Genomic DNA, 56,562 nt, shown 5'->3' with positions numbered 1-56,562 from the left:
GCTGGCGAGTATACCAACTCGTGTCCGGCTGGCCATAAGCAACGCGTCATAGGGGAACCTCGACAGGAGCACCCCCGTTGTCTGGTTGCCCTGGCGGTCTCAAGGTCGTGACCACTACCTGCGTGCAATGAGTCCACTGATAAATGCAATCGCCAGGGTGACCACGCCGGATACTACTAGCGGTCCCGCAAGCCAGTCGTGGTAGACAAACCCGTCCTCCACGGCCACCACATGTGCAATCGCGTTGCTGACCACGGCGGCGGGAAGCAAGGAAAAGACCTGTAGGATCCCGAGCTGGCTGTCACCAGCGAAACGCGCTGACCTGCGACGACGCCTGGGCCCAGATCACAGAAATTCTCAATTTCGTGACACTTTCCTACGGCCGACCAGAGACGCTCAAAACACTGTCCCGTATAAGGTTCCTTGGGTTCTTGCGGTGATTGCAACACTTAGTGAATGAGTGTTGCTATGGCGAACTATTCAATCCTTTTCCGGCCGGATCTATTGCAGGTCTTTTGGGCAGGGATGCAGGCAGGTGATTTCATCACTGATGCCGTTATTCCGATCAATACCAGTAGGCGTACCGGGCGCACTGTTCTGGCTAACGCTGGTGGTGTGCGGCCCCGCCGCGGCAGGAATTTAAAGGGCCGTTGCCTGACCTTCACTCAGCGTGAAGAGATCGCGATTCTCCGTGCCCAGGGACAGTCCTTGAGAGCGATTGGGGAGGTTATTGGCCGGTCTGCCTCGACGGTATCCAGGGAGTTGAGACGCAACACGAAACCCGGCACCGCCTACCGGGCAACCTCGGCCCACATGCTCGCCTACGAGCGTGCCAGCCGGCCGAAACCGGCCAAACTCCACACGAACATAGCCCTGCGTACAGTGGTGGAAGCGGACCTTGCCAAGAAGTATTCACCGGAACAAATCGCAGGACGATTACGCGTCCAGTTCCCCAACGAAGAGGAGATGCGGGTGTCACCGGAGACTATTTACCAATCCCTGTACGTCCAGTCCAGGGGCGCCTTGAATCGGGATCTGGTCGCGTGTTTACGCACTGGGCGGGCCGTGCGGCGCCCCTCCCGCAAGACCGGGCAGCGTAAGAATCGGATCCCGGGAATGATCAATATTTCCCATCGCCCACCCGAAGTGGAAGACCGTGCCGTGCCAGGACATTGGGAAGGGGATTTGATCATTGGCAAGGGTAACCAGACCGCTATTGGGACCCTGGTGGAACGCAACACCAACTACACGATGCTCGTTCACTTACCCCAGGGGTACAAAGCTGAGCAGATGCGGGAGGCATTGACCGCAAAGATCAAAACACTCCCGCAAGCACTGCGACATTCCCTGACCTGGGATCAAGGCATTGAAATGCAGGACTGGAAAACCGTGAAGATTGATACGGGCATCGAGATCTACTTTTGCGACCCGCATTCGCCCTGGCAGCGTGGTATCAACGAGAACACAAATGGACTGCTGCGCCAGTATTTCCCCAAAGGCACTGATTTGAGCATCCACAGTGCCCAGGATCTTGACTGGGTCGCCGCTGAACTCAACGACAGACCACGCAAACGACTAGAGTTCAAGAAACCGATCGAACTGATCGAACCCCTCCTGTTGCAATGACCGCCAGAATCCGCCGTTCCCCATACGGGCTAACGAGCGACCGAGCTTCGGTGCTGGGGAAGATCGTCTCCGGAATGAATACACGGGAAGGGAGCGATTGCTGAGATGCTGGTGAAATGTATACGGAACAGGCTCTTGGCGCAGGGCATACGATCTGGCGTTCGAGAGGGAGTGTTGAAGCCGTCATTCCGGCTGATGGATGTGCCGATCTGATTCTGCGGAATGAGGAGGTTTTCATTGCGGGACCGTCAACTCGTTGGATCGAGACGCGGGCCGATAGGGGCGATGGCACCCTCGGTCTCCGGTTTCCGCCCGGTGCAGCAAGAAGCGTGCTCGCCCTTGATCTAAGTGAAATCAGTGATCAGGTTGTGTTGATGACCGATCTGCTAGGTCACAAAGCGACTATGCAGGCGCGCACACTACTTCAATGTGCTGGTGCCACATGGCCGGATGTACCAGAACTTGTCGCTGCTTTCAGTCCACAATCAAGCCAAATTGGCCCGTGGAGTGCGTTCATTCACGGTCATGCCCGACGGGGCACACCCCCGTGGCGAGTGGCCGAGATAATGGACTGGTCACAGCGTACGTTCAGGCGCAGAATGCAACAGGATTTTGGGTACCCCTATCTAACGCTGGCACGAATTGATCGTGCAAAACGTGCGCGTTCGCTGCTGCAAGAAGGAACTAGCCTTTTCGACGCCGCTGCAGTGGCCGGGTACGCCGACCAGGCTCATCTCTCAAGAGAGTTCCGGCGGCTGGTCGGCGCGAGCCCGGGTCAGTTTTCCTCGAGCTCAGCGTAGAGATCAATGGAATTGCCATCGGGGTCAAGAAGAGTGGCATAACGCTGCCCCCAGTGCGCGTCCCACGGATCAACATGCGAGATGTAACCAGCCGCGATCAGCTCCGCGAACGCAGCATCAACAGCGGCAGGGCTACCTTTATCGAAAGCCAAAGCAATGTGATGGCCTCCGACGGGTGAGATGTAGTCGGCATCGAAGCTACGGATGGTCTCGATGGTGTCCCACGCTAGGACAGTTCCGTCGTCGAGTTTCCCATCAACGTGCGGTGCGTTATCTTGATCTTTTGCAATGTGTACGCCTAACTTTCGGTAGAAAGCCAGCGATGCGGCCATATCTTTGGTGACAATACCGATGAATCCGAGTCTTAAAGTCATTCCATCACTATATGAACATCGACTCCACACGTCTTGAACAAAACGGCCAACACCGCGACCGGTCAACGTTCCCCCGCGGACATCCCAAAAGATCTCACAGCCACTGTTAGCCCAGGTGATCGGGCCGACCTGTGATCGACCGGCTTGCGGGACTCCCTGGCTAGTTCTGCTTCAAACCTGTCTGTGGCAGGATCTATCTCGTGAACAACATCATTTTGACTGGGCAGCTGATATGCCAGAGTGACCACGAGACTGCAGTCGTTACGGAGTTTCTACCCCGACATCTTGAATTGACGCTGGCTGGATCCGGGTGCATTTCCTTCGCGGTGGAACAGAGCGACAATCCATGGGTCTGGGATGTATCCGAATCCTTCCAGGACGCTCGCTCTTTCGAGCTGCACCAAGCACGCGTCAAGGCTAGCGACTGGGGACGTGCGACGGCCAATATCAAGCGCAGCTATTCAGTGTCGGGCCTGTAAAGCGGGAGCGAATTTCGACCCGAGGACTTCGGTCCATTGGAGGTTCCTTGGGTTCTTGCGGTGATTGCAACACTTAGTGAATGAGTGTTGCTATGGCGAACTATTCAATCCTTTTCCGGCCGGATCTATTGCAGGTCTTTTGGGCAGGGATGCAGGCAGGTGATTTCATCACTGATGCCGTTATTCCGATCAATACCAGTAGGCGTACCGGGCGCACTGTTCTGGCTAACGCTGGTGGTGTGCGGCCCCGCCGCGGCAGGAATTTAAAGGGCCGTTGCCTGACCTTCACTCAGCGTGAAGAGATCGCGATTCTCCGTGCCCAGGGACAGTCCTTGAGAGCGATTGGGGAGGTTATTGGCCGGTCTGCCTCGACGGTATCCAGGGAGTTGAGACGCAACACGAAACCCGGCACCGCCTACCGGGCAACCTCGGCCCACATGCTCGCCTACGAGCGTGCCAGCCGGCCGAAACCGGCCAAACTCCACACGAACATAGCCCTGCGTACAGTGGTGGAAGCGGACCTTGCCAAGAAGTATTCACCGGAACAAATCGCAGGACGATTACGCGTCCAGTTCCCCAACGAAGAGGAGATGCGGGTGTCACCGGAGACTATTTACCAATCCCTGTACGTCCAGTCCAGGGGCGCCTTGAATCGGGATCTGGTCGCGTATTTACGCACTGGGCGGGCCGTGCGGCGCCCCTCCCGCAAGACCGGGCAGCGTAAGAATCGGATCCCGGGAATGATCAATATTTCCCATCGCCCACCCGAAGTGGAAGACCGTGCCGTGCCAGGACATTGGGAAGGGGATTTGATCATTGGCAAGGGTAACCAGACCGCTATTGGGACCCTGGTGGAACGCAACACCAACTACACGATGCTCGTTCACTTACCCCAGGGGTACAAAGCTGAGCAGATGCGGGAGGCATTGACCGCAAAGATCAAAACACTCCCGCAAGCACTGCGACATTCCCTGACCTGGGATCAAGGCATTGAAATGCAGGACTGGAAAACCGTGAAGATTGATACGGGCATCGAGATCTACTTTTGCGACCCGCATTCGCCCTGGCAGCGTGGTATCAACGAGAACACAAATGGACTGCTGCGCCAGTATTTCCCCAAAGGCACTGATTTGAGCATCCACAGTGCCCAGGATCTTGACTGGGTCGCCGCTGAACTCAACGACAGACCACGCAAACGACTAGAGTTCAAGAAACCGATCGAACTGATCGAACCCCTCCTGTTGCAATGACCGCCAGAATCCGCCGTTCCCCTTGCGGGACGCACGGAACTTCTGCTAGCCGGTGTTACGCGTCGCAGCGGATGACCACAACCAGGCTAATGACTGGTGACACGAAATTGAGAACGGTGACACTCTGGTGACACGAAATTGAGAAAAGTGACATCCAAAACGAGAACCAACAAATGTAGGATCCCACGTTGCTTGTCACCAGAAGATCGCCCTGACCTGCAACGACGTTCTACCCTCGGTCATTCAAGTTCTCAGTTTCGTGTCACTTTCCTACAGACTGTTTGCCGTCGATGAAGATGACAACGCGCCGTTTCGGTTGCGACGACCAAGCCATCTGAGCCTTTGCAGGTATTGGCTAGCCTCGCCCCAACGATTATCGGAGTCAGAAGAGGGTCCGCGTGGACGGAAAACTTGTCCCGCATAAGGCCAGCGGGCATTTTTGCGGGCGGGTCATACGGGAATCGGGAAGCTGCGGAAATCCGCCCATCGATGTCGATTTTAGAGCTCGGCTGCAGGGCAAATCTGCGTCCGGTGGTGGACCGGCTTGCGGGACGAATCTCGCTATCTATATGGGACACCCAATGAGGAACGGTATGGCTCTTGGCGAGATCAAGGTTTGGCGGAATTGGATTCGCTGTTCTCGCTGCCAGCGACTCACCGGCTCTGTTGGCGAATGGACACTTCGGCTACGCTAATTGCCATGCAACCCTTACCACCGCACGAGGCCACTGCTGATATGGACTTGAGTCTTCGAGCCACGTGGCGGGACCAGTATCGCTTAGGGATTTTTGGGCTCACGACACTGCTGATCGTACTGACAGGGTGCACCAGCCCTCAACCCGCCCCAGTCACATCCCAACCTGTCAGCTCGGCCTCATCGTCACCCATCCGAGTTGCCGCCTTGCCAGAGGCCAAAACGACCGTTGACTGTGCCATGTCTCGTCCCCAAAAGGACTCTTTCCCAATCCAAGCGGACGATCTGGCGCTTGGCCCCTTGTTGTATCCAGGAATCCTCGATGGGTATAATTCACCGCGCTCGGATGCGGTGGATGGGATCACCTTTGCCAAGATCGGGACTCACCTCTCGCCAGATGCGACAGTGACAGTATCCATAACCCCGGAAGCAAGTAGCTGGGCCAGTATCGTCACTGAAAACGGTCCGCCAGCCGGCTACCTGTCCGTGACGTACAAAAGCTGCCCCTCCTCCCAGCATGCCGCGGGCTCCTGGTGGGTCGGCGGATTCGCACTCAGGAACGAAACTTCTGGATGCTTACCCCTCAACGCGCAGGTTGAAGGAGAAACTTCTATCCGCAGGGTCACCATTTCCTTCTGGGATAAGACGTGCGGCTCATAGTTCCACCGACGGACTGTTCCGCCTGCCGTTCCTGATGCGAGACATTACCTTTCGGTGCATTTACTCGGTTAGGGCCTGAGCGCATGCGGGACTGGATGTGTTGAGATTTTTATCTAGCGGAAGTGTTTTTCACTAAGCAGGTATTAGACCATCGAGGCAAGCGCGTCGAGGGTCAGTTGGGTGTCGCATCGTTCTTCGACGTGGTCGCTGTGGGTGGCTATGAGGATTGCGGCTCCCTTGTCGGCCATATGGCGCAGGGTGGTGATGACCATTTCTGTGTTGCCCTCATCGAGGGCACCGGTGGGCTCATCAGCCAAGATTAGACCCGGTTTCTTGACTAGGAGCCGGGCGAGAGCGACTCGCTGTTGCTCGCCGCCGCTGAGCTCGTAGACTCGGTCTTTTGCCCGGCCGTCGAGTCCCACATGCTCAAGTGCCTGCTGGTATATGGCCTGTTGTTGTGCTCGGTTGAGGCCGCGCAGTTGTCCGCCTGCCACAGCGAGGTTGGCTTGAATGCTGGCATTGTCAATGAGGGCATAGTTCTGAAAGAGGTATCCGAGGGTGTCTCGTCGGAAGATCCGGCGCTGCCCGGCTCTGAATGCAGTGGCGTCGGCGCCGTCGACGAGGATCTTCCCTGCTGTGAGGGGTTCCAACAGGCCTAGGCAGTTCAAAAGCGTGGACTTGCCAGAGCCACTGGGGCCACGGATGGCCATCATTTCCCCGTTATTGACGGTCAGTTCCAATCCCTCCCAGAGGGTGCGTTGACCAATGGCTTTGGTCAGGCCGTGTGCTGTGATCATGTGATGGCTCCTTTAGGCGTCCGCTGAATGTGAGCGAATGAGCGAGGTCTTGTAGCCGCGCAGGGCGAGCAGGGTGAAAGTGATGCTGACAAGGGCGATACCGGCAGCGATGGCGGGCGCCCACTCCATGAGAGCAGGGATATCCACTGGCACCGGCGCTCCTCCGTCTGCAATCTTCTTCGCAAGTGCCCCGGCGTGCCTGGCGGGGATACTCAGTCCGTAGAGAACGAGGCCGATGCCGGCAACGGCCTCAACCGTGAGAAGGACCTTGTTCACCCGCCACGATCGCCAGCCATGAATAAAACTGGTGAAGATCCTTTGGGCGTTTTTACGGGTGTAAATGATCGCTACGCCTAGGGATGTGACCATCAGAACGGCGATGGCGGCAATGGTGCTGAAGAGGTGGTTTCGGAGCGCGGATGCGTCTTTTTGAAAGACGATGCTGGCATCGAGTGCTGCTGGATGAAAGCCGGTCACGAAGGCTGGCGCCCCTGCCGTGTCGGCTCCGGAGATGATACGTGCAGGGTCTGTAAATAGCATCGCGCCACTCATCGCGTAGGCATAGTAGTCAGGTTCCGTGATCCAACCGCCACCGGAGGGGATGGTTACCAGGACGGCGCCGGGAACTTCGGTATCGGCGAGGATGCCGCTGTTTGAACCGAAGGCGTTGATGGCCTGGTTGTTGGCTATCATCACGGTTTCTGTAAACGGACGGTCCGCACCAATGGCACCGGCGATCACCGCGGTAATTTCGGTGAGTTCTCCTTGGAGTGTTTCGGGTACCAGCAGCCGGACCGTGTTCGAGGGCTGTATCCGTTGTCCTTGGGCATCCAGGATCGTTTCGCGCTCAAGGTAGCTGGAATTGACGAATACGACGGGTGGCCCCGGGGCTGGGGCGACCTTGCTATTTGGATCGTAGGGACGCATTTCCGCAAATGGTCTCATGAAGGCCAGAACCGCTTGGCCGTCGGCGTCGGCCTGCTTGGCAACGTGGGCGAAGGTTGCTGACTGCTGTGCGAATTCTTCCATTGACAAGTAGCTGGCGAATTGGAGTTGGTTGAGGTCGCTATTGGAGGCCCACACAGCTTTGCTCGCTTGCTGGCCCAGCACCTGACCGCCCAGGGCGAGCGTTGCTGAGAGAATACCCACCGCCAATAGTGACGCGGCAATTCGTACCGTATAGATCGAGACAAAGATGGACTTACTCGGTATGAGCCCCTTGACGGCCGCAATGAGAGGAACCCTCCCGGCCAACACCAGCACTGCCGTATGAGTCAGCAGTGCTGTCAGTGCCAGAGTAGCGGCCACCAGCAGTGCAACCATCCCGAACTGGGCAAGCTGATGAAGCGAGTTATAAACAAACAAGCCGATGGCAGTCAGCAAGGCAACCCCCACGTACAGGGGTAGTGCGAATCGTCCCAAGGCAAGCAAGTCCCGGCTCAAAACTTCAGCGAAGGAACTGCCTTGCAGCCGCTGGATGGCATAGCTTCTGGCATTGAGGATCACCCCAGCTCCGGAGCTCACCACAACAATCAAAGCTAGAATCAGGAAACTTGCGCCAAGGCCGGAGGTGGCCAGGAACCATTGAAACACTTCCCCAGGACTGGCAGTGGTTGAAGTGACGTCAAGCCCCATCGCTTCCAGCCCCACCGTCAGCGCGTGTTCCACATCTGCGGTATTGGCTCCAAAGAGAACATATCGGCCGCGAACATCCATCGAGGCGATCTTTTCCCAAGGAAGCACCGTGGTCGTCATGGAACGCGCAAAATCCGGGTAGCCCTTCGCCAGCCATGTCGCCGAAGCTGCAGAGCCATCCCCCACCTCCAGATAGAGGTTGCGGCGGGTGGCTGGGTTTTGCAGATCGGGAACCATGCGAGCAATGTTGGCGTGTTGCGCCTGTGCCGTCGCCTGGATCAAGGCCGTTGCCGTCTGTGTGTCGATGTCCTTGGCCGAACCGGGGCCACCCACCATCGGGGTATTCACCGACAAGTAGCTAGTGGCCCCTTGCACGCCAATATCATCCGCCGCAGACATGAACCCGAAAGCCAGGATCACAGCAAAAACAGCAATAACGCAGTGAACAAACTTTACAATCCTGTGAATCATCAATCCCCATCATTGCTAACTCATCACCTGGATCCAAGCGATGCCACAACATCAAGCAAGCTGCCCGAGCATCAAGGCAACGGGACACGACGGCATGCCAGGACGTCTCCATGCCTCGCTGTCAAGGCAAACATTTCAATCAGCATAGCCACGGAACTAAAGACCATTGGGACCGTCGAAGTATTTAGCCATCAAGTAGTGTCCCCGATCTGGGCCCCAGTCCTAGCACGCATCCCGCACACATGAAAAACCATCATCCGCTGACCGCCCAAGCACAACAATTCCACAGACACCCTTCACCTATCCGGGACGGTTCACCCCCCGACTTCTCAGCGAATGATCGCGAGGATCGGGATGCACCATTTTCACGAAATTTCGCTGAGCTGGTTGTTGGGAAAAACAAATTGTTACGGCATCACTACGCTGACTCGTCATCGCCTATCTCATCGCACAACAGGACTCTGCCAGTAACTCGTCTCGGTAGAGGTTCCCCAGTGGGCATGACGCGGCTGGCCTCCACGCCTAGAAGTTTGACTGCCAGAACATACTGGAGGGGGTGGGAATAAGTGAATGTTTGGTCGAGAGGCGTTGGGTAGTCTTGATTGATGACATCCGGCGACCTTTCCCCTCTTCCCGACGACTATGCCCAGGTGCTGGCTTCGTTGAAGGATCGGGTCCGTGAAGCAAGGATTACTGCCCAGCGCAGAGTCAATACGGAACTCATTAGCCTGTACTGGGGCATTGGGCAGCAAATACTTGCGCATCAAGACAACCAAGGATGGGGTGCCGGCGTCATCCGCCGTTTGGCTGAGGACCTACGCACCGAGTTTCCGCTGATGAAGGGTTTTTCCCAACGCAACCTGCAGTACATGCGGACCATGGCCAGCGCTTGGGGACCTGAGTCAAATGTGCCACAGCTTGTGGCGCAATTGCCGTGGGGACACATCCGCACCATTCTTGACAAGGCAGAAACCCCTCAAGCGCGTGATTGGTATGCCGCCGCCACCGTGGAATTCGGATGGTCCCGCAATGTCCTGCTGAACATGATGATGAACCGGTCCATGGAACGCACGGGGACCGCGCCGTCTAACTTCACGCAGCATTTGGCTGCCGCGGACTCGGAACTGGCACAACAAGTGGCCAAGGACCCTTATGCCTTTGAGTTTCTGGGGCTATCGGGCGAGGTGGCAGAAAGAGACCTGGAACAGGCGCTCATGGACCGTATCGTGGAGACACTGCGGGAATTGGGCCCAGGCTTCGCCTTTGTTGGCCGCCAAGTTCATATGGAAGTGGACGGAGACGACTTTTACATTGATCTCTTGTTCTTCCATGTCGAGCAGCTGCGTTACTTCGTCATCGAACTAAAAACGGGGAAGTTCCAACCCGAATTCGCTGGGAAGCTGAATTTTTATGTCGCGTTGGTCGATGACAAACTACGACGCCAAGCTCACGCGCCGACAGTCGGAATTCTCATCTGCGGTAGCAAGAACGATCACACCGTTCGATACGCCCTTGGACGTTCCACCTCGCCCATGGCTGTGGCCGCTTACACCTATGATCAGCTCACCACCGAGGATCGTGCGATACTCCCACCAGAGGAACAGCTCACCGCGGCCCTCGATACCCTCCCGGAGTGAGCAATCCTGAGCACGGGGACAAAACACCCGGCTAGAAACCCTGTTGGTATATAACCAGCGATAAAGAGCGAAGCCTCGACTGTCCCGCAGGAGGTTCGGCGGATTCTGGCGGTCATTGCAACAGGAGGGGTTCGATCAGTTCGATCGGTTTCTTGAACTCTAGTCGTTTGCGTGGTCTGTCGTTGAGTTCAGCGGCGACCCAGTCAAGATCCTGGGCACTGTGGATGCTCAAATCAGTGCCTTTGGGGAAATACTGGCGCAGCAGTCCATTTGTGTTCTCGTTGATACCACGCTGCCAGGGCGAATGCGGGTCGCAAAAGTAGATCTCGATGCCCGTATCAATCTTCACGGTTTTCCAGTCCTGCATTTCAATGCCTTGATCCCAGGTCAGGGAATGTCGCAGTGCTTGCGGGAGTGTTTTGATCTTTGCGGTCAATGCCTCCCGCATCTGCTCAGCTTTGTACCCCTGGGGTAAGTGAACGAGCATCGTGTAGTTGGTGTTGCGTTCCACCAGGGTCCCAATAGCGGTCTGGTTACCCTTGCCAATGATCAAATCCCCTTCCCAATGTCCTGGCACGGCACGGTCTTCCACTTCGGGTGGGCGATGGGAAATATTGATCATTCCCGGGATCCGATTCTTACGCTGCCCGGTCTTGCGGGAGGGGCGCCGCACGGCCCGCCCAGTGCGTAAACACGCGACCAGATCCCGATTCAAGGCGCCCCTGGACTGGACGTACAGGGATTGGTAAATAGTCTCCGGTGACACCCGCATCTCCTCTTCGTTGGGGAACTGGACGCGTAATCGTCCTGCGATTTGTTCCGGTGAATACTTCTTGGCAAGGTCCGCTTCCACCACTGTACGCAGGGCTATGTTCGTGTGGAGTTTGGCCGGTTTCGGCCGGCTGGCACGCTCGTAGGCGAGCATGTGGGCCGAGGTTGCCCGGTAGGCGGTGCCGGGTTTCGTGTTGCGTCTCAACTCCCTGGATACCGTCGAGGCAGACCGGCCAATAACCTCCCCAATCGCTCTCAAGGACTGTCCCTGGGCACGGAGAATCGCGATCTCTTCACGCTGAGTGAAGGTCAGGCAACGGCCCTTTAAATTCCTGCCGCGGCGGGGCCGCACACCACCAGCGTTAGCCAGAACAGTGCGCCCGGTACGCCTACTGGTATTGATCGGAATAACGGCATCAGTGATGAAATCACCTGCCTGCATCCCTGCCCAAAAGACCTGCAATAGATCCGGCCGGAAAAGGATTGAATAGTTCGCCATAGCAACACTCATTCACTAAGTGTTGCAATCACCGCAAGAACCCAAGGAACCTCCTGCGGACACTTATTATGAGGTCTGCTTGAATTGCCGTTGGGTCTAACCTACGACTGGCTGTCCGGTCTGTTTGAGTCTAAAGGCGGCCGTTATGTGCGGGAATCTGACAAGGCCTGTGCTAGGCGACGCTGCTTGTTCGCCCAGGCTGCGGATTTTGGTCAAGACGACGTTTCGGTCCGGTCTCTTCGCTACGTAAGACCAGGAGCTGGCGAGCTGAACGAGTTGATCGACTGTCAGCTCGTAGTTGAGGGGGTATTCCTTGCGTTCAAAGGTGCCTCGCCCGGCCAACTCCTCGGGCACGCTGAGTGTTTGGTCGGTAGGGGTTCCGTTCGGTTCGACGATTGCAGCGAGTGCCTGGACCCACTCGTTAGTGCGGTCCCAGGTGTGCCAGGCCATGCCCATCATGCCGTTTTGCTTGAGTACACGGTCACATTCGGCTGTGGCCCGTTCGGGTTCGACCCAGTGCCAGGCTTGGAGGCAAATAATGGCGTCGACACTCTGTTCGCCCAAGGGGATGTATTCTGCTGATCCGGTAAGGGCCCTGATGCGATTAGCGACTTCGGAGGGCAGTTCCTGGCAAGCGGTTTGGAGTACGGCGAGCATGTTGGTGGAGGTATCAACGGCGATGACGGCGTGTCCGAGTGTTGCGATGGTCCGTGTTCCTAGTCCTGTGCCGGCTCCGAGATCCAGTACTGCCAGTCGCCGACCGCTCAAGGGTGATCCCAATAGCCACGAGACCACCTCCGCTGACCAGGCCGGGCGAACAGCATCATGCAGAACAGCGCCGTGAGTGGAAGCTGTTGGTGCGCTACGGGTCTGATTCATGCCTTCAGACTAACGATTATGAGAAGGGACTCTGCTTTGAACACCGAGGATCTGCTCCTGCAGGGGTGAAGAATATGGTGCATCACAGCAACCACTGCACGGTTGATCGGTGTCATCTCTGGATCATGTCTGCCCATCCCATGTCATTGTGAGCGCTTGTGGCAGAGTTGTCGGTGTTCGAGTGGCGAAGAAAGGTTGATTTACTCGTGGATCTTGAGAGTAATCCGGAACTGGCGTCTCGATTATGCCGTGAAGCGCAGGGGCGGTTGATGCGCCGCGTGTCCCAGCTAACGGACGAGGACGTCCAATCGCCTAGTCGGCTGCCTGGATGGACCGTGGGCCATGTACTGACCCATCTTGCTCGCAATGCGGACGCCCATGCGCGAAGACTGTCAGGTGCGCTGGGAGGCCGGGATGTTCCTAAATACCAAAGTGGTGAGCAACAGCGCAGCACCGAGATTGAAGACGGGGCAACGCGGTCGGCTAGTGAGATCATCGCCGATCTGAAAGCCAGCATGATGTGTCTTGAAGAGATATTCACGCAATCAACTGCTGCAGGATGGCCCAATGGACATTTCCTTGGCGGAGGGCATTACGGTGTGGGTGGTTGCCCGGCACACAGACTCCGCGAGGTGGAGATGCACCACGTCGATCTCGGACTGGGCTACGGCCCGTCGGATTGGCCGGATGAGTATGTGGACTGGGAGCTTCCTGTATTGCTTGCAACCGTCCCCGACCGACTCGATTCATCTATTAGTCGGCAGTTGTTTATGGCATGGTTGGCCGGACGCGGGCCCTTGGACAGTGAGACGACGCTGAACCCCTGGTAGCCCTCAAGTCCATCGAAACGCGCGGCCACAGAGAGAATAGCCGCTGGTGCCGAAAGCGCAGCCGCACAGTTCCCGTAGGTGGAACCCCTTGCGGACAAAGAGCGGTGCATTCTTCTCCGCGTTGGCGGTAACGTACTTTGGCTCTGGGCGCTTCCTTGGCAACCTTGCTCTTTACGGCTGCGTAATCGCAGATTATGCTCGGGATAATTTGTACTGCTCTTTCACAATTCGTTATCAAGCCAACACGGAGGTCGTCAATGCCTCGTAATCGCGGGCCTCTTCGTGAACAGTCTTTCCTCATTTTCAGCATTGTCGGCGGCATGCTCATCGGGATCCTTGCAGTGCTTGTTCTGCCGGCGCTTTTCGGCAATGGTCGTGAGGTCAAGCCCGGATTGTTACTGGTCGTCGTCGTTGTCACGCTGGTGGTAGCTGCTTTTGCGGTGTTATTGAGGCAAATAATTGGGAAGCGGCTGGTTGGAGACCGGATCGAGGCGGCCCTTCGTGAGCATGATGGCAAATGGCGGCATGGTCGTATTACCGTCGGCTACGGTCAGCTGAGTTTCCAGCCTTACCTATGGCAGGTGCGCATACCCAGTGGTACCCCGGTCGAATTGGAAGTCAGCGAGCTCGGCGAGGACACGGGGCAGCGCCCGCCTCTGCGCAAAATTTGGTCCATGAACCCTCAGCTACATATCGTGCAGGTAGTTACTAATCGTGGACTCTGGGAGTTAGCAGGGCTGCCAAGTCAAATCGAGGAGTTGAGAACGCGGCTCAGTGAACCCGAGGCAACAGCGCACAGATAAAACTGGTTCCCTGGCTTTGCCAAGGCGGCATTCACGGCCGAGCATGGAGGCATCTTCTGTTTGTCTGGAGCGTAGACAATAAAGCCAAAAGGGGGACCCTGAGATGAAGTTTCACACCCGGCTCAGGAGTTCAAACTGGAAAATATATGCAGAGCTCGTTGCTTGGCTGCTGTTTTTCACTCTATACCGGCTGCTACTTCCACAACTGGTGGCATTGGGTGGATACCTGTTGGCCAATTCAATACTGGCGGCGGGCTATGTAGTCCTGTGCATTGCCGGAATACGTTTCACTCACCGGCTTTACCAGAAGACAGAACTAGCACAGGATCCCGAACCACTCATGCAAACTTGGGAGTACGAATCCACGGCCAAAACCGGGCTTGTCATCTTATGGGTCGTCGCTCTCGTATCTTGGGGCATGGGGGTTGGACTTTGGTGGACAGGCAATTTTTCATACCTTGCCACTTTCCCCATCATTGGGACCTTCACGATCGTTCTGGGCTATATGAACCTTCGACACGCCAAGCTGCTCCAGACACGCATCAATAGTAAGTAGAACCAATTTTCTGCCTCCACCCCAGGCCCTTCAGCCGACGGGCGGCCGTGCATCAACGGCGACTCTTGCAGGATCAGAACCCATGGGTGGCGAGTTCAGGTGGCGAGGCACCTAGCTTATGAGACACTCCAGGGTCATCTCTGCTCCATCCGAGCTGTCATTTTCAGGAGTCGCCTGCACAAATTTCAGTACTCGTCTGCTCAGCCTTCTTATGCCCGTAGGGGGAAGGGCGGATTCTGGCGGTCATTGCAACAGGAGGGGTTCGATCAGTTCGATCGGTTTCTTGAACTCTAGTCGTTTGCGTGGTCTGTCGTTGAGTTCAGCGGCGACCCAGTCAAGATCCTGGGCACTGTGGATGCTCAAATCAGTGCCTTTGGGGAAATACTGGCGCAGCAGTCCATTTGTGTTCTCGTTGATACCACGCTGCCAGGGCGAATGCGGGTCGCAAAAGTAGATCTCGATGCCCGTATCAATCTTCACGGTTTTCCAGTCCTGCATTTCAATGCCTTGATCCCAGGTCAGGGAATGTCGCAGTGCTTGCGGGAGTGTTTTGATCTTTGCGGTCAATGCCTCCCGCATCTGCTCAGCTTTGTACCCCTGGGGTAAGTGAACGAGCATCGTGTAGTTGGTGTTGCGTTCCACCAGGGTCCCAATAGCGGTCTGGTTACCCTTGCCAATGATCAAATCCCCTTCCCAATGTCCTGGCACGGCACGGTCTTCCACTTCGGGTGGGCGATGGGAAATATTGATCATTCCCGGGATCCGATTCTTACGCTGCCCGGTCTTGCGGGAGGGGCGCCGCACGGCCCGCCCAGTGCGTAAACACGCGACCAGATCCCGATTCAAGGCGCCCCTGGACTGGACGTACAGGGATTGGTAAATAGTCTCCGGTGACACCCGCATCTCCTCTTCGTTGGGGAACTGGACGCGTAATCGTCCTGCGATTTGTTCCGGTGAATACTTCTTGGCAAGGTCCGCTTCCACCACTGTACGCAGGGCTATGTTCGTGTGGAGTTTGGCCGGTTTCGGCCGGCTGGCACGCTCGTAGGCGAGCATGTGGGCCGAGGTTGCCCGGTAGGCGGTGCCGGGTTTCGTGTTGCGTCTCAACTCCCTGGATACCGTCGAGGCAGACCGGCCAATAACCTCCCCAATCGCTCTCAAGGACTGTCCCTGGGCGCGGAGAATCGCGATCTCTTCACGCTGAGTGAAGGTCAGGCAACGGCCCTTTAAATTCCTGCCGCGGCGGGGCCGCACACCACCAGCGTTAGCCAGAACAGTGCGCCCGGTACGCCTACTGGTATTGATCGGAATAACGGCATCAGTGATGAAATCACCTGCCTGCATCCCTGCCCAAAAGACCTGCAATAGATCCGGCCGGAAAAGGATTGAATAGTTCGCCATAGCAACACTCATTCACTAAGTGTTGCAATCACCGCAAGAACCCAAGGAAGGGTTTACGGGACGTTGGCAGAACTATTCGCAGCCATGATTAGTCCGAAGGCAATGACTTCCCGGTGCTCGACTCCATCTTGGTACCAGACGAACTCGAGCTCAGAGGCTACGTCAACGGGTCGATCGGCGAACTCGTACTCAAGAGAAGTTCTCGTGTCATCCCAAGCATCGTCGGGGAGCTCGCTGCAGTAGGCGATCGACATGTGAAAGGTCCAGTCATCAAGGCTGAGCTCGCCGATGCGGTTGAAATCAGTTTGATTGAGCATCGCCGTGAGCCCTGCGTAGGCGTTCACGAGCGAGGGAGTTCGCTCAAGACGAGCAATTACGATCTTGAATGGCGCCGGGAAACTATCGATCGCCTCAACGCGCAGGTCAATCAATGGTTGTCCTGTGGCCCACTCGCGCACGGCCGCTTTCAGCTGTTCCACGCGGTCAGGTTCGAAAAAACCACGTAATGTAACGTGCCCCGTGTTGGGATACGTGACGACATTTGGCAGCGAGGACTTTGCCGTGTCCTGCTCCTTTTCGTACATAGCCATCATGGAGGCTGAAGGACGAAGTACAACATACTGCTGTCCCTCCAATGAGGCGAGTTGCTCCGGACCGGCCATGAACGAGCGGGACATAGAACCTCGAACTTTCGTGTATCTGTCGTGCGGCAATAGTTGCAAAGCTTAACAATATTGGGCAGGCGCACGGCTCATATGACATAGGCCCAGCCGTCGATGAAGTGTGGCCTAAAGGGAACCTTGGGTTCTTGCGGTGATTGCAACACTTAGTGAATGAGTGTTGCTATGGCGAACTATTCAATCCTTTTCCGGCCGGATCTATTGCAGGTCTTTTGGGCAGGGATGCAGGCAGGTGATCTTTTGGGCAGGGATGCAGGCAGGTGATTTCATCACTGATGCCGTTATTCCGATCAATACCAGTAGGCGTACCGGGCGCACTGTTCTGGCTAACGCTGGTGGTGTGCGGCCCCGCCGCGGCAGGAATTTAAAGGGCCGTTGCCTGACCTTCACTCAGCGTGAAGAGATCGCGATTCTCCGTGCCCAGGGACAGTCCTTGAGAGCGATTGGGGAGGTTATTGGCCGGTCTGCCTCGACGGTATCCAGGGAGTTGAGACGCAACACGAAACCCGGCACCGCCTACCGGGCAACCTCGGCCCACATGCTCGCCTACGAGCGTGCCAGCCGGCCGAAACCGGCCAAACTCCACACGAACATAGCCCTGCGTACAGTGGTGGAAGCGGACCTTGCCAAGAAGTATTCACCGGAACAAATCGCAGGACGATTACGCGTCCAGTTCCCCAACGAAGAGGAGATGCGGGTGTCACCGGAGACTATTTACCAATCCCTGTACGTCCAGTCCAGGGGCGCCTTGAATCGGGATCTGGTCGCGTGTTTACGCACTGGGCGGGCCGTGCGGCGCCCCTCCCGCAAGACCGGGCAGCGTAAGAATCGGATCCCGGGAATGATCAATATTTCCCATCGCCCACCCGAAGTGGAAGACCGTGCCGTGCCAGGACATTGGGAAGGGGATTTGATCATTGGCAAGGGTAACCAGACCGCTATTGGGACCCTGGTGGAACGCAACACCAACTACACGATGCTCGTTCACTTACCCCAGGGGTACAAAGCTGAGCAGATGCGGGAGGCATTGACCGCAAAGATCAAAACACTCCCGCAAGCACTGCGACATTCCCTGACCTGGGATCAAGGCATTGAAATGCAGGACTGGAAAACCGTGAAGATTGATACGGGCATCGAGATCTACTTTTGCGACCCGCATTCGCCCTGGCAGCGTGGTATCAACGAGAACACAAATGGACTGCTGCGCCAGTATTTCCCCAAAGGCACTGATTTGAGCATCCACAGTGCCCAGGATCTTGACTGGGTCGCCGCTGAACTCAACGACAGACCACGCAAACGACTAGAGTTCAAGAAACCGATCGAACTGATCGAACCCCTCCTGTTGCAATGACCGCCAGAATCCGCCGAACCCTTAGTGGTCACACCCTTCGGGACTGGACAGGGCGCGAGGGACTCGCCTCCCGGAAGGCCAAGTTAGGCTTCCGCAAGAAACCCGGGCAGACCGTCGATGCTCCGCGCGTTCTTCTCGGCGCGGTATTCAACCATGCCGTCCGCGCCTTTCTTCTCGGCCTGCAGGCGGAGAAGGTCACGCTCGCTTGTCATTTCCATGACGGGTACACCCCAGCCACACGAGTCGCTGATGCGGGTGACGTCTACCGTGATGACCGCTCGGGTGCTCGGGTGTTCGGGGTGAAGTGCCACAACCTCTTCGAATGTTGCCTCACCCGGAAGGAACACCGAGCCTTGACCGTGTAGTCGAACAATGCGGGGACGGCTACCGAACGAATTGAACATGAGGCACACGCGGCCATTTTCTCGGATGTGTGCGATGGTCTCGATTCCACTGCCGGTGTAGTCGACCCAGCCAACTCGGTGGGCGCCCAAGACAGAGAACGAGTCGTGTCCGCGGGGGGACATGTTTACATGCCCGTCTGCTCCAAGGGGCGCGGTTGCGACGAACCACATAGGCTGTTCCTCCATCCACGACTTGAGGGTCCTGTCAATGGAATCGAAGATTTTGGCCATGGCCAAAGCATAGTTCATCGGATCGGGTCTGCTCGGTTCCTTCCCATTGCTAAAGCCCGAAGTGACTGCGCCATAATGGGAACCTTCAGCGGGCGCTTTGTTTGTGGGTCGGGCGCGCCGAGAACGGTGCCCGAAGGATCTTCACCCACAGTGACCGGCGGTGTGCAGCGCCGGGTGAGGAGCTGAATTCATGTTCTGCGCGATCCAGGCTTTCTTCGATAAGCGCATCGTGCATGGGGCGGAAGAAGAGTGGCCAGGCTATTATCGCCGTTCCTCTTGGTGACATGGAAAGCTCGTGCCGAAGCAACGTTGAATTGTCAGAAAGGCTACTGGCAGTGAATGAGTGGTGGCCGTTAAAGCCAGAGGGGCCGGTGAATTGAAATTCGATCCTTCTGCCGGGTTCGTACGCGCTCACGAAATAACGCACCGGCCCATGCCCTCCTGCTGCCCCAATGCTGAGCGGCCGATCTAGGCGCATTGTTGGCCATTCGCTCCTGGGCCACAATCGATCGTTCTGGCTCGCCAGCGAGTCAAGGAGCACTCCAACTTCATTGGCGGGAGCCGCAATTACGCGCTGATGCGTGTTGTAGAACATAGAGCAAGAGTATCTATGATCTGGCCTCGCACGATCCGGTTCATCTGCGAGAGACCGTCCGCATGCCAACGGCCTGCGAGACACCATCGCGCCGGAACGGTCAATGCGATGGCATCAGGAGACAGCGTTCAACAGCAAGTAACTTATTCTTCGTCGTATTCCATACTCTTACGAATCCAACGCGACCCCGGGCCTTCGGATGCCGCCTCGTCTTGGGGGTTGAAGAGGTGGCATTTTTTGAGGGAGAGGCAACCGCAGCCGATGCAGTCATCGAGTGATCCCTGGAGTTTTTCCAGCTGACGGATTCGTCGTGCCACCATTTGCGCCCAGTGCGTGCTGAGCTGATGCCAATCGTCCTGGGTCGGGGCCCTGTCTGGCGGCAGCTCGGCCAGCGCTTCCGCAATCTCGGCGAGGGTCAGCCCTACCCGTTGTCCAGCGGCAATGACGGCCAGACGCCGTAGGGTGTAGCGACGAAAGAGACGCTTGTTGCCCGCGGTTCGTTCAGAGGTGATCAGGTTGCGTGACTCGTAATACCTCACGGTGGGCACCGACAAGCCTGCCCTGCTCGCAATCTCACCGATGGGCAGCATGCTTCTGGGTATGGCGGTGGTCATGTGCTCATGTTTGCATGCCACCGGCTTGACCTCAAGCTAGCTTTACCTAGTTCCATGGTGCGTACGCCCTCGAACACAAGGAAAACTATGACTGCCATATCGATCCACGGCGAATGCGAAGCCACCACTACGGGGGACGGGGAACAAGCTTTAGTGCAGAGCGCAAACTCCGCCCGCGAACAACGCCGAAGATTGAGGCTCCTGAGGAAACGGCTCCGCGAAGGAACAGCCCCAAGTCGGACGGCGAGCATCGCGCGGCCACACGAATCACCCCAGATGCTGATGGCCGGAAGTTTTGGCTCGAGAATCATCTGACCCCGCACGCATCCTGCTAGGACCCATTTCCAAGAGAAGGAAGTTCCGGAATGAAAATCCTCAACGTCTCCATCACCGTCCGCGACCTCGAAAAGGCCGTGCAGTTCTACCGCGACGTTCTTCTGCTGCCTGTCGAAGCGACACCCGCTGGCGCGGAGGTCACCATCGGCTCCAGCCGACTGAGGCTGAGTACCGGGGAGAGTTTTGACGGTGTCCATCACCTCGCCTTCGGAGTCCCTCCCTCGGAGTTTGAACTGGCCCACACGTGGTTGGCCCGTCGTGTCTCCCTGCTCCAGGCAGACGGCTCGGAGGTCATCCTCGGTTCGAAAGAGTGGAAATCCCGTTCCCTGTATTTATTGGGACCCGAAGGAATCATCCTGGAGTACATCGCCCGCGACGCCGATGCGTCCACGGTTCCCGGCACGGGCGAAAGCCCGCACATGCTGTCCATCAGCGAAGTCGGGATTGGTGTAGACGACGTGCTGGACACTGTGGCCACGCTCTCCGAAGAGTTGGCCATCCCCACCTACTACGATCGGTCCAGCACCTTCACCTCGATGGGCAGCCACGATGGACTCCTGATCGTTGTGCAGCAGGAACGGCTCTGGTTCCCCACCAAGGTATCCAAGCCGGCTCGCGGGCCCCTCACCGTTCAGATCGAACCGCTGGCGGGGAAATCCCGAGTAGATCTCGGCCCGAATATCTCGATAGTCAGCGGATAGCTAAGGCCACGACCGGACTTCTTCTAGATCGGAATCTACCTCGGAAACATCCTGTTTGACGGTTCCTCGTAGACATTAGCAACTCGTCCCGCAAGACGGTCCTCCACCGGAGCGTGTGCAGACGACTCCGGAAATCTTCGAAACAACGTGGTTCCGCAGGTGTCACATTCGCGTATACCCCGCCCGACTTAATGCCCGGTGAGCACCCGGCGGATTCTGGCGGTCATTGCAACAGGAGGGGTTCGATCAGTTCGATCGGTTTCTTGAACTCTAGTCGTTTGCGTGGTCTGTCGTTGAGTTCAGCGGCGACCCAGTCAAGATCCTGGGCACTGTGGATGCTCAAATCAGTGCCTTTGGGGAAATACTGGCGCAGCAGTCCATTTGTGTTCTCGTTGATACCACGCTGCCAGGGCGAATGCGGGTCGCAAAAGTAGATCTCGATGCCCGTATCAATCTTCACGGTTTTCCAGTCCTGCATTTCAATGCCTTGATCCCAGGTCAGGGAATGTCGCAGTGCTTGCGGGAGTGTTTTGATCTTTGCGGTCAATGCCTCCCGCATCTGCTCAGCTTTGTACCCCTGGGGTAAGTGAACGAGCATCGTGTAGTTGGTGTTGCGTTCCACCAGGGTCCCAATAGCGGTCTGGTTACCCTTGCCAATGATCAAATCCCCTTCCCAATGTCCTGGCACGGCACGGTCTTCCACTTCGGGTGGGCGATGGGAAATATTGATCATTCCCGGGATCCGATTCTTACGCTGCCCGGTCTTGCGGGAGGGGCGCCGCACGGCCCGCCCAGTGCGTAAACACGCGACCAGATCCCGATTCAAGGCGCCCCTGGACTGGACGTACAGGGATTGGTAAATAGTCTCCGGTGACACCCGCATCTCCTCTTCGTTGGGGAACTGGACGCGTAATCGTCCTGCGATTTGTTCCGGTGAATACTTCTTGGCAAGGTCCGCTTCCACCACTGTACGCAGGGCTATGTTCGTGTGGAGTTTGGCCGGTTTCGGCCGGCTGGCACGCTCGTAGGCGAGCATGTGGGCCGAGGTTGCCCGGTAGGCGGTGCCGGGTTTCGTGTTGCGTCTCAACTCCCTGGATACCGTCGAGGCAGACCGGCCAATAACCTCCCCAATCGCTCTCAAGGACTGTCCCTGGGCACGGAGAATCGCGATCTCTTCACGCTGAGTGAAGGTCAGGCAACGGCCCTTTAAATTCCTGCCGCGGCGGGGCCGCACACCACCAGCGTTAGCCAGAACAGTGCGCCCGGTACGCCTACTGGTATTGATCGGAATAACGGCATCAGTGATGAAATCACCTGCCTGCATCCCTGCCCAAAAGACCTGCAATAGATCCGGCCGGAAAAGGATTGAATAGTTCGCCATAGCAACACTCATTCACTAAGTGTTGCAATCACCGCAAGAACCCAAGGAACCCTGACTGGGAATCATTTTGAGTTTCGCGGTACGAACCCGGCACTATGGACAAATGAAGACTGAACTAACCCGTTTCCGAGTCCGCGAGAACGCACAGAGCAGCGTCGAGGAGTGGATGCAATTCCTGAACGCGAATGCTGCCGCAGTTCGAGAGACACTTGAGCCCGAGCAGATGTACGTTGAGACGATCTTCTCGGAGACGATCGATGGAATTGACTACCTGTATTGGTACAGCGTCCAGGGTGAAGACGGTTCCGGTGTTGAGCAATCGGAGCACTGGCTTGATGAAAAGCACATGGAGTTCTGGCGTGCTTGCATCGACGACACCTTCCCCGGGGAAGATCTCACTCCTCGCGTCACGATGATTCCGGAACGCGTGGAAGCAGCCATGAAGCCTCTGGCGATAACTGCCGACACAAGGTAACTAGTCTTTGAATGGTTCCTCAAAGGGGAACCATCTGCGGGATGCATCACTTGGCGTAGGGGAGATCCTGTCACTGACGCGTGCAGCTGCCTGGTTCCTTGTCGTCTGGACAGCTTGTCTTTGGGGCCGGTGCTCGACCATGGACGCGTCATTTGCAGCCTGTTCCCTTCATAGGGGATGAGCTACATGACGGGTGAGGCCACGACGCTGCTGACCTCGCACAGCTGCACGGGTCCTGTCAGGTCGTCGAGTGCATGGTTGAGCTCATCGATGCGTTCCTGGGCGGCAGCGCGAAGTCTGGTGCCAACGATGGCCCAGTCCGCCGGGGACGGCTCAGGTGGAAGGCTCATCAGCAGCTCAGAAATTTCGGTCACGGACATGCCCACGCGTTGGGCGACTCGAATCACCTTGATCCGGCAGGCATCTTCTTCACTGAAGCGGCGTTGATTCCCGGAGGTTCGTTCACCGGAGATCAGGCCATGCTTGTCGTAAAAGCGCACGGCCGACGCATTCACCTTGCTGGCGTGGGCCAGGTCTGAAACCGTCATGGACTTTGTTGCCATTGTTCCGTTGCACCTCTTTAGTTGACTTCAACCTTTGTTCAAGTCTTAGCATCGCTGCATGACCGAACGCAACCAGCTTGAGACCATCCACGAGTGCCGAGAACCCCTCACCGGCGGGTCTGTGGCACTAATTGCAGCGAGCATGCTCACCGTCATGGCCGGAGCAACGATCTCCCCAGCGCTGCCGAAAATGGCCGACTACTTCTCTGAGGTCGAGAATTCCGGCTTCTTGGTCAAACTCGTTGTCACCATCACTGAGCTGTCCATAGCCGTCTCCGCCCCGGTCCTGGGCTGGCTCAACGACCGGTTCAGTCGGTCCCTGGTGCTCAAGGCCTCCGTCGTGCTCTATGCGGTCGCGGGATCAGCGGGATTGTGGATCGATGATCTGACGGCGCTCATGGTGTCCCGCGCGATTCTCGGTGTCGCTGTGGCCGGTGCCATGACCTCTTCAACCGCGCTGATCTCCGAATGGTTCACGGGCGAGCGACGGTCCCGAATGTTTGGCTTTCAGGCCGCTGCGAGCGGGCTGGGCGGGGCGGTGTTCCTGTCCCTGGGCGGCGCGCTGGCCGCCATTAGCTGGAATGCGTCTTTCGCCGTGTATCTCCTGTCGCTGCCGGTCGCCATCCTTGTCGCGCGGAAAGTCACCGACCCTCCTCCGTTGCCACAACTCAACGCCGGGCAACGGGAGGGGCAGAACCCCAGTGCACCGGGCCTGATTTCAGGCATCGTGGTGCTGGCCTTTGTGATCCAGGTTGTCTTCTATGTCGTGCCGACTCAACTGCCTTTCCTGCTTGGGAAGATGGACGCTGAGTCCTCGACCACGGGCTTGGTGATCGGGTGGATGGTCCTGGTCCAGGCCCTCGCCAGCTTGAGCTATCGCCAGGTTTCCCGTCTGGGATTCCGCAACGTCGCGATGCTCAGCATGGTGCTGATGGCTGCCGGCATGACAACGGTCGGCACCTCCGAGGCCATCGCCCAGGTCTTGGCGGGCCTGACGATCTCGGCCCTCGGCGTCGGACTCGTCATGCCAAACCTCAATTCGTGGATGTCGGTCAACACCTCGTCCGCGAATCGGGCGCGCTCGATCGGCGCGTTGATCTCCGCCATGTTCCTGGGGCAATTCACCTCACCACTCATTGCGGAGATCGTCATTCGGGGAGGCGGCACCGCCCAGGCTTTTCTCGCCGCGGCGGTCCTCTCCCTGGTGGCGACCATCGCCGTCCTGATCCTCTCCACTGCGAAGATTCGGCAATCCCTCCCACGAAAGAAGGCCAAAAAATTATGACACCCAAGCCTTCCCTCATCATTGATGTCGCCTGCGCCTGGTCTTACATCGCCTTCGAGCGTGTGGCCAGCGTGATCACCGACAAAGACCGGGATCCAGATACCTACCCGCTCGGCTTCCTGCCGCACCAACTCGACCCCTCAGCGACAACGACCGGCGAGCCCCTCATCCGCGTGCTCCATGAACGGTTTGGACCCGGCGTGGACGCCGAGAACGATCGCGTGCGGGCCATCGCCGTGCAGGAAGGAATCACCCTCGATTATGAAAACGGCATCCACTCCAACACCTTCGACGCCCATCGGGCGATCTACGACGCAAGCCAAGCCGGGCGCGGCCCATCCATGGTCCGGGCGTTATTCCGGGCGCACTTCAGCGAGGGCGAGAACATCGCCGACCCCACATTCCTCACGACCACCGCACGGGGACTCGGCGTTGAGCTGACCCAGGATGAGAGCACACGGTTTGTCCGCGACTCGCTCGAGTTCGTCCGCGAAAAGAAAATCTCCGGGGTGCCCGTCCTTCTCTGGGAAGACGGCACGACGCTCAAGGGGATGCAAAACAAAAGCACGCTCGCACACCTGCTTCACTGACCGACCGCCACACTTCTGCAAAGCAAGGAACCCAATGAAAATCGGAATTATCGTAGGCAGCACCCGCCCGGGACGTCGATCCATCATGGTAGCCAAATGGATGAAAACCATTGCAGATCAGCGCCAAGGACACGGCTTCGTCCTGCTGGACCTGCTCGACTACAACCTTCCGCACCTGAACGAAGCGATCCCCGCAGCCATGGGGAAACCGTACGGACACGCCCACACGCGCGCATGGTCCCAAGCGGTCGCCTCCTGCGACGGGTTCATCATCGTCACCCCCGAATACAACCACTCAATTCCGGGGGCCCTGAAGGACGCCCTGGACTACCTTTTTGGGGAGTGGCACAACAAAGCCGTTGGCTTCGTTGGCTACGGGCTACTGGGCGGTGCCCGGGCCGTTGAACACCTGCGGACCATCTCCGCAGAACTGATGCTCGCCGATGTCCGGGCGCAGGTCGCCCTGTCCCTCTTCGCGGATTTCGTAGAAATGGACAGGCTGGCTCCCGGGGAACACCACGTGGGAACCGCGAATCAAATGCTTGACCAACTATTGAGCTGGAGCAGTGCCTTGGGCCAGCTCCGTGACGCACCGAGAGACGAGCCACCTCTTGTCGTGGCCTGACAGGGGCGGATGACAAGTGATTCAGGCGGGATGTCGAACTAGCTAGTTGTGCAGGCGCTTGCCCGATAGGGAACGCCCTGCGGAACATGCAAGTGTTGGATCAGCTGAGAGCAGCTATCTATGTGTAGTTTTAGTTTTTGGGGTTACCGTTCTCATCCACGGGGAAGCTGTCGACGATTTTGTTGGTGGCCGTATCGATGATGATGACGGATTCTTGTGGCCATGCCGGGTTTGGGTGGACGGTGTAGCTGATTTTCGTACTTTTTGTGGTGCGGTTGTATCCGTCAACAACTTTATTGGAGCGGGTGTTTACCGCGACCGTCTCATTGGGCAATCTCCTCAGATCGCCGTTTTCAGGCGTCGAGTTCCACCACCCCTCATAGCCGTCGATGGTTATCACGCGGACGGGTCCAGTGGTGGGGTTGCCGTCCAGGTCCACGGCAAAGGTCTCTAGGGTCCGGTTGCGTGCTGGGTCCAACACGATGATGACGTTGTTGGCCCATCGTGAGCTGCGCAAGAAGCTGTAGTTATCTGCTGTAAGTTCCGGCGGGGTGCCGATGCGTTGAATAACCTTGTTTTGTTTCGTGCTGAAAATGATGAGGTTTGTGGGCTTTCCGGGTAGCTGAGACTGGTCCCACCAGCCATGGTAAGTACCGTCTGTGTCTACCGAGAACCGCTCGGCGACGGTGAGGACTTGCACATCGGAGACGTCCAATGGCTCTAGTGTTTGCGTGGCGCAGCCGCTTAGCAGGAAGATGACGACGGCAGCGGCTAAGGCGGGCAAGGGTCCAACACGCCATGGTCGCTGTGGAACTTGTGTGCTTTGCTTCATTCGTTGCGGCTTCATTCGTTGCGTCCCGACTGGTAAGGCGATGAACAGAATTCTGGGGCGCTTTGGCCAGGCAGATAGGGGCGGTAGAGAACCATGATGCCATCGTCTTGATGGACCACGCGGAACCCATAGTCTTGTTTGAACTGCAGAGCCTGAAACGGGGTGAAGTTGCCGTCGCCACCCCCTCCAGTATCGGTTTGCGTGAAGTCAATGACGGCCCAACTAGCATAGTCCACCTGTCGGCCGAGCATGCCTGCATTGGTCCGGTTTGTCAGGTGCGGTATCAGCCTGTCATCGGCTTCCACGCAAACGCCGGAAGGGATCATATTCACTGCTCTTTGCTGGGCAGCCATGTGGGCGGTGTACTGCCAGGCTTTGCCGCTCACCACGTTATGGACAGGAAAGAGTCCTGGGATAACAGCAATTCCTACCGCCACGGATACGGCAAACGCCGCAGGCACCCATACTTTCGCGCCCTGAAGTTGGGGAAACCGTTTGGCGATCTTGGCGAGCACATCCACGGCGGAAAGGACCAGGATAGGGGCCAGGATGGCGTTGTATTGAAACGCCGTGGACCAAGTGCCCGGACGGTCGCTCAGGAGCCTGCTGGCAAGAATGGGAGCTGCGAGCAGCACATAAGGTGACAGGAGCGGCAGCAGCGCCAAAGGAAAGAACAAGGCGGCCCATAAGAATCGCTTGGTTCCGTCGTCGAACAGGATAGACAGAGTGTTCAACGGATGCGTCACCATGAAAGCCAAGGCTTCCCCCATAGTGGGGCCCAGAGAAGTGTACTGCCAATAGCCAAAGCTGGCCGATCGGTTGAAGAACGGGATGATCTTTCCTGTTGTGAGCAGGTATGCCACGGCTCCTGTGATAAAAAGTGCGAGTCCAAGTTTCCAGCGCCGTCGCACCACCATCACTAAGGCGATCGCCATGACCATGAAGCCCATGTCCTCCCGAACCCCCAACAAGATCACGGAGAGCACGGCAACAGTTGCATACCGGTTCCGGTCTATGAAGAAAATAATCCACGCAATCAGGGGAACGCCGAAGGCAATTTCGTGGAAGTCGAAGTTCACCAGCCCCTGGATCGGCCACCAGAACACATACCCGGCAGATACGGTCAGTGCGGCCCAGTGGCCCAGGCGCGCCCCAGCAAACAGATACACCGGGTAGATGGATAAAGCCATCAGTACCGCCAGCACAATACCCAGCATGCGCGGGTCATTCCAGAGCCAATACAACGGTCCCAAGAGCGCAATGATGGGGTGGAAGTGATCACCGAGAATGTTGTAGGTCAGGCCCTTAATTTCGCTGTATGGACCTATGAAAGCTGAGTATTGCCGGACAACTTGGTCGAAGATGCCCAGATCGTAGCCGGAGGAACGAAACGAGCTGTACCGAAGCATCGACAATATTGAATACGTCACGGTGGCAAGCAAAGCAAGAGCGTTCACCCACCCCGGCTCACCCCGGAACTGTGCTCCGGCAAGGGATCTTGTCTGTCGCCAAATAGACGGCTGAACTTCACTATCACCTTGCACCTTGCGAGCCGTCCAATATAGTCAACGACATAATTCCCCCTAATCCAGCCACCAAGTCTACGATGCCGCGAAAGCTCGCCTAACCGAAACAATATATCCGTCGGATCCGCGTCCATGTGTGCAAAATGACGCCGTAGAAACACGCGCTGCACGACTACCGGCGGTGCCCGCAGGTGGAACCTTCACCGGGACGAGTTGTCCGTGTTCTGCCGAGCGGTCTGACTTTCCAGAATGGCGAGTGCTTTTTCACTCGCGTTACGAATCCGATGCAACGCACCAACAATGCTGATGCTCGCAAACAGCACGATGAGAATCAGAACGACGAGCAACAAAGTGTTATCCATGGACTCACTCTGTCAGATCCGGCAGCTGCATCGAAAGCGGTTCGCTCATCAATGGCGTCGACTTGCATGTGGGCGTACTGATGAAGTGGTCAGTGGGCTTAACTCTCGTCCCAATGAGGAACGTTCTGCGGGACGAATCACTATGCATACGGGTGTTGCTGATGGGGCAGACGAATCGTGTGGCTCGCCTCACGCCAACCATCGAGGTCTGGCCTGAGACGTGGGATTCAGCGAGGAAGGAAGGCGCTGCCTTCCATGAAGCGCACACAGCGACCCGTCAGTAAGGTGCGCTCACCTTCGAAGTTGATCCGCACTGTTCCGCCCCGGGCTGATGCCTGGCGAGCGATCATTTCATTCTTGCCGAGTCGTTCGGCCCATAGCGGAGCGAGCTGGCAGTGGGCGGAGCCGGTGACAGGGTCCTCGGAGACGCCCGCTTCACCACCGAACCAGCGGGAGACCACATCATATTCGGTTCCGGTGCCCGGAGCGGTGACAATCATCCCGCGAACCGGCAGTGCGGCCAGAACCGCGAGGTCCGGGGAAAGATCGATCACGGTTTGGGCGTCCTCAACCATATAGATCAGGTCGGTAGCTTGTAGAGCCTCAACCACGGGGACACCAAGCGCCTTGGCTAAGGTGGGTTCAATTGCCACCGGCACGGGAATTTCGGAGGGGAAGTCCATAGTGTATTGCCCGTCGGTGGAGCGGGTCACCGAGAGCCAGCCGCTGCGAGTGTAGAACTGCAGCTCCTTAGCCTCGGGGTGCTCGTCGTCAAACAGGTAGGAAGCTGCGGCCATGGTCGCGTGCCCGCACAAATTGACTTCGACGGCAGGGGTGAACCAGCGCAAATGGTATGCCGGATGGGCGGGCTCTGGTGCCTGGACTCCGTTGGGCAGGGCCTTCACTAGGAATGCCGTCTCGGAGAGGTTATTTTCTTCTGCTGCTTGTTGGAGTACCCCGTCCGGTAGCCATTGGGGCAGGGGCATGACGGCAGCCGGGTTGCCATTGAAGAGGGCATCAGCAAAGGCGTCGATCTGCACAAGGGGAACCTTAAGGTAACGATCGCGAGGATCTAACTTACCTCCGGAGGGGGTTGATGTTGAGTTGCTGTGCATGGTTTCTTCCTTTTGTGTCCGAACGTATATGTTGCCTAGACGAGATGGCATCCGCTGCGTTCCGTCAAGCGCATAGCGGAGAACAAGTCCCTGAGGGTGCTGGAGAGGGCTGATCTTTGAACGTCCACCGTGAAAGGGAGAGTGCGCTTCTGTCTCTCGCCTTGGCTTGGTCGGGTTTGATCGCTACGCCAGAGTGTAGAGGTTAAGCCCATCGTGGTTGGAGCTGAGCTGGAATCCACGGCGGGTGAGCAGCTTCGCAGAGGCGGCGTTGGCCTGGTCCACGCGAGCTATAAGCTGACTGGTTCCGTAGTCCTTAGGAATACTGGCTAGAGCGCCATCGACCATGGCCCCGGCGATGCCGCGGCCCCAATTTTCCGGCGATACCCAGTAGCCAACCTCGACGCCGTCGTCCTTGCGGGAGGAGACCACGATGCCGACAGATTCATTTGCTTCTGTGGCCAGGTACCAGCGCGTTGCGCCGACGATGTCGAGCAGATCCTGCCGCAGCGCTGCGCTTACACGGTCCTGGATGGTTTGTTGCTCCCAAGGCTGCCCGTCCCCGATGAAGCGGGTCACCCGTTCATCGGAGGCCATCCCCGCGAAGAATGCCGTGTCAGATGCGTGAAACGGGCGCAGTTCGATCGAGAGAGGGCGCGGCATTAGAGACCTTTCGCGGTTAATGGTGCTATGGCCAACTTACCAAGGGCCATGGAGTTTGCTGAATCTGTAAGTCCTCACACGCGGACATTGTGTCACCCCGCCCAGTTCCAGTGGGGAACGTTCTACGGGACGCCTGCGCGTCGGAGCCGTTCCGGTGCCTGCCACATGAGCGCATCCAGTGCTACCGGCGGGGATTGGAAGAGACTTTCACCTCGGGCGTTATGGAGTGCAGGCCACAGGCTCGCGGCCCAGACAGCCTCACGCTCTTCCTGGGAAAACTGCCGACCACGCGCCTGCTGGTAGGAGTCGATGAATTTTTCCGAGCTTTCGATGGTTGCCAGCGTTGGGATGGCGGTGCTGGCAAAGGCGCCGGATGCTGCACCGACAATGGTCGCTTCCGGGAGGGCGACGAGGCTATCCCAATCGTGAACCGCCCATGGGAGGCCCTCTTGCCAGCGAAGATTTTGGCTCTCCCAGTCACCGTGCCCAACAACTAGGGGTAGACGTCCTTGAGCCAGTCGTTGCGATACGGTACGAGCAATAGCATGCACGTGCTCAGGTACTAGGTCTTGGTCCAGGGCGTCTACCACTGGATTTGGTGGCCACAAGCCGCCCGTTGGAGGATTCCAGTGCATCCACGGCGGCGGTGCGCCAAGCCCGGTCGGGGACTGTGATTGAAGAATCTCCATCAGCTCCGCCAAGAGTTTGGCGGACCGGTCAGCAAAGGAAACTTCTCCACCGGTGTGCATTTCACCGCCAGGAAGCCATGTCTCAGCACTGATCACTAAACCCGGTTCGAGGAGGTCAGCTCCTGTCAGTGGCCGCGCGCACGGGAAGCCGGCATCCGCTGCAATGCGCTGAATTTGAAGGCATCGACTGATCCTGTCGGTAGAATCAGACCGGACTTTGACGGCGACAGTGTCTTGTTCATCGGAGTCGTAGCGGAACTGGTGAGACATTTGACCGCCAGCTTCGACATGTTGTGCTGTGAGGGTGCCGTGCCCGAGCACGCTAACACTCCACGCCTGAACTTCAACGGTTATTGATCTCAACACCATCATTCGATTCTACAAACAGGGACCCGGCAGCTAGTTCCACCATCGGCCATGACTCACTAGCGCGGCATCCTCTACCGTGCCGCATGCGCAACCCCCTGCGGTGCAGCGATATCCAGTGGACCCGTCAGCGGGCAACCCGTCAATCGCCCGCGCTTGGCGGCAGGTCGTCTCTATCAGCTCTCACCGACGCAGTATCAATTCGGGGATCGTTTATCAGTTGCCGAAAGATTGGTAGCTCGGCAGCCACGATCAACGAATCTGGGTATAGACGACCACCCCATGCGAGGCGCCCGTCGGTGTCCCACGCGAACTCTGGAACCCTTCGTCCAGCCCGCACATCGTCAGGACTGAGGTGCGCCTCGAAGTATTCCTCCCCGAATACTCGCCTTGGGGAGCTGGTGTGCGGTGCTTCGGCGTAGCCCATCCAACGGAGACATTGGAGCTCGACAACGCCAATCGCATCACGAAGGGCATTGACGGTTTCTTCATCCAACTCGCCCATGCAGGAAACAAGGCCGCGAATGGAAGGCTTTTCCTCGGCTATGCGTGCGGTCGCTTCAAACCAATCCAGCGAGGCAGAATGATCTTCTACCGCGACGTACTGGGACCATCGCACAATGTCTTTCCCGTACTCGAGAGCGGGGTCTCGAAATGGGAGGTAAAGGCGCAGCATCGGTAGGCCGCGATGCGTTGCCGGGATGAAATCGCGCGCCTGAGTGGCCCATCCTGACCTTGCCAGACCCATGATATCTTCGCCCATCCTGACATCATAGCTGGGCGAGGTGTGTCATGTTCAGGCCTCGAGTCCATAGATATCAGGAGTGGTGGCCACTGGTCTGATTTGTCAGAGATGCTCGGCTGATAATTTCACAAGGCGCCAACACAGACGGCACTGTTCGTAGGGTAACGGCATAAGGGCGCTTGAAGCTCTGTGTGAGACTTTATCTATGATCTCCATACGGCAGCGAAAAGAAGCTGATCTCGACACGATAGTTGGATGGGTACCTGATGCTGCGGCTCTCTACCTATTCACTGGCTCACGATTGACGTGGCCACTATCGACAAAGAAGCTCTCAGAGATGGAGAGCGACCCGAACCTCAGTGCATGGATTGGCGCGAGCGACAGCAACGGCAAACCTGTAGGCCATTTCGATCTCACCCAGCACGGCGAGACATTCCGGATAGGTCGGGTCATCATCAATCCAGCACAACGAGGTCAAGGGCTCGCCGGGCTTCTCGTCGCACTGGCCGTGGCCAAGGCTCAAGCACTAGGAGCCTCCCGGATCACGCTAAATGTCATCGCCGGAAATTCGCCCGCCATTCGCACATATGAGCGAATCGGATTCAGAACTGCTCCAACGTCAGCGGAACCCAGCGTCTTGGCCATGGAGCTCTTGCTGCGATAGACACCCGAAGAGGGACCATCACCGTGCTGCTTTCACTGTTGGAACTGAAGCTGGATCCTGGGTGATACTCGGCCAGAGCGGGTTTCCGTAGGGGGAACCTTCTGCGGGACACTCATTCGACTGAACGGGACCAGGCATAATTGCGGGTAGCCTCCTGCTTCCACCCACTAATGACGACGTCAACAGCGTAGCCTCGGCCTTGCGGGCTCTATCCTTACCGACGCTCAACTCTGCGGCCGTGCATGTTCTGCGAGATGGGAGAGGGCCAGCCGCATTCAGCTGGCCCTCTCCCATCTCTTGTTACTTGCTTTTTTAGTTGCCTCTTGAAGCCGTTGAGTGAATGGCTTTGGCAAGGTCGAGGGGTCGGCTCCACATAGGCCAGTGCCCTGTGGGGAGATCGATGCTGTCGAGGCGTTCGAGGTTCGCGACTTCGGCAAACATGGGATGGCCTGCTTGGACCAGCTCCATCACCTGTTTGCTTGAGATCGAGCAGCACACCAGGGTGGCCGGGATGCTGCTGCGGGCCTCGTTAGTGAGCTCGACGGGCTGACGAAGCACTGGGCCGGGCTCAGGGACGGCAAAAGCCCGAAAACGTTCGAGGGTCTCTTCACTCAGGCCTTCGAGACTCGCCTGTTGCGCGAGCACATCGAACGGCGGCAGCGGCAGCTCATTCACCTCAACGGAGAAATCGGGAGCGGAGATATTGCCCGCCGCCACAGGGCCGGAGTCGACCCAAACTACCCGGTGGACAAGCTCAGGGTGCCGGTCCATGACGAGGCTGACGGGGGCGTTAGCCCCACTGTGGGCGACGAGAATCACGGGCTGATCCCCTTGTTGAGAAATGACGCCCAGGATCGCTTCCACCTGGTCATCGAGAGTCTTCGTCGCACGTTCAGGATCATCCGCGTCAAGACCAGGAAGTGTCATAGCGATTGCATTAGAGTGGGCGGTTTTCAAGTGCTCAAGGACCTCATCCCACGCCCAGGCCCCCAGCCAGTGGCCGGCGATAAGAATAATGGTTGGGCTGCGCTTAGTAGTTGTCATGTCACAACTCTCGCAGGCCCTTCGGACAAGGGTGTGTCACTATTTATGTCATGAATTCATTTGGGCCTGAACTGTGAAGCGCACCGAACGCCTTCATGCTCTAACTGAGATGTTGCGCCGCAGCGGCGCGCGGGGGGTGTCCACCGAACGGTTGGCGAGAGAGTTCGAGGTATCCGTGCGCACGGTCAAGAGGGACCTCGATGCGTTAGAGAACAGCGGGGCGCTTCTATGGTCGCGCCCAGGCCCTGGCGGGGGCTACGGACTAGCTGACGGCGCGTCCCTACCGCCTGTCAGCTTGTCCCCAGCGCAGGCCGTGGCGCTCATGGCGGCAGTGTCCGCTGCCCCCGACGCCCCCTACGCAGATCTGGCAGCCAGCGGTATCCAGAAGATCCTGGACGTCCTCGATCCCAGAACCCGAGAAGGAGCTGACGAATTAGCCCAACGTGTCTGGGTCAACTCAGCTCCTTCGTCTTCGCGCGCAACAAAGTCAGCTTTGGAAGAGGCGATGGCCGAGCAGCGCGTAGTTCGCATTCGCTACACTTCGAAAGATGGCGCCATGACCACCCGCGACGTCGAGCCGGTGCTGTTCGCCTCCACGAACGGCCAGTGGTATCTCATTGGCTGGTGCCGACTGCGTAACGCAATGCGATGGTTTACCGTGTCGCGCATCGATCGGGCCAACGTGACTAAGACGGCCTGTAGCGGCCACACCGTCCAAGAGGTTGGATTACCCCCGGTGAACGCTAGGCCGGTGCACGGTCAGGGCGAGTGAACCACTGAAGTAACGGTCAACGGGGCAGGCGGGATTCATTTTCGAAGTTAAAAACAGTTCCCGAAAGTCTGGTGTCACCCGTCAGAGGATGGTGCCTCCTATAAGCGCCAGTCGACGGCTACTCCATCGGAGGAGCGGCCCGGTGGTGCACTGATTCGATTTGGGGGCATGGATGGTTACGAGATCGAAAAGGAAAGTGCGCGTCACAATTGTGTAGTTACTGAGTAATCGTTACGGTGTAACCATTACTCAGTAACCTTTTCTTTGGTTTCGTAGAAACTGGACCGCCTCGAGGAGTCACGCCTTGTCCGTGAAACACGCCCTGCTCGCCCTGCTTTCGTGGAAGCCTTCCACCATGTACCAATTGCGGAAGGACTTCGATGCCTCCACGGGTGAGACCTGGCCGTTGAACATCGGGCAGGTCTCCACAACGTTGCAGCGCCTCGAGCGTGACGGTCTTGTGGAACAGGATGTGGCTCTGGCTGGTGAGCCGGAGCCCTGGCAACTGACGGAGAACGGGCGTTTGGAAGTGCACGCTTGGTGGCACAACCCCGTCCCTCGGGAGACTCCGGGGCGCGATGAGCTCGTGATCAAGTTGGCCCTGGCCGTGACAGTGCCGGGTGTGGACATTGTCGATCTGTTGCAGCGTCAGCGTTCGGCAACGTTGCGGGTTTTGCACGACATCACCAAGGCCCGCCGCGGTGTGGACGCCGCGGATATTGCCGTGCGTTTGGTCCTGGACAATCACATCTTCACCACCGAGGCTGAATTGCGCTGGCTCGACGACGTTGAGGAAACGCTGGTTAGGGCGAAGGCCGCGGCTCCGGTTCAGACGGATATCAAGGCCCCGGCCACCAAGGCAGCAGCACGGAGCGCACGATGATCCCGGAAAACCTGAACGGAGCTCCCATTCTTGAACTACGCAATGCCTCGAGGCGCCATGGTGAAGGGGAGCGTCAAGTCCAGGCGCTAGCCGATGCGAATATCACCATCGTGCCCGGGGAATTCGTGGCCATCATGGGACCCTCCGGCTCTGGCAAGTCCACACTCCTGCATTTGGCGGGTGGACTTGATATCCCGACGTCAGGCCAGGTCTTGGTGGAAGACACCGACCTTGCCACCCTCAGCGTTGCCCAGCGTGCCGTCATCCGACGACGTTCCGTGGGGTATGTCTTCCAAGATTTCAATCTGCTGCCAGCGCTGACCGCAGCCGAGAATGTGGCCTTCCCACTCGAACTCGATGGCTGGTCTCGGAAGAAGGCGCGGCAGGAGGCCATCGCCCGGCTGGGTGAAACCGGTGTGGGTGAGCTGGCCGACAGACGTCCGGAGAGCATGTCTGGCGGCCAGGCCCAGCGGGTTGCGATTGCCCGGGCGCTAGTGGGTCCGCGCCGGCTGCTACTGGCCGATGAGCCCACAGGCGCTTTGGATTCCACCACGGGAACAGCCATCTTGCAGGTCCTCCGCGACCGCGCGGACAATGGCGCTGCTGTGCTGATGGTGACGCATGAGGCCCGTTTCGCGGCTTGGACGGATCGCACGCTTTTCCTGCGTGACGGCCGCGTCATTGACCAGTCGGGGCCCTCGGATCCGTCCATGCTGCTTGCCCGGGAGAGCCGATGACCGCGCTGGATACGATTGAAAAAGTCTCTGCTGCGCACAAGCCAAGCGGCCGCTTGGGTCGATGGATCAATCCGTGGCTTGCGGTGCTGCGTCTTGCCCAATACGACGCCGTACGGCACCGCGCTCGGACCATCTTGGCTGTTCTGCTGGTCGTCTTGCCCATTGCGGCATTGATCGGCGGGACGGTCCTGACTCAGTCCGCAGTGCCCAGCCGCGACCTTGCCTTGGCTGGCATCCCTGACGGTGTGCAAGCAGAAGTGACGGCAACTGCTGTCAGTCAAACAGGTATGCCCTTCGCCCAGATTCCAGAAGGCGCGCCGGGGCCGTGGATGGATGACACCAGTCAGGTTCCCGCAGGTTTGGCGGAATTGGGAGCAGTCCTTCCGGCGGGCAATCAGTTGCAGCAGTACTGGAACTCGCCCCAACTGTTGATCACCAATGGTCTTGATCTCACGGCCGGGGACGATGCCAAGGCGGGAGCGGGCGTAATTGAAAACGTGGATCTTGCCTCCATCACCACAGCCACTTTGCAGGAAGCAGACGGCCACACGTTGGCGTTCCTGATGCCGAAGCTGGCATCCGGTACGGCACCAGCAGACACTTCGGACATTGTGGTCAGCTCAGCTCTGGCCAAACAGCTAGGCATCTCAGAAGGGGATGTTATCGCCGCCGTGGCCGCACCCTTCAACGGCATGATGAGCACCAACGGCCGAATCGGCGACGCAGTTCAAGATGCCCAGCGCGGCTACCGGGTGTCCGGCGTTGTGGATAGCGATAGCTCTCAGGCATGGGCACTGGAAGGTTGGATCTCAGCCATGGCCACGAAGAGCCCGGCTGGCGTGGACGGCCATTGGCTTGTCGTGGGCAGCGAACCCGTGACGTGGGAACAGGCCAAGGAACTCAACAAACTTCAGGCCTTCGCCGTGTCACGCCATGTGCTGGAAAACTACCCGTCAGCCGGGGAGCTGTACCCGGTCCCGGCGAATCCCGTAGAGGTGCTGGGCCGTATCGCAGCTCTTGCCGTGACCGGGTTAGTGGGTACCATGCTGGTTTTGTTCCTCGTCACTCCTGCCTTCGCAGTGTCCACAGAGCAATCCCGGCGAATGCTGGGTCTGGCGGCGGCCACGGGGGCCACGCCACGTGATATGAAGCGCATTGTCACCGCGCAGGGCCTGGTGGTCGGGCTGGCCGGTGGCATCCTTGGCGCCGTTCTGGGGTCGCTTGCCGGGATCATTGCCCGCGAAGCGATCGAAGAGGGGCCCACCCAATTCCCATGGTGGATTCTGCCGCTGGGGATCGCCATCGCAGTAGTCCTTGGTTTTGTCGCAACGTGGCTCCCGGCCCGAACCGCCTCACGCATGGCACCGGTCGATGCACTCAAAAACCGCCCCACCACGCATCAGCGCAGTTCTCAAAGCCACATTCGGCGCCGGTTGGCTGGCTTTACAGGTCCGCTGTTGTTGCTCGCCGGGGTGGCTTGTGCGGTGCTGTCACTGACTTTGCCGCTACCTGAGATTGTTATCTCTGCGGAAAACTCTGGCCGCACGGGCCGAGGCGGCATGGCGGTGTTGCTGGTGGTGTTGGGGCTGTTGCTAGTGGTAGCCGGGTTGCTGCTGAGCCTGAAATCCCTGGTGAACCTGGCTGGAAGGCTCTCCTGGCGACTGCCGATGCTGCCCCGCCTGGCGTTACGGGACGCGGTGGACCACAGCTCCAGGTTCCTGCCTGCCGCGGCGGGAATCCTCGTGTCCGTACTGGCAGCATCTTTCTTGGCTGTGACGATCGGTTCCCTAGTGGTCAATGATCGTGACACGTCCGGTTCAATGGTTGCTGGAAGCAGTTTTGTGGTGGGGCCGAACGTTCCCGTGTCCGCCAGCTTTGACCGACTGGTCATTAACGACGCCATTTCCACACTGGGGAAGGACTTCCCGGTTGCAGCACACCATCCCATCTTCACAACGCCCAGTGACGGGCCACTGTATCTTGCCGCCGTGATGCCGGAGAGCAGGAGCTGCCCCGAGGGTGAAGGCCCGGACACAGCTTCCTCCGTCCAGATGGGTGTTCCACTGGATTGCGTGTCAGATCAGATTAAATACAGGCCCGGCATGTCCGTCGCTTGGTGGGTCGGCACTGCAATTTACATCATGGACGCTGACGCGCTGCGTTCCTCAGGGCGACCCGGTGCCGAAGCTGCCGCCAAGGTGCTCGATGCAGGAGGTGCCGTCGTCAATAACGCGGCAATGCTCTCAGAAAAGGGAACCGTACGGATTGCCAGCTCAACCGACCGCTTTCCAGATACGAAAAATGCCCAGAACACTACGGTGGTGCCTGGCGCCTTCATGAGGGGATTCACCCCATACCTCACCATTTCCCCAGAAACAGCCGCATCCTTCGCCATAGAAAATCCCGAGTATGTGGGGGAATTCGTGGCCGCCGCGAAGGGGACAACGCCAAGTGAGCTCGCCCAGGCCTCAGCGCTTATCAAAGCTGACAATAACCTGGTGAAGGTGGGGCGCGAGAGCTTCCCGTACCCATGGGGAGAGATGGGGATGCTGATTCCACTGGCCCTTCTGGCAGCATTGGCAGTGGCTGCAACCACCATCTCCATCCTGCTGGCGCGGACACAATCAGTACGTGACGCCGCAACCATGCATGCGATTGGTGCCACTCCACGCTTCCTACGCCGCTTCACGATAGTGCAGGCCTGTGTGGTGCTCGGCGCCGGTGTTCCCTTGGGTGCACTCACAGGCGTGGGCCTTGGTGCCTTCCTCATCGCATGGAATCGCAGAACAGGCGGTGCAGGTGGCACCGGGGCATGGCTTGAAACTGTACCGCTGTGGAGCGTTCAAGGTGTGCTGGTCCTGTCTGTGGTTGGCGCCGGTCTTCTCACAGCGTTCATCATTGGTCGCCCACCCAAGGAGATATGGCGCAGGTCGCTCGACTAGTGACAACCGGCTGTCCTTTCTCTAACCCTCTGCGAGGTGCACATTTCCATCCGAGGGTGCTCAACGGGCTACTTTCGGGGCGAAGAGGCTCTGGCGCCTGAATTGCTCCGGGCATCCGCGGCACATTAGGGTGATGCCATGATTTCTATCCGCGCAGCTATCGATACCGACTACTCTGCACTACTCGAGATCTGGCGGCGCTCTGTAGAGGCAACACACGAGTTCTTGACGCCAGCGGATGTCGATGTCATTGAGCAGGACGTAGCAACATATTTGCCGCAGATGTCCGACCTGCGCGTTGCCGAAGAAGGTGGGCAACTCATAGGGTTCATCGCGATCGAGAATGACACAGTGGAGATGCTGTTTGTTGATGCGCTTGCGCAGGGCCGTGGGATCGGAAGTGCCCTACTTGCTTCGGTCGTCACTGGCCGGGAGTCCATACGAGTCGCTGTCAACGAACAGAATCCGTCGGGACGAAACTTTTACGCCGTAAAAGGATTCACTGAGATAGGTCGGTCCGAAACCGACGGTGAAGGCCGCGCGTTCCCGCTTCTGCACCTGCACCTCGCACCCGCACAGGCATATCAAACACAAAGTTAACAGTCACTCACCTGAATGTCGTCCCGTATGCCGGTCGGCTAACGGACACACCGGCAGCTGACCTGCTGCTTTGTCAACGGTGGCGAATGAAGTGTCCGTATAGGGTGTTCGGTGGAAAATCTCTTGAAGGGCCGCTATACGGAGCACTCTAGGAAACCAATTTTGGCTGGTGTAGCGGTCAAGTGCCGAGCAAATTCCGCACAGTCTGAAAGTGCCATACCGTGCGATCTACTTCATGTTCTGTGGAGATCACTCTTTGTCCTACCCCCGGCGCAGAATGGCGGGGTGAATAAATTTGATCCCGGATCAGTAGAAAGAATGTTGGCTCTGGATGCTGCGATGGAACATCACCCCGCCCTGGTGATGGGCAGTTACAGCGCTTCTCAGTCTTTGCAGAACCCGAGGTAATGATTGGTGAGCGTAAAGGCCAAGCCGTTGCCTACACTCGCAGCTATGGCCTCATAAGAATCACCGAGAAGCGCGGTGTGACTACGTTGGAGTGGCACCCCGCCGGAAGTATCAAACGAGTGAACCCCATAAGGACTTAGCCGGTACTTCTTAGAGCCGCAACGGGTATGTTTCCCATGGTCCAAGACAAGGTGATGCCGAGTCACCAACCAGCGGGGCCAGTTCTTTTCAGCCGATGACAACCATAGGAGGGGAGTGGGGGAGTCCACGAGCGCCCGGTCGCTTTCACCAGGTGGTGAGTTTTCATGCGTCTGTGGGGATTCCCAGCGAGCTACTATCCGTTCTTGCACCACACTCACCGAGCATCCATGTCCACCAATTCAAGACAATATATACCTAAAATTTCTCTACATCTAGGGACAAAATCTATATCTATTCATATGAATAAATAGTATAATTGAGGTATAAGCAAGGCAGATCGAACCTAACTAAAACCCATACGTAACCAAAGGATCTGAACCGGATGACTATCACCATCTACACCAAACCAAGCGGCTGCTTTGGATGCAAGAAGACCAAAGACGTCTTCGATGCCGCAGGTGTCAGCTACATAGAACTCGATATCACCACCAACCAGGCAGCGCTTGAATACGTCAACGAAGAACTCGGATACTCACAAGCCCCTATCGTTTTATACGAACGTGAAGGCACCCTCAATCACTGGTCAGGGCTGAACCCCACCAAGATCAACCAGGTCATTGCACTAGAGCTGGCAGCGTAGGGGAGTGGACGCCATGAAGCCCAGGATCACCCGCCTTGAAGACGTCAGCTACTACCTCCCCCTCTATGACGAGGACGGAGACCAAGACTACGAAGCTTTCTACCACCGGAACCTGCTAGCCCTAGGCCGCGACTTCGGCCTGACAGGCGTCAGCGATGGCGCAGCCTCCGAAATTCGAAGTATCTTCCCGGAGATTGAGAACGCCGCCGATACCACCCCAGAAATCCGTACCGCGTTGATCGGGATAGGCAAGCTCATCGAGCAAGACAACCCCGAAGATCCCCGTATCCGGGATCGCATTGAAGTCGCTATCGCGGAACTTCGCGATCACCTCACCATCAAGTAGAACCTATACACAAGGAGCAAGATGATGGCTGGGGGAGCGGACCCGATCAGTCCGAACCACCGTTCTAGAACCGACGCTATGGCGTGGCCAGTCAAGACACTGGCCACGCCACACGCTCTTTAATTCTTCTTTCAGAATCAAGGATGTTTGAGATGACATATGAAAAAACGATGAACGCTAAGCGAACACCCCCAAGTTTCAGCGTCACCCTCCCGGATGATGTGGCGAATCAGGTACGTGCAGCACTGCAAGCCACCGGTATTCAGGAAGGCTACGCCTCCGTGAATGACCTGATGGAGGGAGCACTACGTAGGGAGCTGCGCAGACTCCAACGTAAACACAATGCAGGTAAAACATGGCCCGGAATCCCCGCCGGGATACTCCGCACAGGACGCCGCACCAAAGAAGAAACACGATCAGGTATAGCACCAGAACCGGCACAATTCCCAGACGCCCAAAAAGGGGAGACTAGACCATGAGAGATAAGCCCTATGCGGGCCCCAGTGACACCAACGACTTCGACGGACTCAGCCCGGATGAAATGGCCAAGACCCTGCACGAGTACCAGTTACTAGGGGAGTGCTTCGAAACCAGTAACGATGAGGACATGATGGGGAAGGGGTGGGCGATTGATGACCCCCTCAGCCTGGTCAAAGGCCACGGCAATAATTTACGCCGCGCAGAGCGCGAGCTCACCGCAGCCGTGGCACTGGCACGTCATCAAGGCGTGTCATGGACCGCGATAGGCGACGCCTTGGATATGTCCAGAGCCGATGCGCGGGAACGCTAAGGGACAACGGACTAAGTCGGCCAGAACCAATCGCGATTGGTCGGCCTACATCGCAGCTCGAACAGACGAGACTGGGTTGGGGCCAGGAGCTGCTCGAGGCTTGAGGCCCAATCCTCGAGCAAGTCATGCTAAGCATGTTCGGGGTTGATGATAGGAATACTGAAAAGTTGGGATTTTCAGGAAACGAAAACTGTTGCAGTACGAACATTCGCTGTGTTGTCAGTGGGTGCTGATAAGTATTGGTTCATGAAGAAATCACTATTACCTGTCTTCGACGACAGTGGCACGGAAGTTAGTCGCGATGTTTATTGGGGCCAGAAGGAACTCGGTGTGGCCCTTGGTACGACCGCACCGTACGTCGGAAAACTACTGCGCATCGTCGGTCTGCTGCGGTATGAGACTAAAGAGCCAACGGCCGAAGCGCTAAGAACCGGCGCAGCAACTTACGTCACGGTGGATACTGCTGATGGTCCCCATCGCTATCCGAGGTGGAGGAAAGATCGGGTCCTGGATGTTCTTGGCCAAGCGCTCCATGACAACCCTAAACCGGTTACACAGATCGGGGAAGGAAACCGGAGTCGGAGGGTTCCTCTTGATCCGCCACAACCTCTTGACGCAAGATGTGAAGCACTCGAGCGTCGAGTCGAAGCCTTGGAACGAAGGTTGATGCGGGGGTCGCGATAACAGTAGTGGCATAGAAAGTTATACTAAGCACCGAAGTTCCGGGGTTATCGGGGGAAATACTGTTTGTGGGGTGGCCCTCACCACTCAGGCCGAACGGTTTAGCGGGTCGTTCCCGAGCATTGGTCCTCAAGCACCGAGTGCTGCACAGTTGGATTACCGTAGCCCTGCCAGCCTTCTGGACCCAACCCCACGGAGAGCAATCCGCGCTCGGTCCCCAGCGCTTCGCTTGCGAGCTGCTGACTGGTCGTCAGCTGCCCCCGCACGTGGTATCTATGTCTGTTTGCGATGTTCCACTATGCGTACGCGCTACCGAAGAAACCGACAGTCACCTTATCCCCGGCACGCGAGGGAGAGCCTACTAGACCGTTCTCAGAAAGTTCGCCATGTCAACGCGTACACATGGCGCTGGCATGGCATAGGGTGGATCCACTTTGCCGGCGGTGTGCTCGCCCCTGATCTTCTTGCAACCGCTACGAAACTAGATCAGCTTTAACCAGAAGTGGGACTGGTCCCGAGTAGAGGTGGAGCGTCGTCTCTGGCAAGGGCTTTATTCTGGCTTCATAAGGGATTACAGAGCTCCTGCTAGTAAAGGATTTGATGCCGTATTTTTTTGGTCTTATTGCAGATTAGCTCTAGTCGGCTTTTGCCGTGTTTGAGATCTACTACTGATATGAGATCAGTCTTTTTAGGAGCACGTCTCATATCAGTAGTAGATCTTGAGGTTCGTCTTGGCGACTATAAAGTGGGTCAGGCTGTTGTGCTCGACCGGCGCTTATGGTCCTCAATGGCAGCTTTCTCATCTTTATTGATGAGCGCGAAGAACAGAACGGTGATGCCAGCGAACACGATTAGCATGATGAAAGCGGCGTTCCAGCCGTAGTTTTCAACAACGAGACCGATGCCCGAAGATGCCAGTGTCGCGCCGAGAACGTAACCGAAGAGACCCGTGAAACCGGCTGCTGTGCCGGCAACACGACGCGGTGCGAGGTCTAGAGCCTGGAGTCCGATCAACATCACGGGACCGTATATGAGTCCGCCGATGAAGGTAACAGCAACGAGTGATACCCAAAGTGGAGCGCCTTGTGGTGTCAGCCAATACACAGCAACGGCTAGGCCGACGGCCACCATGAAGACGATCCCGGTAATCGAGCGGTTGCCACGGAATATCTTATCGGAGGCCCAACCGCATAACAGTGTCCCGCCGATGCCTGCGAGTTCGAACAGTGAGAACCCAGCAATTCCTCCGGTCAGCGAGGCCCCGCGAACAGTTGAGAGGTAAATTGGTGTCCAGGTAAGGACACCGTAGCGCAGGGCATAGACGAAGACGTTTGCCAGTGCTAAGAGCACCATTGTTCGGTTGCCAAGCACATGCTTGCGGACCACGGACCACATGCTGAGCTTTGATTCGGCCTCCTCATCGGACTCGACCTTTGCAGGATCGTTGCGGAATGTTTCGATGGGTGGAAGTCCTTGTGATTCGGGTGTATCCCGGATCATGACAAAGGCTACGATCGCGACGACGATCGCGACGAGAGCAGGCAACCAGAAGGCCACGGTCCAGTCGTTGTTTGTCTGGGAAAGCCCAAGCGCCGCGAGCACACCGACGGCAAAGCCACCTACGTTATGTGCGACGTTCCAGATGGAGGTCTTGATGCCGCGTTCGTTCGTGGAGAACCAGTGGACAAGGACGCGTCCCGACGGTGGCCAGCCCATCCCTTGGAACCAGCCGTTGATGAACATGACGATTGCGAATAGACCTAGGGATGCGGAAACAGCTGGGACGAATGCCACGGCCAGGTTCGCGATCGCGGAGAGTAAGAGCCCAATCGGTAGGAAGTAACGCGCATTGGACCTATCAGAGACCGTGGCAGAGAGGAACTTCGAGAAGCCATAGGCAATCAGTGCAGCATTGGCAATGATACCGACGCCGATTTTGTCGAGGCGCCCCTCGTCGATGAGTAGGGCTCCCACGAGCGGGATGTTGTTGCGTATGAGGTAGAAACCGGCGTAGCCGATGAAAATACCGAGGAAAACTTGCAGTCGTAGACGCGGGTAGACGCGCTTTACTTCAGGATCCGATAACCGAGGTGCAGGTGGTGGCGCGGAGAGCCACCCGAGAGGTTTGGACTTTTGGGACATTTTTTACTCCAATAGGATATGTACGCCTCTTTGCGTACAGGTGCGAACCGAGTCGGACTAGCGACGAGGATGCGGGATATTTACGCGGTGCAGGCACTTTGCAGCGGTTTGAAAAATTTGACGACCGTCTTAGGCTCTCCCTTGGCTAACTATGCGGCGACTGCTCCGCCGTCGGTGTTTTGTATCCTTCGTCATTGACTTCAGCCGCTTCTCTCACGGGCTAAATAAGGGTATGGCTCACGAACACCACCAAACCATTCCCCATTTTGACACCGGCGTTCAAGCGACGTGCACAAACGTGCAATTTTAGTAAGATAAGTACCTTGGGAAAATTTCGCTCTGTGAGACATCGGTATTACTCAATTTTTTAGATCAAAAAAACACCATCTAGCATCACATAAATTGAGCGTTAACAGCCCTGATATCCACACCATAACGACCTTTGAACCGCGGTATAAGTACTAGGTCGCAGGTGTATTTTTTGACCATTTTTCGTTTGATTTAGCGTGGTTCACGCGAACCAATCAGATGCAAAAACAGAGGTTTTCTCTCACAAAAGCCGCTGTAGCGCCTTCTCCGTAACTGCCTGCGCATGGGATTGGTGCACGTATTTGCGTTTATATCCACTCGCAAATATGGCCCCGATCACCTTACGAGGATTTCTCTCACGGCAAACGTACGTTCTTGTGGGCAGACTGTTTCCTCGGCAGATGGCGTATCAACTCAGACGCAGAGCCTTGCGTCATCAAGCAGTTATGATCACTGTAACCGTATGGATTTCAAGGTGCAGGCAGTCGGAAACGGGAAGGCGCATCACTGCGTCCTAATCTGCAGATTTTGCCACTGGATTACTTTAGCTTTACATAATGTAGATTATCGGCACAATATCTGATGTACCAAAATGGGGGATCGCGGCCTATGAGCTAACGTAGGCCGCTAGATATTCGCCCGTCACAGTAGCTTGTGATTGCACCAACTCAGCCGGCGTACCTTCAAATACGATCTCGCCGCCTGCGTGTCCTGCGCCTGGCCCAATATCGATGAGCCAGTCAGCATGCGCCATGACGGCTTGGTGATGTTCAATCACTATGATTGATTTGCCAGACTCAACCAGCCTGTCAAGGAGTCCCAGCAATTTCTCTACGTCAGCTAAATGCAAACCAGATGTAGGTTCATCCAGGACGTAGGTCCCGCCCTTCTCCCCCAGATGGGTGGCCAGCTTAATGCGTTGCCGCTCGCCACCGGAGAGAGTTGTCAAAGGCTGGCCCAGCGTCAGGTAGCCAAGTCCGACGTCGGATAGGCGGTTAAGGATCTTATGCGCAGCCGGAAGCTTGGCCTCCCCTACACCGAAGAATTGCTCAGCCTGGTTTACCGACATGCTCAGGACCTCGCTGATGTTCTTTCCGCCCAACCGATATGTCAAAACCGCCTTCTGGAAGCGACGGCCCTCGCATTCCTGGCAGGTAGTGGAGATGCCGGCCATCATACCTAGATCGGTGAAAATTACCCCAGCCCCACTGCAGCTGGGGCAGGCGCCTTCGGAGTTTGCGCTGAACAAGGCGGCCTTGACTCCGTTGGCTTTGGCGAACGCCTTTCGGATCGGCTCAAGCAGTCCCGTGTAAGTGGCAGGGTTACTTCTGCGAGACCCGCGGATTGCCCCTTGACCAATAGTGACAACCCCGTCCAGCCCCGACACCGAGCCGTGGATAAGGGAACTCTTGCCTGAACCGGCTACCCCCGTGATCACGGTGAGAACACCCAGAGGAATGTCCACGTCCATGTCTTTAAGGTTATTCTCGTTAGCTCCACGAACTGAAATCGCACTGGATCCCTTCCGGACCTCAGCTTTCAAACGGACCCTGTCATCTAAATGGTGGCCTGTGATTGTGCCGCTATCCCGGAGGGCGGCAACAGTGCCTTCAAAAACCACTTCCCCACCCAAAACGCCAGCACGTGGTCCAAGGTCAACTACGTGATCAGCTATGGCTATGGTTTCCGGTTTGTGCTCAACCACCAGAACTGTATTGCCTTTGTCCCGCAATTGCAGAAGAAGCCTGTTCATCCGGGCAATATCGTGGGGATGCAGCCCAATGGTGGGCTCATCGAAAACGTACGTGATATCCGTCAGTGAGGAACCTAGATGGCGGATCATTTTGGTGCGCTGGGCTTCGCCACCAGAAAGCGTGCCAGATGGCCGGTCAAGGGAAAGGTAACCAAGACCGATCTCAACAAAAGAATGAAGGCTATCGCTCAAAGCATCAAGCAAGGGGCCTACCGAGGGCTCATTAAGGCCTTTGACCCAATCTGCGAGGTCACTGATTTGCATGGCGCAAGCATCGGCAATACTGACACCATGGATTGTTGAAGACCGTGCATGCTCTGCCAACCGGGTGCCTTTGCATTCCGGGCAGATGGTGAAGACAACGGCGCGGTCCACGAAAGAGCGGATATGGGGCTGCAATGAGTCCACGTCCTTGGCGAGCATCGACTTTTGCATCTTGACGATAACCCCTTCATAGGTGAGGTTAATGCCGTCAACCTTGATTTTCAGTGGTTCCTTGTACAGCAGGTCGTGCAGTTCCTGCTTGCTGAACTTTCCTATCTTCTTGTCCATGTTGAAGAGGCCCGAGCCAGCGAAGATGCGTCCATACCAGCCGTCCATACTGTATCCGGGGACCCTGAGCGCACCCTCGGACAGGGACTTATCGGCATCAAATAATGCGTTGAGGTTGAAGTCGTTAACTTTCCCCATTCCGTCACAGCGAGGGCACATGCCGCCAGTAATAGAAAAGCTGCGCCGTTCCTTGATCTCTTCCCCTGCACGCCGGGTAGTGACGGCCCCGGCGCCTGAAATGGAAGCGACGTTGAAAGAGTAGGCCTGGGGTGAGCCAACATGCGGCTGGGCCAACCGGCTAAAGACGATACGAAGCATGGCGTTGGCATCGGTAACTGTGCCAACTGTAGAACGCGGATTGGCACCCATTCGCTCTTGATCCACCAGGATCGCAGTGGTCAGACCCTCCAGAACGTCGACGTCGGGACGGGCCAGAGCCGGCATGAAACCTTGTACGAATGCGCTGTACGTTTCATTGATCATCCGCTGAGATTCCGCGGCTATGGTGCCAAATACCAGCGAGCTTTTCCCGGAACCAGAAACACCCGTAAACACTGTCAGGCGGCGCTTAGGGATTTCAACGCTTATGTTCTTAAGGTTGTTCACCCTGGCGCCCTGCACACGGATCAAATCATGGGTGTCGGCTTGGTGCGCTGCCGAAATCGGCCCGTGAGCTCCTGTATCCATGGTCAGCGTGTCTCAATTCTGTTGTGCTGCGTTGCATCGAATATTCCGACTCTAGTGGCCTCTCCCCCGCAGCTGGGAAAAGTACTGGACTAGGAATCAACTCCCGGATTTAGCACCGAAAAGAGTTCACAGTCGGAATCGTAGTACTTCTTGGATAGGCCAAGGTGTTCCATTCCAATGCGGCGGCACACGCTTTGGGATGCCTCATTGGCGGGGTTGGTTACGGCCAGTACTTGAGGCAAGCCTGCGGCAAAGGCATGCTCAAGGACAGCAGCTGCGGCTTCAGAGGCGAAGCCGTTGCCCCAATGATCAGGATGAAAATGCCACCCAATTTCAATATCATCGGAAGCTTGGGGCGCCTCCGACTCCGAAACCGGAATCGGTTTCAGCAGCAGTGTCCCCACCGGCAGCCCGTCTTCTTTGCGTGTCACGGCCCACACCCCATGAATGGGATGGTCCATGGCTTTGAACCGGGCCAGCCGTTCCACCGCTTCCGAACGGCTGGCCATAACCGTGGGCTCTGTGCCGATGAAGCGCTGAACCACCCAGCGAGAATACAGGTCATAAATGAAATCGACGTCGGATTCTTCCCAAGGACGCAGCGCAAGACGCTCTGTGTTAATTACTTCAGTCATTGAATCATTATGCACGTTCCCCGCGACTCTGAATATGTGCCGCCGCTTTCCGGGACATGCCCTCCGTAACAATGTCTACCTCCCAATGATTTCCAACGAGTGAGCTGACATAAGGAACTTATGGGGAAATTGCGGTCAAAGTGCGGGAAGGCGTGGCCCAGAATCCCTGTTAAGAATCTAGGAGCTGACGCAGGACATATTGCAATATCCCGCCATGGACGTAGTACGCCTCTTCAGCTGGTGTATCGATCCGCAGAGTTGTCACAATCTCGCGTGAACCGCCGTCGGACTCCACCCGGACTGTGACTTCCCTGGGTAGTGGATTTGCGCCAGCCAGACCAACGATGCAGTAGGTCTCCAGTCCGGTCAGGCCCAAGGATTGCGCACTATCTCCATCCTTGAACTGCAGTGGCAGGACTCCCATTCCAATCAAGTTGGAACGGTGGATGCGCTCAAACGACGCCGCAATGACTGCTTTTACTCCTAATAACATGGTGCCCTTGGCAGCCCAGTCACGCGAAGAACCCGATCCGTAGTCCGTGCCAGCTATAACAACCAGGGGCGTACCCTCTTCTAGGTACGCACTGGAAGCCTGGAAGATAGTTTCCACCGGGCCATCCGCAGAGCGCCTGGTGAAGCCACCCTCCACCCCCGGTACCAGGAGGTTACGCAGACGAATGTTCGCGAAAGTGCCACGGATCATGACGTTGTGGTTTCCGCGTCGAGAGCCATAGGAGTTGAAATCAACCTGATTAACGCCGTGCTCAAGTAGGTACTGTCCCGCCGGTGTGGATTTTTTGATGTTTCCTGCCGGAGAAATGTGATCTGTGGTGACGGAGTCCCCCAGCAATGCCAACACCCGCGCGCCAACAATGTCAGTGATGGGAGACGGCTCACGCTGCATACCGTCAAAGTATGGGGGCTTACACACATACGTGGAGTCATCGGACCAAGCGAACATATCGCCCTCCGGAACATCCATGCCGCGCCAGTTCTCATCCCCGTGGTAGACATCGGCGTATCCGTCGGTGAACATTTGCGCCTCGAGACTGGCATCTACCACTTCTTTGATCTCCGCCATGGTGGGCCAAATATCTTTAAGGAATACAGGGTTGCCATCTGTGGAGGTCCCCAGCGGGTCCTTAAGGAGATCAACATGCATTGACCCGGCAAGTGCATAAGCAATGACAAGCGGTGGAGAAGCTAAGAAGTTCATCTTCACTTCGGGGTGAATGCGGCCCTCAAAGTTTCTATTGCCCGAAAGGACAGCAGCCACTGTGAGGTCATTGCTGTTGACTCCGGCGCTGACTTCAGGAATAAGTGGGCCCGAGTTGCCGATGCAGGTGGTGCAGCCGTAGCCCACAAGACTGAAGCCGAGCTTCTCAAGGTACGGTGTGAGCCCTGCACGGTTGAAGTAATCCGTCACCACGCGTGAACCGGGAGCAAGCGTAGTCTTCACCCATGGTTTGCGGTCCAGCCCCAGCTCAACGGCTTTCTTGGCCAGCAGGCCGGCGCCAATCATGACAGAGGGGTTGGAGGTGTTGGTGCAGGAAGTGATGGCGGCTATGACGATGTCGCCGTGATCGATGGTGTGCTTTTGCCCGTCTAGGACAATGTCCGCTGGGTCGCTGGGCCACTGGAGTGAATCATCACCGTCACTATCCGCGTACACCCGTGGTGGCTCATCACGGGGAATACGCGAACTAATGGCCACGGGGTCGCTGGCCGGGAAGGACTCGTCGCCGGCATCATCTAGACCACCGGCAAATACGGCAACGTCCTGGGACTCGCCAGCAAGCAAACCACGGACTGCACGGGCCGCGCTACGCAGCGGGATTCTATCCTGTGGGCGCTTGGGCCCGGCGATGGAGCTTTCAACGCTGGAGAGATCAAGTTCAACGATCTGACTGTAATCAGGCGTGTGTAATGGATCGTGCCATAGACCCTGCTCCTTGGCATAGGCTTCTACGAGTTTGATCTGGTGTTCATCGCGTCCCGTCAGGCGCATATAGTTCAGCGTTTCATCATCAATGGGGAAGATGGCGCAGGTGGAACCGTACTCCGGGCTCATATTGCCCAATGTTGCCCTATTTGCCAGGGGCACATTCGCCACACCGGGACCAAAGAAATCAACAAATTTCCCTACAACCCGGGTCTTGCGCAGCAATTGCGCCACCGTCAGGACCAGGTCAGTAGCCGTGGTTCCTTCAGGCAACTCGCCAGTGAGTTTGAAGCCAACAACCGCAGGTACCAGCATGCTCATGGGCTGGCCCAGCATGGCTGCTTCTGCCTCAATGCCACCAACACCCCAGCCAAGCACGCCCAAGCCATTCACCATGGGGGTGTGCGAGTCAGTGCCAACAAGAGTGTCGGGATAGGCCGCAGTCACGCCGTCGCGCTTCCTGGTGAACACCACCCGGGAAAGATACTCAAGGTTCACTTGATGGCAGATACCCGTATCTGGCGGCACAACAAGGAAATCGGCGAAGGACTGTTGTGCCCAACGCAGGAGTTGGTAGCGTTCCTGATTGCGCGTAAATTCCATCTCAGAGTTGACGGTGATGGCGTCAGGCCGGTCGAAAACATCGGCAATAACCGAGTGGTCAATGACAAGCTCCCCCGGAATCAGTGGATTGATTTTGGTGGGATCTCCACCCAGATCTGACATGGCATCACGCATGGCTACTAAGTCAACAACGCAAGGGACGCCGGTGAAGTCCTGCATCAAAACCCGTGCAGGCGTGTACTGAATCTCTTTGCTGGCCTCCGCGTTCGGGTCCCAGTCCCCCACCGCACGCACCTGTTCAGCTGTAACCAGATGGCCGTCCTCGTTACGGAGCAGGTTCTCCAACAGAACCTTCAAGCTATAAGGAAGCCGGCCGGAGCCCGGCACTTTATCCAAACGGTAAATCTCATACGACTCGCCATCGACGAGGAGTTCACTGCGTGCATCGAAGCTGTTAGAAGACATGTCTATCCCTTTTCTCAGACGACCCTTAAGGCCACCTTAGCCCCCGACCGCAAGAGGTAACAGAGGCCGCTGCAGGAAGGCGGCTCAGAGGAACGCCTGCAGCCGCACGCATTGCTTGGCACAATGGTGGCCAGCACTATTGAATTCTTACCCCGCTACCGATAGAGGCAACACATGATTGATCCTTGCTACATTGATCCTGGCTACGCACTGTTCAACAACGCCTACCTCAAGGCTTCTGTTGCAGCCGTACTCGAGGCCGGTGAGCTTCCCCAGATTGTGCAGGCTGGGCACCCGGTGTTGCGGGCCCCGTCGCTGCCCTTCACGGGGCAGCTAACCGCAAATGAACTCGCGCAGCTGATTGAGATCATGACCGAGTCAATGCGTGCCGCCCCGGGGGTGGGTCTTGCCGCGCCGCAGATCGGCATCCCGCTGCAGCTGGCAGTCCTTGAGGACCAATACGATGTGTCGGCTGAGAACGCCGAAGCTCGCAACCGAGAGCCGCTGGAACTCTTCACCATCCTGAACCCCCAATACACTGCCATCGGGACTGGGCTGATATCCCACTACGAAGGGTGCCTATCGATGTCCGGCTGGCAAGCGGTGGTTGATCGGGCTGAGTCTGTTGAATTGACGTACGACGACGAACACGGCAGCGCGCACACGCGCCAGTTCACTGGGTGGCAGGCACGGATCGTGGCACACGAGAGCGACCATCTTGCCGGCACCTTGTATATAGACACGGCCCACACGCGTTCGCTGGCCAGTAACGCCGAATACAACAAACACTGGGCTAACCCAGACATAGCGGCCGCTAGGGACGGGCTAAGGTTCTAGGCTGACGCCGCGGTGTTGGCCGGGTGCGGGGGCAACCTAAGATTGGAAGCATGGAAATCGTTGCCGTCAATGCCTTGTTGTGCCCCCATTGCGGAAGGTCATTCATTTATCCCCTACCCGGAGCCAATGCTCTTGTTTGCGCGGATGGCCACAGTTTCGACATTGCCCGCCAAGGGTACGTGAACTTACTGACCGGTCATGGGACCAAGTTCATTTCCGATACAGCAGACATGGTGGCTGCCCGCGATGCCTTCCTTGATGCCGGGCACTACAGTGCGCTGGCTAATGAGGTGGCAAGGCAAGTGAGCAAGCAGCTTTCCAGGGCACAACTATCCAAGGCACAGCTTTCGGCAGGTGAGAGCGAGCCGGCAGTGATTGTGGATGCTGGCACCGGCACAGGCTGGTACTTGCATCAGGTCCTAGCATCGGTAAACACCGAGACTGAAGAACAGTTCGGTGAAATGCCCAACGTGGTGGCAGTGGGCCTTGATATCTCCAAGTTTGCGCTACGCAGAGCCGCTCGGCGCAATCCACAGGTAGCCAACATTGTCTGGGACTTGTGGCGTGAGCTGCCCTTGGGAACTGACACGGCCGACGTCGTACTTGTCATCTTTGCGCCCCGCAACGTGCGTGAATTCGCCCGTATCCTCAAGCCGGGAGGAACCGTCATTGTTATCACTCCCCTCCCGGGGCACTTGGCCGAAATTGCACAGGATGCGGGGATGTTGGCCATCCAGGATGATAAGGAAGTGGCGTTGGTCCAGGCCATGGCGGAACATTTTGTACTGATCGATAGTCAGGAATTGCTCGTGCCGCTATTGTTGGATCTGCCCGACGTTGTTAACGTGGCGCTCATGGGGCCGGCCGGGCATCATCTTGACGCGGATGAATTGCGCAAGCGTCTTTCGAATCTATCCGCACAGACTAAGAGACACGCAGAAAAAAACGCACAACCGCAGACATCTGCCACAGCAGCATTCCGCATCTCAATTTTTGCACAGGTTCCGTAATCTCCTGATACAGCGCGAGTCCCTGTCTTGATTCTTAGTTCTGAGTTAGAGGCCGGATGGGCTCCAGGCTGCTCACATCCAGCATTGCACCAGGACGCTTGGCGTGCAGATCCACATGCAGCCAACGCAATGTTAGTTGGGTCAGCGGCCCCACTCCTAGGGCGAACGCTGCGGTTCCTGCCCCAACAACTCCGCCAAGGAAGAACCCAACCACCACCACGGAGAGTTCAATGGCTGTCCGGATCAGCCAAACGGGCCTGCCGGTGACACGGACAAGTCCTGTCATTAGTCCATCGCGGGGACCAGGACCCAAGCCCGCACCAATGTACAGTGCTGTGGCGAAGGCCAGCGTGAACAGGCCCCCGCTAAAGGACAGTATCTGCAGACCCAGGTGGTGCGCTTGTGGAATCAAGGCCAGACCCACATCAGCGAAGACGCCAACAAGGACGGCGTTGGCAATGGTGCCAAAGCCTGGCCATTGTTTTAGCGGGATCCAGAGCAGCAGGACAACCCCGCTAATGATGATGGTGCATAACCCAAAGGACATCGCCGTGGTGCGGGACAAGCCTTGGGCAAATACATCCCACGGTGAGGCCCCAATATTCCCTCTAATCATCAAGGAGATGGCAACTCCGTAGAGTGCAAGGCCAAGAAAGAGCCGGAACACTCTGAGGGGAAGGTTTTGGGAGGTAAAGAACAGAGCCATGAACCCAGTTTAGTCAAATTGGACTTACGCAACAGTGCCAATTCATCTAATCTGGCATCATGAACTCTTTTGTCACTGGACGGCGCCTCGTCAGGGAGCTTGGCGAATGGCGCAGCAATGCCCCAGCCTACAAGGCTTTGGCCGCTCGAATTCGGGTGCTTTTGATGGATGGCCGGCTCTCTAGCGGCGCAAAATTACCTGCCGAGCGAGAACTCAGTCAAGCATTGGAATTGAGCCGAACCACAGTTGCTGCGGCCTACTCCAAGCTTCGTGAGGACGGGTTTCTTGACAGTGTCAGGGGGTCAGGGAGCACTCTTCAGCTCCCTGGACGAGAACGCGGAGAGCATGCTGTTCATGCGGGATTGCCTCTTGACTTCACCAGGGCCACAGCACCTGCCTACCCCGGGATCCCGGCTGCTTATGCCGCCGCGCTGGAGCAACTGCCTGCGTGGTTGGGCCATGACGGTTTTGACCTGGTTGGGCTGCCACAGCTCCGCGAAACTATCGCCCAGAGTTACACCGACCGGTCATTGCCCACTTCCGCCGATCAGATCCTTGTCACAATCGGAGCCCAGCATGCGCTGAACCTTGTCACGCGTACGCTCTACTCCCCCGGTGAGCGCATCCTGGTAGAACAGCCAACCTACCCGCATGCCCTCGACACCTTTGCTTCTGTGGGTGCCCGCGTTCTAGCCTTTCCCGTCCGCCAGCAGGGCGGCTGGGATTTGCAAGAGGCACTTTTGCAGATTCGCCGTGCAGCACCCAGCTTGGCTTACCTCATGCCCGACTTTCATAACCCCACAGGTATGAGCATGTCCATTCAAGAACGTGAGTATCTGGGCGCAGCAGCAGCAAGGGAGGGCACTACCTTAGTCATTGATGAGACCACCGCGATGCTTGATATTGACCGCGGAACCATGCCGCCCATGGCTATCTTCTCCCCCACTGCCCTCACCTTGGGTTCTCTAGGAAAACTGGCATGGGGTGGACTTCGGGTGGGTTGGATCCGTGGACCGCGCGAGATGATGGCTCAATTTTTGCGCAACCGTCCCGCAACAGACTTGGGTACGCCTCTAGTTGAGCAGCTGGTGGCCACCTCACTCATTGCGGACCTCCCCTCAATGACAGCCAGCCGCAGCGTGGATCTAAGACGTGGACGGGACATGGCTATCGCGTTGCTTCGCGAACACCTACCCCAGTGGCAGGTGCAGATCCCGGATGGTGGATTGAACCTGTGGATCAACACCGAGACCGTCTCTAGCTCGGCTCTTGCGCTGGCCGCACGGGCTGAAGGGCTCGGTCTGGTTCCGGGGCCTCGATTTGGGATCGATGGGGCCTTTGAGCGGTACTTGCGTTTGCCGTTTTGTTACAACGACGGACAGCTCAGTGACGGTGTACAAATTTTGGCGCGCATTGCCGACCGTGTTGGAGCTGACCCGCTGCGAATGCCACTTCAAGCGGTCATTTAGCCGTCTTTTCCCAGCCTCACGTAGTAGGCTCGGAAATACGGAAATAAGTCTCTAAGGGGGACTCAATGCTTGAATGGATTAATGACTTTGGCTGGATAATCTGGCTGACAGTTTTCCTGCTGTTGGCCGTCGCTGAGATGTTGACGCTGAATCTGTACTTCATCTTGATGTCAGTGGGAGCATTAGCCGCCTTACTGGCCTTCCTGTTCCACGCTGAACTGTGGTTGCAGATAGTGGTTTTCTGCGTAGTTGCCCTTGCAACAACAGTTCTGATCAGACCCTTGGCGCTAGCCCACCTTCACCGCGGGCCCGCTGACCAGCTTTCCAACGTTGACCGCTTAATTGGCCAGAAGGCAGTGGTCCTGGAAACGGTTGGTTTGACCGGGGGGTTGGTGAAGATTGGTGGAGACATTTGGAGCGCCCGGATCACCGAAGGCAGTGTATTTGCTGTTGGTTCAGCAGTTGAAGTAGCCGCCATTGACGGAGCAACTGCAATTGTGAACCAGCCAATGGCGCACAAGTTCCCCGACACAGCCACAACAACAACTTAGGCAT

Annotated in this window: 54 protein-coding genes; 29 read left to right on the top strand and 25 right to left on the bottom strand. The window is 57.2% G+C overall.

What is annotated here, in order from left to right:
* Positions 1–114: 114 nt before the first annotated feature.
* Positions 115–270, bottom strand: a complete 156-nt coding sequence (locus tag AAFM46_RS08320) for a hypothetical protein (RefSeq protein WP_343317378.1) — start codon at positions 268–270, stop codon at positions 115–117.
* Positions 271–456: 186 nt separating this feature from the next.
* Here AAFM46_RS08320 and AAFM46_RS08315 point away from each other — a divergent pair, with 186 nt between their 5' ends.
* A complete protein-coding gene (locus tag AAFM46_RS08315) occupies positions 457–1,626 on the top strand; it encodes an IS30 family transposase (protein ID WP_343317366.1) in 1,170 nt (389 codons plus the stop codon).
* 775 nt (positions 1,627–2,401) lie between these two features.
* On the opposite strand, the gene AAFM46_RS08310 is transcribed toward AAFM46_RS08315, so the two are convergent.
* Positions 2,402–2,800: a VOC family protein gene (locus AAFM46_RS08310; protein WP_343317377.1), complete on the bottom strand. Its 399-nt coding sequence runs from the start codon at positions 2,798–2,800 to the stop codon at positions 2,402–2,404.
* Positions 2,801–3,000: 200 nt separating this feature from the next.
* On the opposite strand from AAFM46_RS08310, the gene AAFM46_RS08305 reads away from it, so the two are divergent.
* The 3 genes from AAFM46_RS08305 to AAFM46_RS08295 all read left to right on the top strand — a co-directional run bounded on the left by AAFM46_RS08305 (position 3,001) and on the right by AAFM46_RS08295 (position 5,883).
* Positions 3,001–3,279: an antibiotic biosynthesis monooxygenase gene (locus AAFM46_RS08305; RefSeq protein ID WP_343317376.1), complete on the top strand. Its 279-nt coding sequence runs from the start codon at positions 3,001–3,003 to the stop codon at positions 3,277–3,279.
* Positions 3,280–3,359: 80 nt separating this feature from the next.
* Positions 3,360–4,529, top strand: a complete 1,170-nt coding sequence (locus tag AAFM46_RS08300; protein ID WP_343317375.1) for an IS30 family transposase — start codon at positions 3,360–3,362, stop codon at positions 4,527–4,529.
* Between the two features lie 700 nt (positions 4,530–5,229).
* A complete protein-coding gene (locus tag AAFM46_RS08295) occupies positions 5,230–5,883 on the top strand; it encodes a hypothetical protein (RefSeq protein WP_343317374.1) in 654 nt (217 codons plus the stop codon).
* A gap of 143 nt (positions 5,884–6,026) precedes the next feature.
* Here the strand turns inward: AAFM46_RS08295 and AAFM46_RS08290 are convergent, their stop codons facing one another.
* Positions 6,027–6,680, bottom strand: coding sequence for an ATP-binding cassette domain-containing protein (locus AAFM46_RS08290; protein ID WP_062008726.1), 654 nt, complete (start codon positions 6,678–6,680; stop codon positions 6,027–6,029).
* A 12-nt stretch (positions 6,681–6,692) separates the two neighbouring features.
* On the bottom strand, positions 6,693–8,786 hold the full coding sequence (locus AAFM46_RS08285) for a hypothetical protein (protein WP_062008728.1): 2,094 nt from the start codon (positions 8,784–8,786) through the stop codon (positions 6,693–6,695).
* A gap of 605 nt (positions 8,787–9,391) precedes the next feature.
* On the opposite strand from AAFM46_RS08285, the gene AAFM46_RS08280 reads away from it, so the two are divergent.
* Positions 9,392–10,423, top strand: a complete 1,032-nt coding sequence (locus AAFM46_RS08280) for a PDDEXK nuclease domain-containing protein (RefSeq protein WP_062008730.1) — start codon at positions 9,392–9,394, stop codon at positions 10,421–10,423.
* A gap of 112 nt (positions 10,424–10,535) precedes the next feature.
* Here the strand turns inward: AAFM46_RS08280 and AAFM46_RS08275 are convergent, their stop codons facing one another.
* A complete protein-coding gene (locus AAFM46_RS08275) occupies positions 10,536–11,705 on the bottom strand; it encodes an IS30 family transposase (protein WP_343317366.1) in 1,170 nt (389 codons plus the stop codon).
* 84 nt (positions 11,706–11,789) lie between these two features.
* Entirely contained in the window at positions 11,790–12,572 is a 783-nt protein-coding gene (locus AAFM46_RS08270; RefSeq protein ID WP_343317373.1) for a class I SAM-dependent methyltransferase, read from the bottom strand.
* A gap of 206 nt (positions 12,573–12,778) precedes the next feature.
* Here AAFM46_RS08270 and AAFM46_RS08265 point away from each other — a divergent pair, with 206 nt between their 5' ends.
* From AAFM46_RS08265 to AAFM46_RS08255, 3 genes are all read left to right on the top strand, one after another.
* Positions 12,779–13,402 (top strand): maleylpyruvate isomerase family mycothiol-dependent enzyme, encoded by a 624-nt coding sequence (locus AAFM46_RS08265; protein WP_343317372.1) that lies wholly within the window; start codon positions 12,779–12,781, stop codon positions 13,400–13,402.
* A gap of 257 nt (positions 13,403–13,659) precedes the next feature.
* The gene (locus AAFM46_RS08260) at positions 13,660–14,205 is read left to right on the top strand and encodes a hypothetical protein (protein ID WP_343317371.1); all 546 of its coding nucleotides are present in this window, start codon (positions 13,660–13,662) and stop codon (positions 14,203–14,205) included.
* A 229-nt stretch (positions 14,206–14,434) separates the two neighbouring features.
* Entirely contained in the window at positions 14,435–14,761 is a 327-nt protein-coding gene (locus AAFM46_RS08255; RefSeq protein ID WP_343317370.1) for a hypothetical protein, read from the top strand.
* A 243-nt stretch (positions 14,762–15,004) separates the two neighbouring features.
* Here AAFM46_RS08255 and AAFM46_RS08250 read toward each other — a convergent pair whose 3' ends face one another.
* Together AAFM46_RS08250 and AAFM46_RS08245 are read right to left on the bottom strand one after the other, a co-directional pair.
* Positions 15,005–16,174 carry an IS30 family transposase gene (locus AAFM46_RS08250; RefSeq protein ID WP_343317366.1) on the bottom strand — a complete coding sequence of 390 codons (1,170 nt, stop codon included), beginning with the start codon at positions 16,172–16,174 and terminating at the stop codon, positions 15,005–15,007.
* 41 nt (positions 16,175–16,215) lie between these two features.
* A complete protein-coding gene (locus tag AAFM46_RS08245; protein ID WP_343317369.1) occupies positions 16,216–16,839 on the bottom strand; it encodes a 2'-5' RNA ligase family protein in 624 nt (207 codons plus the stop codon).
* 235 nt (positions 16,840–17,074) lie between these two features.
* Here AAFM46_RS08245 and AAFM46_RS08240 point away from each other — a divergent pair, with 235 nt between their 5' ends.
* A complete protein-coding gene (locus AAFM46_RS08240; protein ID WP_343317368.1) occupies positions 17,075–18,193 on the top strand; it encodes an IS30 family transposase in 1,119 nt (372 codons plus the stop codon).
* Between the two features lie 83 nt (positions 18,194–18,276).
* Here the strand turns inward: AAFM46_RS08240 and AAFM46_RS08235 are convergent, their stop codons facing one another.
* Both AAFM46_RS08235 and soxR read right to left on the bottom strand, forming a co-directional pair.
* Positions 18,277–18,828 carry a pyridoxamine 5'-phosphate oxidase family protein gene (locus tag AAFM46_RS08235; RefSeq protein WP_343317367.1) on the bottom strand — a complete coding sequence of 184 codons (552 nt, stop codon included), beginning with the start codon at positions 18,826–18,828 and terminating at the stop codon, positions 18,277–18,279.
* Positions 18,829–19,566: 738 nt separating this feature from the next.
* Positions 19,567–20,037, bottom strand: a complete 471-nt coding sequence (soxR, locus tag AAFM46_RS08230; protein ID WP_110107709.1) for a redox-sensitive transcriptional activator SoxR — start codon at positions 20,035–20,037, stop codon at positions 19,567–19,569.
* Between the two features lie 365 nt (positions 20,038–20,402).
* On the opposite strand from soxR, the gene AAFM46_RS08225 reads away from it, so the two are divergent.
* Positions 20,403–21,074: a hypothetical protein gene (locus AAFM46_RS08225; protein ID WP_110107707.1), complete on the top strand. Its 672-nt coding sequence runs from the start codon at positions 20,403–20,405 to the stop codon at positions 21,072–21,074.
* Positions 21,075–21,297: 223 nt separating this feature from the next.
* Here AAFM46_RS08225 and AAFM46_RS08220 read toward each other — a convergent pair whose 3' ends face one another.
* Positions 21,298–22,467, bottom strand: a complete 1,170-nt coding sequence (locus tag AAFM46_RS08220) for an IS30 family transposase (protein ID WP_343317366.1) — start codon at positions 22,465–22,467, stop codon at positions 21,298–21,300.
* 91 nt (positions 22,468–22,558) lie between these two features.
* Here AAFM46_RS08220 and AAFM46_RS08215 point away from each other — a divergent pair, with 91 nt between their 5' ends.
* A complete protein-coding gene (locus AAFM46_RS08215; RefSeq protein ID WP_343317364.1) occupies positions 22,559–22,930 on the top strand; it encodes a DUF6176 family protein in 372 nt (123 codons plus the stop codon).
* 182 nt (positions 22,931–23,112) lie between these two features.
* Here the strand turns inward: AAFM46_RS08215 and AAFM46_RS08210 are convergent, their stop codons facing one another.
* A complete protein-coding gene (locus tag AAFM46_RS08210; RefSeq protein WP_343317362.1) occupies positions 23,113–23,478 on the bottom strand; it encodes a MerR family transcriptional regulator in 366 nt (121 codons plus the stop codon).
* 73 nt (positions 23,479–23,551) lie between these two features.
* On the opposite strand from AAFM46_RS08210, the gene AAFM46_RS08205 reads away from it, so the two are divergent.
* From AAFM46_RS08205 to AAFM46_RS08195, 3 genes are read left to right on the top strand one after another with little or no spacing between them, the layout of a single operon-like run.
* Positions 23,552–24,778, top strand: a complete 1,227-nt coding sequence (locus AAFM46_RS08205) for an MFS transporter (RefSeq protein ID WP_343317360.1) — start codon at positions 23,552–23,554, stop codon at positions 24,776–24,778.
* Complete coding sequence (locus tag AAFM46_RS08200; RefSeq protein WP_343317359.1) at positions 24,775–25,368, top strand: DsbA family protein; 594 nt, start codon at positions 24,775–24,777, stop codon at positions 25,366–25,368. Before AAFM46_RS08205 ends, AAFM46_RS08200 begins: the two co-directional genes overlap by 4 nt.
* A gap of 34 nt (positions 25,369–25,402) precedes the next feature.
* On the top strand, positions 25,403–25,993 hold the full coding sequence (locus tag AAFM46_RS08195) for an NAD(P)H-dependent oxidoreductase (protein ID WP_343317358.1): 591 nt from the start codon (positions 25,403–25,405) through the stop codon (positions 25,991–25,993).
* A 130-nt stretch (positions 25,994–26,123) separates the two neighbouring features.
* Here the strand turns inward: AAFM46_RS08195 and AAFM46_RS08190 are convergent, their stop codons facing one another.
* From AAFM46_RS08190 to AAFM46_RS08160, 7 genes are all read right to left on the bottom strand, one after another.
* The gene (locus AAFM46_RS08190; protein ID WP_343317357.1) at positions 26,124–26,825 is read right to left on the bottom strand and encodes a hypothetical protein; all 702 of its coding nucleotides are present in this window, start codon (positions 26,823–26,825) and stop codon (positions 26,124–26,126) included.
* A gap of 11 nt (positions 26,826–26,836) precedes the next feature.
* Positions 26,837–28,255 carry a DUF2079 domain-containing protein gene (locus tag AAFM46_RS08185; protein WP_343317356.1) on the bottom strand — a complete coding sequence of 473 codons (1,419 nt, stop codon included), beginning with the start codon at positions 28,253–28,255 and terminating at the stop codon, positions 26,837–26,839.
* Positions 28,256–28,551: 296 nt separating this feature from the next.
* The gene (locus AAFM46_RS08180) at positions 28,552–28,713 is read right to left on the bottom strand and encodes a hypothetical protein (protein ID WP_343317355.1); all 162 of its coding nucleotides are present in this window, start codon (positions 28,711–28,713) and stop codon (positions 28,552–28,554) included.
* Positions 28,714–28,940: 227 nt separating this feature from the next.
* A complete protein-coding gene (locus AAFM46_RS08175; RefSeq protein ID WP_343317354.1) occupies positions 28,941–29,828 on the bottom strand; it encodes a PhzF family phenazine biosynthesis protein in 888 nt (295 codons plus the stop codon).
* A 183-nt stretch (positions 29,829–30,011) separates the two neighbouring features.
* On the bottom strand, positions 30,012–30,488 hold the full coding sequence (locus AAFM46_RS08170) for a GNAT family N-acetyltransferase (RefSeq protein WP_343317353.1): 477 nt from the start codon (positions 30,486–30,488) through the stop codon (positions 30,012–30,014).
* 122 nt (positions 30,489–30,610) lie between these two features.
* Positions 30,611–31,447, bottom strand: coding sequence for a phosphotransferase (locus AAFM46_RS08165; RefSeq protein ID WP_343317352.1), 837 nt, complete (start codon positions 31,445–31,447; stop codon positions 30,611–30,613).
* Positions 31,448–31,685: 238 nt separating this feature from the next.
* The gene (locus AAFM46_RS08160; protein ID WP_343317351.1) at positions 31,686–32,306 is read right to left on the bottom strand and encodes a hypothetical protein; all 621 of its coding nucleotides are present in this window, start codon (positions 32,304–32,306) and stop codon (positions 31,686–31,688) included.
* Positions 32,307–32,493: 187 nt separating this feature from the next.
* On the opposite strand from AAFM46_RS08160, the gene AAFM46_RS08155 reads away from it, so the two are divergent.
* Positions 32,494–32,952, top strand: coding sequence for a GNAT family N-acetyltransferase (locus AAFM46_RS08155; RefSeq protein ID WP_343317350.1), 459 nt, complete (start codon positions 32,494–32,496; stop codon positions 32,950–32,952).
* 312 nt (positions 32,953–33,264) lie between these two features.
* Here the strand turns inward: AAFM46_RS08155 and AAFM46_RS08150 are convergent, their stop codons facing one another.
* Entirely contained in the window at positions 33,265–33,996 is a 732-nt protein-coding gene (locus tag AAFM46_RS08150; protein WP_343317349.1) for an alpha/beta hydrolase, read from the bottom strand.
* 73 nt (positions 33,997–34,069) lie between these two features.
* On the opposite strand from AAFM46_RS08150, the gene AAFM46_RS08145 reads away from it, so the two are divergent.
* The 10 genes from AAFM46_RS08145 (at position 34,070) to AAFM46_RS08100 (ending at position 42,939) form a co-directional block, all read left to right on the top strand.
* Positions 34,070–34,768: a YafY family protein gene (locus tag AAFM46_RS08145; RefSeq protein WP_343317348.1), complete on the top strand. Its 699-nt coding sequence runs from the start codon at positions 34,070–34,072 to the stop codon at positions 34,766–34,768.
* A 310-nt stretch (positions 34,769–35,078) separates the two neighbouring features.
* Positions 35,079–35,651 (top strand): PadR family transcriptional regulator, encoded by a 573-nt coding sequence (locus tag AAFM46_RS08140; protein ID WP_343320420.1) that lies wholly within the window; start codon positions 35,079–35,081, stop codon positions 35,649–35,651.
* Positions 35,648–36,388, top strand: a complete 741-nt coding sequence (locus tag AAFM46_RS08135; RefSeq protein ID WP_343317346.1) for an ABC transporter ATP-binding protein — start codon at positions 35,648–35,650, stop codon at positions 36,386–36,388. Before AAFM46_RS08140 ends, AAFM46_RS08135 begins: the two co-directional genes overlap by 4 nt.
* On the top strand, positions 36,385–39,330 hold the full coding sequence (locus tag AAFM46_RS08130) for an ABC transporter permease (RefSeq protein WP_343317344.1): 2,946 nt from the start codon (positions 36,385–36,387) through the stop codon (positions 39,328–39,330). The genes AAFM46_RS08135 and AAFM46_RS08130 overlap by 4 nt, the downstream gene beginning before the upstream one ends.
* 138 nt (positions 39,331–39,468) lie before the next feature.
* Entirely contained in the window at positions 39,469–39,930 is a 462-nt protein-coding gene (locus AAFM46_RS08125) for a GNAT family N-acetyltransferase (protein ID WP_343317342.1), read from the top strand.
* A gap of 931 nt (positions 39,931–40,861) precedes the next feature.
* Complete coding sequence (locus tag AAFM46_RS08120) at positions 40,862–41,119, top strand: glutaredoxin family protein (protein ID WP_343317341.1); 258 nt, start codon at positions 40,862–40,864, stop codon at positions 41,117–41,119.
* Between the two features lie 13 nt (positions 41,120–41,132).
* A complete protein-coding gene (locus tag AAFM46_RS08115; protein ID WP_343317340.1) occupies positions 41,133–41,465 on the top strand; it encodes a hypothetical protein in 333 nt (110 codons plus the stop codon).
* Between the two features lie 152 nt (positions 41,466–41,617).
* A complete protein-coding gene (locus tag AAFM46_RS08110) occupies positions 41,618–41,944 on the top strand; it encodes a hypothetical protein (protein ID WP_343317339.1) in 327 nt (108 codons plus the stop codon).
* Positions 41,941–42,255 carry a hypothetical protein gene (locus tag AAFM46_RS08105; RefSeq protein ID WP_343317338.1) on the top strand — a complete coding sequence of 105 codons (315 nt, stop codon included), beginning with the start codon at positions 41,941–41,943 and terminating at the stop codon, positions 42,253–42,255. The genes AAFM46_RS08110 and AAFM46_RS08105 overlap by 4 nt, the downstream gene beginning before the upstream one ends.
* A gap of 246 nt (positions 42,256–42,501) precedes the next feature.
* Positions 42,502–42,939 carry a hypothetical protein gene (locus tag AAFM46_RS08100; protein ID WP_343317336.1) on the top strand — a complete coding sequence of 146 codons (438 nt, stop codon included), beginning with the start codon at positions 42,502–42,504 and terminating at the stop codon, positions 42,937–42,939.
* 747 nt (positions 42,940–43,686) lie between these two features.
* Here the strand turns inward: AAFM46_RS08100 and AAFM46_RS08095 are convergent.
* The 4 genes from AAFM46_RS08095 to AAFM46_RS08080 all read right to left on the bottom strand — a co-directional run bounded on the left by AAFM46_RS08095 (position 43,687) and on the right by AAFM46_RS08080 (position 51,985).
* Positions 43,687–45,078 carry an MFS transporter gene (locus tag AAFM46_RS08095; RefSeq protein ID WP_343317335.1) on the bottom strand — a complete coding sequence of 464 codons (1,392 nt, stop codon included), beginning with the start codon at positions 45,076–45,078 and terminating at the stop codon, positions 43,687–43,689.
* A 916-nt stretch (positions 45,079–45,994) separates the two neighbouring features.
* Positions 45,995–48,379: an excinuclease ABC subunit UvrA gene (locus AAFM46_RS08090; protein ID WP_343317334.1), complete on the bottom strand. Its 2,385-nt coding sequence runs from the start codon at positions 48,377–48,379 to the stop codon at positions 45,995–45,997.
* An 89-nt stretch (positions 48,380–48,468) separates the two neighbouring features.
* Positions 48,469–49,014, bottom strand: a complete 546-nt coding sequence (locus AAFM46_RS08085) for a GNAT family N-acetyltransferase (RefSeq protein WP_343317333.1) — start codon at positions 49,012–49,014, stop codon at positions 48,469–48,471.
* Between the two features lie 169 nt (positions 49,015–49,183).
* A complete protein-coding gene (locus tag AAFM46_RS08080; RefSeq protein ID WP_283526997.1) occupies positions 49,184–51,985 on the bottom strand; it encodes an aconitate hydratase in 2,802 nt (933 codons plus the stop codon).
* A 174-nt stretch (positions 51,986–52,159) separates the two neighbouring features.
* Here AAFM46_RS08080 and AAFM46_RS08075 point away from each other — a divergent pair, with 174 nt between their 5' ends.
* Complete coding sequence (locus tag AAFM46_RS08075; RefSeq protein WP_343317332.1) at positions 52,160–52,822, top strand: peptide deformylase; 663 nt, start codon at positions 52,160–52,162, stop codon at positions 52,820–52,822.
* A 50-nt stretch (positions 52,823–52,872) separates the two neighbouring features.
* On the top strand, positions 52,873–53,832 hold the full coding sequence (locus tag AAFM46_RS08070) for a putative RNA methyltransferase (protein ID WP_343317331.1): 960 nt from the start codon (positions 52,873–52,875) through the stop codon (positions 53,830–53,832).
* Between the two features lie 34 nt (positions 53,833–53,866).
* On the opposite strand, the gene AAFM46_RS08065 is transcribed toward AAFM46_RS08070, so the two are convergent.
* Positions 53,867–54,538 carry a hypothetical protein gene (locus tag AAFM46_RS08065; protein WP_343317330.1) on the bottom strand — a complete coding sequence of 224 codons (672 nt, stop codon included), beginning with the start codon at positions 54,536–54,538 and terminating at the stop codon, positions 53,867–53,869.
* Between the two features lie 59 nt (positions 54,539–54,597).
* Here AAFM46_RS08065 and AAFM46_RS08060 point away from each other — a divergent pair, with 59 nt between their 5' ends.
* Together AAFM46_RS08060 and AAFM46_RS08055 are read left to right on the top strand one after the other, a co-directional pair.
* Positions 54,598–56,007 carry a PLP-dependent aminotransferase family protein gene (locus tag AAFM46_RS08060; RefSeq protein ID WP_343317329.1) on the top strand — a complete coding sequence of 470 codons (1,410 nt, stop codon included), beginning with the start codon at positions 54,598–54,600 and terminating at the stop codon, positions 56,005–56,007.
* 65 nt (positions 56,008–56,072) lie between these two features.
* Positions 56,073–56,558: an NfeD family protein gene (locus AAFM46_RS08055; protein ID WP_283526965.1), complete on the top strand. Its 486-nt coding sequence runs from the start codon at positions 56,073–56,075 to the stop codon at positions 56,556–56,558.
* Positions 56,559–56,562 lie beyond the last annotated feature (4 nt).

It is taken from the genome of Arthrobacter sp. TMP15 (genome assembly GCF_039529835.1).
Taxonomy (GTDB): domain Bacteria; phylum Actinomycetota; class Actinomycetes; order Actinomycetales; family Micrococcaceae; genus Specibacter.
The sequence above is the reverse complement of the archived record's forward strand: the minus strand, read 5'-3'. Positions and strand labels throughout refer to the sequence as shown.

Coding starts and splice junctions, on each gene's coding strand:
- AAFM46_RS08315 (WP_343317366.1), top strand. CDS start 457: ATGAGTGTTGCTATGGCGAACTATTCAATCCTTTTCCGGCCGGATCTA.
- AAFM46_RS08310 (WP_343317377.1), bottom strand. CDS start 2,800: ATGACTTTAAGACTCGGATTCATCGGTATTGTCACCAAAGATATGGCC.
- AAFM46_RS08300 (WP_343317375.1), top strand. CDS start 3,360: ATGAGTGTTGCTATGGCGAACTATTCAATCCTTTTCCGGCCGGATCTA.
- AAFM46_RS08295 (WP_343317374.1), top strand. CDS start 5,230: ATGCAACCCTTACCACCGCACGAGGCCACTGCTGATATGGACTTGAGT.
- AAFM46_RS08290 (WP_062008726.1), bottom strand. CDS start 6,680: ATGATCACAGCACACGGCCTGACCAAAGCCATTGGTCAACGCACCCTC.
- AAFM46_RS08285 (WP_062008728.1), bottom strand. CDS start 8,786: ATGATTCACAGGATTGTAAAGTTTGTTCACTGCGTTATTGCTGTTTTT.
- AAFM46_RS08280 (WP_062008730.1), top strand. CDS start 9,392: ATGACATCCGGCGACCTTTCCCCTCTTCCCGACGACTATGCCCAGGTG.
- AAFM46_RS08275 (WP_343317366.1), bottom strand. CDS start 11,705: ATGAGTGTTGCTATGGCGAACTATTCAATCCTTTTCCGGCCGGATCTA.
- AAFM46_RS08270 (WP_343317373.1), bottom strand. CDS start 12,572: ATGAATCAGACCCGTAGCGCACCAACAGCTTCCACTCACGGCGCTGTT.
- AAFM46_RS08260 (WP_343317371.1), top strand. CDS start 13,660: ATGCCTCGTAATCGCGGGCCTCTTCGTGAACAGTCTTTCCTCATTTTC.
- AAFM46_RS08250 (WP_343317366.1), bottom strand. CDS start 16,174: ATGAGTGTTGCTATGGCGAACTATTCAATCCTTTTCCGGCCGGATCTA.
- AAFM46_RS08245 (WP_343317369.1), bottom strand. CDS start 16,839: ATGTCCCGCTCGTTCATGGCCGGTCCGGAGCAACTCGCCTCATTGGAG.
- AAFM46_RS08235 (WP_343317367.1), bottom strand. CDS start 18,828: ATGGCCAAAATCTTCGATTCCATTGACAGGACCCTCAAGTCGTGGATG.
- soxR (WP_110107709.1), bottom strand. CDS start 20,037: ATGACCACCGCCATACCCAGAAGCATGCTGCCCATCGGTGAGATTGCG.
- AAFM46_RS08225 (WP_110107707.1), top strand. CDS start 20,403: ATGAAAATCCTCAACGTCTCCATCACCGTCCGCGACCTCGAAAAGGCC.
- AAFM46_RS08220 (WP_343317366.1), bottom strand. CDS start 22,467: ATGAGTGTTGCTATGGCGAACTATTCAATCCTTTTCCGGCCGGATCTA.
- AAFM46_RS08215 (WP_343317364.1), top strand. CDS start 22,559: ATGAAGACTGAACTAACCCGTTTCCGAGTCCGCGAGAACGCACAGAGC.
- AAFM46_RS08210 (WP_343317362.1), bottom strand. CDS start 23,478: ATGACGGTTTCAGACCTGGCCCACGCCAGCAAGGTGAATGCGTCGGCC.
- AAFM46_RS08205 (WP_343317360.1), top strand. CDS start 23,552: ATGACCGAACGCAACCAGCTTGAGACCATCCACGAGTGCCGAGAACCC.
- AAFM46_RS08200 (WP_343317359.1), top strand. CDS start 24,775: ATGACACCCAAGCCTTCCCTCATCATTGATGTCGCCTGCGCCTGGTCT.
- AAFM46_RS08195 (WP_343317358.1), top strand. CDS start 25,403: ATGAAAATCGGAATTATCGTAGGCAGCACCCGCCCGGGACGTCGATCC.
- AAFM46_RS08190 (WP_343317357.1), bottom strand. CDS start 26,825: ATGAAGCAAAGCACACAAGTTCCACAGCGACCATGGCGTGTTGGACCC.
- AAFM46_RS08180 (WP_343317355.1), bottom strand. CDS start 28,713: ATGGATAACACTTTGTTGCTCGTCGTTCTGATTCTCATCGTGCTGTTT.
- AAFM46_RS08175 (WP_343317354.1), bottom strand. CDS start 29,828: ATGCACAGCAACTCAACATCAACCCCCTCCGGAGGTAAGTTAGATCCT.
- AAFM46_RS08170 (WP_343317353.1), bottom strand. CDS start 30,488: ATGCCGCGCCCTCTCTCGATCGAACTGCGCCCGTTTCACGCATCTGAC.
- AAFM46_RS08165 (WP_343317352.1), bottom strand. CDS start 31,447: ATGTCTCACCAGTTCCGCTACGACTCCGATGAACAAGACACTGTCGCC.
- AAFM46_RS08160 (WP_343317351.1), bottom strand. CDS start 32,306: ATGGGCGAAGATATCATGGGTCTGGCAAGGTCAGGATGGGCCACTCAG.
- AAFM46_RS08155 (WP_343317350.1), top strand. CDS start 32,494: ATGATCTCCATACGGCAGCGAAAAGAAGCTGATCTCGACACGATAGTT.
- AAFM46_RS08150 (WP_343317349.1), bottom strand. CDS start 33,996: ATGACAACTACTAAGCGCAGCCCAACCATTATTCTTATCGCCGGCCAC.
- AAFM46_RS08135 (WP_343317346.1), top strand. CDS start 35,648: ATGATCCCGGAAAACCTGAACGGAGCTCCCATTCTTGAACTACGCAAT.
- AAFM46_RS08130 (WP_343317344.1), top strand. CDS start 36,385: ATGACCGCGCTGGATACGATTGAAAAAGTCTCTGCTGCGCACAAGCCA.
- AAFM46_RS08125 (WP_343317342.1), top strand. CDS start 39,469: ATGATTTCTATCCGCGCAGCTATCGATACCGACTACTCTGCACTACTC.
- AAFM46_RS08120 (WP_343317341.1), top strand. CDS start 40,862: ATGACTATCACCATCTACACCAAACCAAGCGGCTGCTTTGGATGCAAG.
- AAFM46_RS08115 (WP_343317340.1), top strand. CDS start 41,133: ATGAAGCCCAGGATCACCCGCCTTGAAGACGTCAGCTACTACCTCCCC.
- AAFM46_RS08110 (WP_343317339.1), top strand. CDS start 41,618: ATGACATATGAAAAAACGATGAACGCTAAGCGAACACCCCCAAGTTTC.
- AAFM46_RS08105 (WP_343317338.1), top strand. CDS start 41,941: ATGAGAGATAAGCCCTATGCGGGCCCCAGTGACACCAACGACTTCGAC.
- AAFM46_RS08100 (WP_343317336.1), top strand. CDS start 42,502: ATGAAGAAATCACTATTACCTGTCTTCGACGACAGTGGCACGGAAGTT.
- AAFM46_RS08095 (WP_343317335.1), bottom strand. CDS start 45,078: ATGTCCCAAAAGTCCAAACCTCTCGGGTGGCTCTCCGCGCCACCACCT.
- AAFM46_RS08090 (WP_343317334.1), bottom strand. CDS start 48,379: ATGGATACAGGAGCTCACGGGCCGATTTCGGCAGCGCACCAAGCCGAC.
- AAFM46_RS08085 (WP_343317333.1), bottom strand. CDS start 49,014: ATGACTGAAGTAATTAACACAGAGCGTCTTGCGCTGCGTCCTTGGGAA.
- AAFM46_RS08080 (WP_283526997.1), bottom strand. CDS start 51,985: ATGTCTTCTAACAGCTTCGATGCACGCAGTGAACTCCTCGTCGATGGC.
- AAFM46_RS08075 (WP_343317332.1), top strand. CDS start 52,160: ATGATTGATCCTTGCTACATTGATCCTGGCTACGCACTGTTCAACAAC.
- AAFM46_RS08070 (WP_343317331.1), top strand. CDS start 52,873: ATGGAAATCGTTGCCGTCAATGCCTTGTTGTGCCCCCATTGCGGAAGG.
- AAFM46_RS08065 (WP_343317330.1), bottom strand. CDS start 54,538: ATGGCTCTGTTCTTTACCTCCCAAAACCTTCCCCTCAGAGTGTTCCGG.
- AAFM46_RS08060 (WP_343317329.1), top strand. CDS start 54,598: ATGAACTCTTTTGTCACTGGACGGCGCCTCGTCAGGGAGCTTGGCGAA.
- AAFM46_RS08055 (WP_283526965.1), top strand. CDS start 56,073: ATGCTTGAATGGATTAATGACTTTGGCTGGATAATCTGGCTGACAGTT.